Source organism: Mesorhizobium sp. B3-1-8, from assembly GCF_006439495.1.
Classification (GTDB): Bacteria; Pseudomonadota; Alphaproteobacteria; order Rhizobiales; family Rhizobiaceae; genus Mesorhizobium.
The window spans coordinates 55,821-112,802 of record NZ_VFTK01000004.1; the positions used below are offsets into that span (position 1 = coordinate 55,821).

Genomic DNA, 56,982 nt, shown 5'->3' on the forward strand with positions numbered 1-56,982 from the left:
AACCTGCGGCAGGGCGGCGTCGAGCGAACGCTCGAAAGCATCGACCAAGGCGTCGACCTGCGCTTCGGTGATGATCAGCGGCGGACAGAAGGCGATCGCGTCGCCCATATTGCGCGAGATGACGCCGTTCTGCTGCAGAAAGCCGTTGACCAGCGCGCCGAGCGCCGCCGGCTTGCCCCACGGCGCTTTGCTTGCCTTGTCGGCGACGAGCTCGACGGCGGCGATGAGACCGACGCCGCGCACTTCGCCCACCAGTGGATGCGAGGCGAGCTTGTTGAGCCGCGCCTGCAGATGCGCGCCGACCTTGCGCGCATTGCCGACCAGGTCGCGCTCCTCGATCAGCTTGATGTTCTCCAGCGCCACGGCCGCGGCGACCGGATGACCGCCGCCGGTGAAGCCGTGGCCGAACGTGCCGATGCGGTCGCTCTCGTCGGCAATCGGCTCGAACACCTTGTCGTTGATGATGAGCGCCGAGATCGGCAGGTAGGAGGAGGAAATCTGCTTCGACAGCACCATGATGTCGGGCTTGATGCCGAATGTCTGCGAACCGAACATCTCGCCGGTGCGGCCGAAGCCGCAGATGACCTCGTCGGCCACCAGCAGGATGTCGTATTTCGACAGCACCGCCTGGATCTTTTCCCAATAGCCGGCGGGCGGAACGACGACCCCGCCGGCGCCCATGATCGGCTCGCCGATGAAGGCGGCGATCGTTTCGGGCCCCTCGGCAAGGATCAGCTGTTCCAGCTCGTCGGCGAGCCGTGCGGAGAACTGCTCTTCGCTCTCGCCGGGCTGGGCGTCGCGCCAATGATGCGGCGTCGACGTGTGCAGGATATTGGCGATCGGCAGGTCGAAGGAGAGATGATTGTTGGGCAGCCCGGTCAGGCTCGCCGAGGCGATGGTGACGCCATGATAGCCGCGCTTGCGGCTGATGATCTTCTTGCGCGCCGGCTGGCCGAGCGCGTTCGACCGATACCAGATCATCTTGATCGCGGTATCGTTGGCCTCGGAGCCGGAATTGGTGAAATAGGCCTTGCTCATCGGCACCGGCGCCATCTGCACCAGCTGCTCGGCAAGGTCGATCAGCGGCGAATGCGCCTTCGAGCCGAAGTCGTGATAGAAGGGCAGCTTCGACATCTGCCTTGTCGCAGCGTCCACCAGACGCTTTTCCGAGAAGCCGACGGCGACGCTCCACAAGCCCGCCATCGCCTCGATGTAGCGATTGCCTGCAATGTCCTCGACATAGATGCCATCGCCCTTTTCGATGACCAGCGGACCCGTCTCCTGATGCTTGCGGGCATTGGTATAGCCATGCAGGTGATAGCGGATGTCGCGGGCTTCGGGGGAATTCGGTCTGGCGTCCATCACGGCTCCTGTCTGCAGGCGTCCAAGCGGGAATTTGCCCTGCCTCCCCCTCGTCCAAGGGTCGCAGTTCCCTCTTGCTTTATGCTGTTTGATGCATCATGTTTCTTATAAGATATACTGTCAAGCCCTTTTGGGCCGGCAGCCAAAAATGGGACGGGAACGGCATGGCGAGCTTCAGCTTCGAAACGCTCGAGCGCGAAAATCTCGGCGAGACCGTCTATGCGCGCGTCGCCGAGGCGCTGGTCAAGGGACGCTTCGCGCCGGATGCCAGGCTGACCATCCGCGACCTCGCCCAATCGCTCGGAACCAGCGTCACGCCGGTGCGGGATGCGATCCTGCGCCTGATCCAGGACGAGGCGCTGGTGCAGAAATCGGCGCGCGAGGTGCGCGTGCCCATCATCACGCTGGAACGCTATCGGGAGATCCGCCAGATCAGGCTGAAGCTCGAAGGCCTCGCCGCGCGCGAGGCCGCGCTCAAGGCGACGGCCAGGGATGTCGAGCGGCTGCGCGATCTGATTGCCCGCAACGAAAGCGCCATTACCGAGAGGAATTGGACGGAAGCGCTGGAGCTCAACCAGACCTTCCATTTCGCGCTTGCCGACATCGGCGACATGGTTGTGCTACGCGGCATCCTGAACCGGCTGTGGCTGCAGATGGGTCCCCTGATTGCGGAATCCTATCATGAAGGCGGCAGGACCATGATCGACAATCACCACGCAGTGCTCGCCGCGGTCGAAAGGAAAGATGCCGATGCCGCCGAACGTGCGATCATCGCCGACATCACCGAGGGCGGAAACGTGATTCTCGAACGGCTGTTCAGCAGGCGCGCCGCCGACACGGCCAAGGCGGGCTGAGAATGGAACAGATCGACTGCATCGTCGCCGGTGCCGGCGTCGTCGGTCTGGCGATTGCGCGCAAGATGGCCGCGCGCGGCCTGGACACGCTCATCGTCGAGGCGGCGGATGCCATCGGCACCGAGACGAGCTCGCGCAATTCGGAAGTGATCCATGCCGGCATCTACTATCCGCAAGGATCGCTGAAGGCCCGGCTCTGCGTCGCCGGCCGCGACATGCTCTACCGCTACTGCGCGGAACGCGCTATCCCGCATCGGCGCTCCGGCAAGCTGATCGTCGCAACCGACGAGGCCCAAGAACCCGTGCTTGCCGCGATCCGCGCCAGCGCCGCAGCCTGCGGCGTGGAAGATTTGCGCTTCGTTACCGCGGCTGAAGCGCAGGCCCTGGAGCCGGCGCTTCATTGCACGAAAGCCATGTTATCGCCCTCCACCGGCATCATCGACAGCCACGCGCTCATGCTCGCCTTGCTCGGCGACGCCGAGGAAAGCGGCGCCATGTTGTCGCTCAACACGCGCATCGTTTCGGGCCGCATCGATGCCGGCCGCATCGTGCTCCAGACGATGGACACGGCAAGCGGCGAGGGTTTCGAGATCGCGACGTCGCGCTTCGTCAACGCGGCCGGCCTCGGCGCCGTTGCGCTGGCGGGCTCGCTCGAAGGCTTCGACCGGCGGTTTTTGCCGACGCTTCGCTACGCCAAGGGCAATTACTTCTCGGTGGTGGGCCGGGCGCCCTTCTCGCGGCTGGTCTACCCGGTGCCTGAACCGGGCGGGCTTGGCGTCCACCTGACACTTGATCTCGGCGGCACGGCTCGGTTCGGGCCCGACGTCGAATGGACGGACACGCTCGACTACCGCGTCGATCCGGCGCGCGGCAAACGCTTCTACGATGCGATCCGCAAATACTGGCCGGATCTGGCCGACGACAGCCTGCAGCCGGCCTATAGCGGCATTCGGCCGAAACTCTCCGGCCCCGGTGAAGAAAACAGCGACTTCGTCATCCAGGATGCCACGACCCATGAAAGCTCCGGGCTGGTCAATCTGTTCGGCATCGAAAGCCCCGGCCTGACCTCTAGCCTGGCGATTGCCGAACATGTGACACGCATTCTCGCGCCTGAGGCGGACTGACGGCGCCGACGCGCAGCATTCAAGGCCGGTCGGTACCCGCGCCTACCGCGACGAAAGCTGACATATTCATTGTATCCAATGGCAAACCTATTTTGGCAATTTTCGCCTTTCAAAAGGCAATAAACGTCTATATCGTATCCAATACGCTTCTCAACCCAGCCGCGAGCCCGCCAGGAAGTCCTGATGCCCGACTACGCAACATTGGCCCCATCAGCCCCCTGGCGCGAACTGCGCACGACACGCGCCGACTGGGACGACGCCGATCCGACCGCGCTGGAATCGATGCTGGTTTCGGCCCATCTCATCCGCGCCTTCGAGGAGAAAGTGCTGGAGCTCGCCGGCCTGGGCCTGGTGCACGGTCCGGCCCATTCCGCGGTCGGCCAGGAAGGCGGCGCCGTCGGCTCGGCCGCGTTGATGCGCGCTGGCGATCAGATCAATGGATCCCATCGCGCGCATCACCAGTTTCTCGCCAAGTCGATCCGTTATGTCGCGCCCGACGGCCTCTTGCCCGCGGCGGAGTTCTCATCGGCAATCCGCGGTCTGGCCAAGAGGTCGCTCGCCGAGATCCTCGGCCTGGCGCAAGGCTTTTGCCGGGGACGCGGCGGCTCGATGCATCTGCGCTGGGCCGAGGCCGGCAATCTCGGCACCAACGCGATCGTCGGAGGCGGCGTGCCGCTGGCGGCCGGTGCCGCCTGGGCGCACAAGCGGGCCGGCAAAGGCGACGTCGCCTTTGCCTATTTCGGCGACGGCGCGGTCAATATCGGCTCGGTGCTGGAGACGATGAACATCGCCGCCGCCTGGAAGCTGCCGCTCTGCTTCTTCATCGAGAACAACCGCTATGCCGTCTCGACCCATGTCGAGGAAGCGACCGCCGAGCCGCGCCTGTCGGCACGCGGATCGGCCTTCGCCATTCCCGCCTGGAAAGTCGACGGCATGGATCCCCTCGCCGTCTATCTTGCGACGAAGGAAGCCATGGAGCTGATGCGAAACGGCGGCGGGCCGGCCATCATCGAGGCTGACGTCTATCGCTACTTCCATCAGAACGGCCCTCTGCCCGGCAGCGCCTTCGGCTATCGCGACAAGGCGGAGGAAGCGGCCTGGCGGGCGCGCGACCCGCTCGACCGGCTGGCGAGCGAAATGGAACAGCGTCAGATCATCGGCAGCTCGGGCGTTGCCGCTCTGCGCGAACGCGCGCTTGCGCTGATGGCCGATGTCGCCGCCGAACTCGTCGAGCAGGTGGACGGCAAAAACCGCATCAAGCCCGCGCTCTGGCCGGACGAAGGTTTCCGCGACCACGGCATACGCGGCGACCTCTCGGAATTCGCGAGGACGCGCACCGAGGAATTGGAAACCTTCGGCGGCGCGATCGACGGCAACGCCAAATTCATCGACGCCGTCGCCAATGTGATGCAGCGGCGCATGGCGACGGACGACCGGATCGTGATCATGGGCGAGGATGTGCATCGGCTGAAGGGCGGTACGAACGGCGCGACGCGCGGTCTTGCCGCCGCTTTCCCGGACCGGGTGCTCGGCACGCCGATCAGCGAAGCCGCCTTTACCGGGCTCGGCGGCGGCATCGCCATGGATGGCCGCTATATTCCGGTTGTCGAGTTCATGTATCCGGACTTCATGTGGGTGGCCGCCGACCAGATCTTCAACCAGATCGGCAAGGCGCGCCACATGTTCGGCGGCGATATCGACGTGCCGCTGGTGCTGCGCACCAAGGTCGCCATGGGCACCGGCTACGGTTCGCAGCACTCCATGGATCCGGCCGGCATCTTCGCCACCTCGCCCGGCTGGCGCATCGTCGCCCCTTCGACGCCCTTCGACTATGTCGGCCTGATGAACAGCGCCCTGCGCTGCAAGGACCCGGTGCTCGTCATCGAGCATGTCGATCTCTACAATTCGACCGGACCGGCGCCGATCGACGACCTCGATTACTTCATCCCTCTCGGCAAGGCCAAGGTGGTGCGCCAGGGCACGGCCATGACGATCCTCACCTACCTCGCCATGGTGCGGCCAGTGCTTGAAGCGGTCGAACGTCTCGGTGTCGACGCCGAGATCATCGACCTGCGCTCGCTCGATCGCGCCGGGCTGGACTGGAAGACCATCGAAGCTTCGATCCGCAAGACCGGCAATGTGCTGGTGGTCGAGCAAGGCGCGCGCGGCACGTCTTATGGCGGCCTGCTCGCCGCCGAGATCCAGAACCGCTGCTTCGACTGGCTCGACCAGCCGATCCAGCGTGTCCATGGCGGCGAGGCTTCGCCTAGTATCTCCAAGGTTCTTGAGGCCGCCGCATGCGCGCGGCCCGCCGATATCGAGCGCGGCTTGCGCCAGGCGATGGCCGACCAAGGTCGGCCGCTTGGCTGAAAGTCAGGCCTTCGGATCGTCGCGCGGCGTCATGAAGCCGGCGGTCTCGCCACCGTCGACGCTGAGCACCGCACCGTTGACGAAGCCCGCCGCGGGAGACAGCAGCCAGCCGACCGCCTCCGCGACATCTTCCGGTGTGCCGAGGCGCGCCGCGGGAATGCGCTTTTCCAGCTTCTCGCGCCGGCCCGGAATGGCCAGCGTCTTTGCCATCATCTGCGTTGCGATCTGACCCGGGCAGACAGCGTTGAAGTGCACCTCCGAGCCATATTCGAGCGCCAGCGCTTGTGTCAGACCGATCAGCGCTGCCTTGGAGGCGGTGTAGATCGCAAGCCCCTCCTCGCCGACCAGGCCGGCCACCGACGAGATCGTCACCACGGCGCCGCGAGCGGCCCGCAGGCCCGCGAGCGCATGACGCGTGAACAGATATGCCGAGGTCGCGTTGGCCGTCATCGTCCTGTTCCAATCGTCGAGCGTCGTCCGGTCGAAGGCGCCGCGCCCGCCGGCGCCGGCATTGTTGACCAGGCCGGCGATACGGCCCCTGCCAAGCTCCAGCGCGACGTCGACCGCGCGCTTGCAGTCGGCCTCGCTAGTCGCGTCGCCGGCGGCAAAGACCGCACGGGGAACCGCTGCAACTACATCATCGGCGGCGGCCCGGTCGCGCCCGGTGAAGACGACCCGCGCGCCATCCGCCGCCAGCCGCTCGACGCAGGCCGCGCCGATACCGCGCGTGCCGCCGGTCACCAGGAAGACGCGTTGTGCTTGCGCGCTCATGCGGCCGTCTCGTAACTGACCGGCGTGCAGAGCGGACCCGCCCTGTGTGCTGCCCAGTAAAGATCGTGGATGCGGTTGGTGATCGGTCCGGGCTTGCCGTTGCCGTAGATGCGGCCGTCAAGCACCGTCACCGGCATGATGCCGCCGGCGGAGCTGGAGATGAAGATCTCGTCGGCGTCGCGCAGTTCCTCGATCGGCAGCGGCCGCACCTCGCAGGTCACGCCTGCTTCGCCGGCCATCTCGATCACCGTGCGGCGCGTCATGCCCTCGAAGACGCCGCGGTCCGGCGTCGCGACGACATTGCCCTTCACCGAAAAGACGTTGAAGCCCGCGCCTTCGGTGACATTGCCCTTGCCGTCGTTGAGCACGGCGACGACGGCGTCCTTGTCGTAGGCCTCGAAGATGCCCATGGTGAGATCGAGCCAGTGGAAATTCTTGATGCGCGGATCGAGCGATTCGGGCGGGATGCGCTGCACCGAGCTCACCACCATCTTCAGCCCGTCGCGGCGCTGCTCGTCATTGGCGATCCAGACGAAAGGCTGCGCGAAGGCATAGAACCGGTTCTGGCAAAGCCGCGGATCGCGCGTGCCTGCCGGCGGCACGCCGCGTGTGCAGGTCATCTGCACATAGGCGTCGCGAAGTCCGCTGCGGCGCACGCATTCGACGAGGATATCGGCCATTTCCGCCTTGGACAGCGGCAGGCTCATGCGCAGGGCGCGCATCGAAGCCAGGAAGCGCTCGAGATGATCGTCGAGCCTGAAGAAGCGGCCCTTCCAGACATGGGTGACGTCATAGGTCGAATCGGACCGGACGAAACCCCGGTCGGTGATCGGGATCGTGGCCTCGGCGAGCGGCACGTAGCTTCCGTTGACAAAGGCTATGCCCAATGCGGGATCGTAGGCTGTCCTGTCGTTCATGCAAACCTCCTCCAAAGCGGCGCTAGTATTGGATACAATGACGTCGATTTATTCGGCCAGAACGGCTATTTCCCTTGCCAAAGGCCATCAATTGGATACGTTTCCGCAGGAATTGCGAGATATCGTACCGATCATGAGCATGGAAGCGACGGATACCATGAAAGGCCTGCCCGGACTGCGCGGCACCGAGCATATCGGTTTCACCGTGCCCGATCTCGACGAAGCCGTCCGTTTCTTCGTCGAGGTGATCGGCTGCGAGCCGTTCTACGAGCTCGGGCCTTTCCAGTCCGACGGCGACTGGATGGAAACCCATCTCAACGTCCACCCCCGGACGGTGATGAAGCGGCTCAAATTCCTGCGCTGCCGTCACGGCTCCAACTTCGAGATCTTCGAATATTCCGCCCCCGGCCGGAACGGCACCCAGCCCCGCAACAGTGACGTCGGCGGACACCACCTCGCCTTCTATGTCGACGATATCGGCGAGGCTGTCGCCTATCTCAGATCGCATGGCGTGCGTGTGCTCGGCGAGCCGACGGTGCGCATCGAGGGGCCGAGCGCCGGTCAGAGCTGGGTCTATTTCCTGAGCCCCTGGGGCATGCAGCTCGAGCTGGTCTCCTTCCCCGAGGGCAAGGCCTATGAGCGCGAGACGGACCGCCGGCTCTGGCATCCCGCCAGCCCTCACCTGTGAGTGGTTGGTTCGTGCCGATTCCCACCCGCTCACCGATGCACTAACATCTTCGGGATCGACACGATGCGGGGAATTGAGATCATGGCCGGCAGACGCACAAGCGGCGGAACCGAGGGCAACGGCGCCGCCCTGGCCAGCGGCCGCGTCACCGATGCGCTGCGCGACGCCATCCTGTCGGGGCGGCTGCGGCCGGGCAGCCGCGTCCGCCAGGAGGAGCTCGCCGAAGAGTACGGTATCAGCCGCATTCCGGTGCGCGAGGCGCTGAGGCAGTTGGAAAGCGAGGGGCTGGTCATCCTCGTGCCCAACAGCGGCGCCTGGATTTCCAAGCTCGACCGCGCCGAATGCATCGAGATCTACAAGATCCGCGAGCGGTTGGAGCCGCTGGCGCTGTCCGAAAGCAGCGCCAACCTTTCGCCCGAAACGCTTGCGCGCCTGGAAGACCTCGTCTCGCGCATCGAGGCCGCTGACGGCATCGACGAGTTCCTGCAGCTCGACCGCGAGTTTCATCTCCTGAGCTATGAGGGCGCGCGAATGCCTCAGCTCGCCCAGATGATCCACAAATTCTGGAACACCACCCAGCAATACCGCCGCGCTTTCGCCGCATCGGTCGGCAAGGGCGGCATGGCTGCGGTGCATCACGAGCATCGACTGATCCTCGAAGCGCTGAAGCGGCGTGACGGCGAACAGGCCGGCCTCATTCTCTACGGCCACATCCGTCGCACCCGCCTGCAGCTCGAACAACACACCGAGATGTTCGCCTAGCCCACGCACTGGCGGGAACCACTAGAATCCCGCCTGGCTGATGAACTTGGTGACGAGATAGGCTTCCAGCGCTTCCGAGCCGCCTTCGGAACCGTAGCCGCTGTCCTTCACGCCGCCGAAGGGTACTTCCGGCAGCGCCAGGCCGAGATGGTTCGTCGTCAGCATGCCGGTCTCGATCTCCGCGCCAAGCTCGGTCGCCGTCTTCAGCGAACGGGTGAAGGCGTAAGCCGCGAGCCCGTAGGGCAGCCGGTTTGCCTCGGCCACCGCCTCGTCGAACGTCGCGAACGGCATCGCCAGCGCCACCGGACCGAATGGCTCCTCGTTCATGATGCGCATGCCGGGGCGCAGGTCGCTGAGCACGGTCGGCTCGAAGAAAGCGCCCTTGTTGCCGATGCGCTTGCCGCCGGTCTCGAGCTTGGCGCCCTCGGCCACCGCTTCGGAAATCATCGCCTCGACGGCTTGCAGCCGCCGTTCATTGACCAATGGCCCCATGCGGGTGCCCTCGGTCAGCCCGTCGCCGACCTTGATGGCGCGCGCATGGCCGACGAGCTTGTCGACGAACGGCGCGTAGGATTTCTTCTGGACAAGGAAACGCGTCGGCGAGACGCAGACCTGGCCGCCATTGCGGAACTTGGCAGCCGCCAGCAGGGCCGCCGCGTTGTCGAGGTCGGCGTCGTCGAAGACGATCGCCGGCGCATGCCCGCCGAGTTCCATCGTTACGCGCTTCATATGCTGGCCGGCGAGCGCCGCGAGTTGCTTGCCGACGGGGACGGAGCCTGTGAAGGACACCTTCCGGATCACCGGATGCGGGATCAGGCAGCTCGAAATCTCCGGCGGGTTGCCATAGACGAGATTGAGCACGCCGTCGGGAAGCCCGGCATCCTTGAAGGCGTCGGCAAGGCAGGCGGGCGAGGCAGGCGTTTCTTCCGGTGGCTTGACGATGATCGAGCATCCGGTGGCGAGCGCGGCGCCGATCTTACGGATCGTCTGCGACACCGGGAAGTTCCACGGCGTGAACGCCGCGACCGGCCCGACCGGCTCGCGCACGACCAGTTGATGGACGTTGCTGGCTCTCGCCGGCACGATGCGCCCATAGGTGCGACGCCCCTCCTCCGCGAACCAGTCGAGGATATCGGCCGAGGCCAGAACTTCGATCGTCGCCTCGCTCAGCGGCTTGCCCTGTTCCAGGCTGAGCAGGCCGGCGATCCTGCCGGCACGCTCGCGCATCAGCCGTGCGGCTTCTCGGATCACCTTGCCGCGCTCGAAGGCCGAGACCTTGCGCCAGATCTTGAAGCCGCGTTCGGCTGCTGCGAGCGCCCGGTCGAGATCGGCGGCGCCAGCCACCGCAACCGAGCCGATGACTTCGTCGGTGGCGGGATTGCGAACCTCGAGCGTCTTGCCGCCAGCCGCCGGTCCCCATTTGCCGTCGATGAAAAGCTCGACTTCTGGGTACATGCTTTTGTCCTGTCTGATGGTGATTGTCATGGCAGCCAAGCCTCAGAGCGAGAGGCTCTCCCTGGTGTCTTCGATGGCGAGAAAAAGCGCGCGGACGAGTTCGTCGATCTGGTCAGGCTCGATGATGTAAGGCGGGCAGAGCGCCAACACGTCGCCCATGTTGCGCAGGATGATGCCGCGTTGCCGGCAAGCGCGTTCGACCTGTGCGCCAACCCTGGCCTCGGCCGGAAAACGCTGTTTGGTGCGCCGGTCGGCGACCAGCTCGATGCCGGCCAGCAGGCCGACGCCGCGGATCTCGCCGACCATCGGATGGTCGGCAAGCGCGTTGCGAAGCGCTTCCAACATCTGCGCGCCCAGCGTCCGGGCACGGCCGACGACATCGATCTCGTGATAGATGCGCAACGCTTCGGCGGCGACGGCCGAGGCGACGGGATGGCCTGAATAGGTGAAGCCGTGCCCAAAGACGCCGTTCCGGTGCCCTTCGTCCGCGATCGCCTGGTAGGTCGCGTCCGACACGACCACCGCCGCGATCGGCAGATAGCCCGAGGACAGACCCTTGGCGACCGAGAACATGTCGGGCTTGAAACCGAAAGTCTGGCTGCCGAACCAATTGCCCGTACGGCCGAAGCCGCAGACCACTTCGTCGGCCAGAAGCAGGATGTCGTGCTCGTCGAGCAGCTTGCGCAGCTTGGGGAAGTAACCTTGCGGCGGCACGACGACACCGCCCGCCCCCATCACCGGCTCGGCGATCATCGCCGCGATCGTCTCGGGGCCGGCCGCCAGGATCATCGCCTCCAGTTCGGCGATCAGCCGATCGGCGAACGCCTCCTCGCTCTCCCCGTCCCGCGCCTCGCGGTAGAAATGCGGCTTGCCGGCAAAGAGGACGTCATCGGTGTTCATGCCGAACGAACGGTGCATGTGCGGCAGGCCGCTCAGCACTGCGCCCATCACCGTGCTGCCATGGAAGGCGCCGTTGCGGCTGATGATGCGCCGCTTCTCAGGCTTGCCGCGCGCCGCCTGATGGTACCAGGCTAGCTTGACCATGGAATCGTTGGCCTCGGAGCCCGAATTGGCCAGGAATATCCTGCAGTCCGGAATTGGCGAGACCGCCGCGAGCTGCTCGATCAGATCGATGCAGGGCTCGTTCGAACGATGGTTGAACGTATGGTAGTTGGCGAGCTTGGCGAATTGGGCAGCCGCAGCGGCGGCCAATCTCTGATCGTTGAAACCGAGCGATGCCGTCCATAGGCCGGCCATGCCTTCGATATAGCGGTTTCCGGCATCATCGCGGACATAGACGCCGTCGCCGCCCGAGATGATCAGCGGCCCATCCTGCTCGTGCCGCCGCGGGTCCGTCTGCGAATGCAGATGCAGGCTCATGTCGATTGCCCGAGCCGAATTGTGCAGCATTTCCTGTTTCCTAAGAGCGGATGATTGTCCTTGCGGCTCAACCAGATATCTTATAACTTATAAGTTGTCGAGGGTCGGATGACTCGAAACGGAGGAGATTGAGCATGGCGTCTTCAGGCGCGAGCCGATGGCCGAGCAACGGCGGCAATGACGGGATATCGGACGAACAGGCTGCCAGCCTGCGCGAGCGCGCGCGCTTCGTGCGGCTGGAGACGATCAGGCTGATTTCGATCGCCAAGGTCGGCCACTACTCGTCGGTCTTCTCCTGCGCCGAGATCTTCTCGACGCTCTACTACGACACGATGCGGCTGCGCTGCGGCGAGCCGGGCTGGGCGGAACGCGATCGTTTCCTGATGGGCAAGGGTCATGCGGCGGTCGGCCAGTTTCCGATCCTCGCCGATCTCGACTTCTTCGACCGTTCCTGGCTCGACGATTACACCCGCCTGGGCAGCCCGCTCGGCGATCACCCCGACATGCGCAAGGTGCCCGGCGTCGACTTCAGCTCCGGTTCGATCGGCCATGCCCTGTCCAATGGCGTCGGCATGGCGCTGGGCGGCCGCTTCCACGGAAAGGATTTCAACATCTTCGTCCTGCTCGGCGACGGCGAGATGCAGGAAGGGCAGGTGTGGGAGGCGGCCATCAGCGCCGCCACCCACCGGCTGGGCAAGCTCGTCGCGATCATCGATCGCAACGGCTACCAGCTCGACGGCAAGGTCGACGACGTCGCGACGATCGAACCGCTCGATGAGAAGTGGCGTGCCTTCGGCTGGGAAGTGCATGAGGTTGACGGCCACGACGTCGTCGCACTCGCCAACCTGCTGCGCAAGGTCAAGGCCGACACCGGCCGCGAAAAGCCCTGCTGCGTCATCGCGAAAACGGTCAAGGGCAAAGGCATCGACTACATGGAAACCGAACCCGGCTGGCATCTCGGCTATCTCGCGCCGGAGGACGAAGCGCGTGCCCGCGATATGATCCTCGAAGGTGCGGAATGAGCGCGGCCTTGCATCCCGACAGCTGGCAGTACCGCGAGTTGAACAAGCGCGCGCCTTCGCTTGCCACTTTGGCTAACACGCTGATCGAGCTTGCCGAAGCTGGCCATCCGGTCATTGCCGGCACCGCCGACCTGCAGCACTCCAACGGACTCGTCGGCTTTGCCCGGCGCTTTCCCGAGCGCTTTACGCAATTCGGTATTTCCGAGCAGAACATGGTTTCGGCCGCGGCCGGCATGGCGACGACCGGCGTCATGCCCTATGTGGCGACCTTCGCGTCTTTCCTGGCGTTGCTTTGCTGCGAGCAGATCCGCATGGACGTCGCCTATTGCGCGCAGCCGGTTCGCCTGATCGGTCACCACACCGGCATCTCGCTCGGTTTCTACGGCACCTCGCATCACGCCACGGAAGACATCGCGATCATGCGCTCGATTGCCGACCTCACCGTCGTCTCCACCGCGGACGGCCCGCAATTCGCCGCGGCGCTGCGCGCTTCCGTCAACCATCCGCAGCCGATCTATTTCCGCATCTCGCGCGGCCACGACCCGGTCGTCTATGCCGAGGACGCGCCGTTCGAATTCGGCAAGGCCGTGGTCCACGGCATCGGCAACGACCTCACCATCATCGCCTGCGGCATGGCGGTGCACTCGGCCAAACAAGCGATGGAAGCATTGAACGCCAAGGGGCATTCCGTCGGTCTGATCGACATGCATACGATCAAGCCGCTCGACCGCGAGGCGGTGACGGCAGCGGCGCGCAAGTCGCGCTTCATCCTGACCGTCGAGGAACACAATATCCTCGGCGGCCTGGGTGGCGCCGTCGCCGAAGTGCTGGCCGAGGAAGGCGGCGGTGCACGACTCGTCAGGCACGGCATCAAGGACGAGTACAGCCTGATCGCGCCGCCGACCCACCTTTATCGCCACTACAAGCTCGACGGTCCCGGCGTCGAAAGCGTCGCGCAATCCCTGCTCGCTTAGAGCATGATCCCGAAAAGTGGGAAAAGATCATGCTCCCAACAAACAGCTGAGCAGGATGACGATTCAACGTAACGTCATCCTGCTCTAGCAGGCTCCACAATACAGTGAAGGAAAAAGCGTCTATTGGTTATATCCTGTAGAATCACTGCCGGCAGAAGACGCCAGACAACAATGCCGAGGAGACCTTTGCCGTGAACATTCAGCCGCTCGAGCAAGGCAACCTTTCCGCACGCGCCTATGTCGCCCTTCGCGAAGGCTTGATCGCGGGGCAGTTCCGGCCGGGGCAGCGCCTGGTGATGCAGGATCTCGCCGACCAGCTCGGCACCAGCGTCACCCCTGCCCGCGAAGCCTGCCTGCGGCTGGTCAGCGAACGCGGCCTGGAGCTGCGCTCGGGGCGTTTCGTCACCGTGCCGGCGCTGACGCTGGCGCGCTACATGGAGGTGCGCACCATAAGGCTGTCCTTGGAGGGGCTTGCCGCCGGGCTCGCGGCCCAGAATGCGACGAAGGATGACATCGACAAGCTGACCGCCATCCAGAAAGTGTTCGAGAAGGCGGACCGGGCCAGCGATCCGGAACTTTCATTCCGCTACAATCGCGACTTCCACTTCTCCGTCTATCGGCTCTCCGGCATGGAAATGCTGGTCGCTCATATCGAGAGCCTGTGGGTCTCGATGGGGCCGATGCTGACCGTCTTCTTCAAGGAAGGCGAGCACAAATATGTCGGCGCCGCCCAGCACGAGACGGTGATAGAGGGCTTGCGCGAGAAGAATTCGGAAAAGGCGCGCGCCGCCATGGAGCAGGACCTCATCCTGGGCGGCGAGGATTTCCTGCGCTTCCTGCAGGGGCACGAAGGCTTCGTCGCGCCGTAACCGCCGTAACCCTTGTCAGGCCACCAGCCGCGCGACCGCGTCGATGCGCGCCTACGACATGCTGGTGCAGGCGGAAAGCGGCATCTGCGCGGTGACCGGCACTGCCGAAACGCCTTGCAAGATCGGCGTGTCGGCCGCCGACATCGCGACAGGAATGAACGCGCACGCGGCGATACTTGAGGCGCTGCTGGCGCGCGGCAAGACTGGCCGCGGCCGCATCGTCGAGATCGCCATGTTTGATGGCATGGCCGACTGGATGGCGGTGCCGCTGCTGCATAACGAATATGCCGGACGCGAAACCGGCCGCTACGGGCTGGCGCATGCCTCGATCTATCCCTACCGACCCTATGCCTGCCGCGATGGCGCCGTGGTGGTCTCTATCCAGCAGAACAGCGAATGGAAGCGCTTCTGCGAGGTGGTGCTGCGGAGGCAGGATCTGTTTGCCGACGAACGCTTCGCCACCAATGCCTGGCGGGTGGCCAATCGCGCCGCGCTGGATGCCGAGATCGAACCGCTTTTCGCGGCGATCGACTGCGAGGAAGCCATTCGACGCCTTGACGAGGCCCGGATCGCCTGGGGCCGGGTCAGCGAGATGCGCGACCTTTCGCGCCACACGGCCTTGCGCCGGATGGAGGTCGAGTTGCCGGACGGCAAGCGGATCGCCGTGCCGATGCCCGCAGGCCGCCCCGTAGGCCTCGGCAAAACCCCTGTGGTTCCCGCCCTTGGCGCCGACTCCGATCGGATCCGGTCCGAATTCACGGTGTGAGGAGAGCGTCAAATGAGCCTCGATGCGAGCGCGACGCTGCAGAAATGGGTCGGGCGCACCCGCGAGGTCGACGACATCGTTACCCCCTCGCCTTGTCGCCAGCTTCGAGGCAATGCTTGGCCCTCACGCGGCGCGCCGCGACGAGGCCCCGCCCGGCCTGCACTGGTGCCTGACGCCCGACATTGCCGACGCTAGTGAACTGGGCCCGGACGGACATGCCGCCAAGGGCGGGTTCCTGCCGCCGGTGCCGCTTCCGCGCCGCATGTGGGCGGGCAGCGACATCCGTGTTCTGGCGCCGATCCGCAGCGGCGACACGATCCGTCGCCGCTCGACGCTAGGCGTCGTCGAGGAAAAACAAGGGCGCACCGGCCGGCTTACCTTCGTCACTGTCCGTCACGAAATCTCCAATGCCGCCGGCCCTGTCGTCGAGGAAGACCAGATCATTGTCTATCGCCCTGCGGAAGTTGGCATTGCGCCCCCGACGCTGCCGGACCCAAGGTCGCCCGCATCGCATGAACGGATCGTCGACGTCGATCCGGTTCTGCTTTTTCGGTACTCCGCGCTGACATTCAACGGGCATCGCATCCACTACGACGCGCCCTACGCCACAAATGTCGAGCATTACCCCGGACTTGTCATCCACGGGCCGCTTCAGGCGACGTTGCTCATGAACTTCGCCGCGGTCATTGCCGGGCAAGCGCCACGCCGCTTCTCCTTTCGCGGCGTGCGTCCCGCGATCGGCCCGCAGACCTTGCTCTTGAGCGGAACGGCTCGTGGAAAGGGCGAGATGGAAATGCAGGTGCGGGCATCCGATGGACATGTGACGGTCAAGGCCACGGCCCAATGGTGAGCTTGATGACGCCTGTCGTGCCGCTGTTCGTACCGGGCTCACGGCCGGAAAGGTTCGCAAGGATCGATGGCGAGATGGTCGACGTCCGGAGCGACCTGTAGCAGCCGCCTGCTACCTGCTGCACGATTTTCTGTGTTAGCCAATGAACGAATGGCGAGCCTTACCGACGTCGTATAGGGTCAGAAAAAAGATGCGACCCAGGCACGAAGAAGGCGAGTGAATCTGGGAGGATTCATGGTCGAAATCATCTCCAAGCGGGATGGCCCCCGGCGCGAGGACGTTCAGGTCAGGCGGCTGATCGAACAGAACCGCTCGACGATTGTGCGCCTTGCCGACCAGATCAGCAGCGGCGGCTATTCAGCATCCAGGAAGCCGCGCCAGAAACCGGAAGCCGAAGGCCTGATCATCCATGTCGGCGGTGGTTCACCGGTCGCCGCCGAGGCAGAACCATCCATCCGCGTCACCCTCAACGGCAGGGTGATCGCAGTGGACTGGAATACAAGCCGCCAGCTTCACCATATCGGCGATGTCCGCAACCGGAATGGCGAGCAGGTCTTCGTCCTGGCGACGAAGCAGAACGGATACTTCTCGCCGGTCGACGAAACCATCGCACAAGCGCTTGCCGGCCTGGACGGGTCGCGGCTCGCGGCCTCCTACACCGAAGAACAGCTTGCCGCCGACATTGGATTGAAACTCGGCATCGCCTAACGCATCTTGCGAACCGATTATCAGGCGTCCTGACTCGCGAGACTGCAGCACAACAGCATACAGAAATACCGTGCCCCCAAAGGTTCTGTGATGGCTGAATGAAACGCGGGATCGATACCAACCAGATGAAGACCGGAGCGCTTCCGGCGCGTGCGCCGACGGCCGCCGGACAGCTGGTATTGGACACCATCGACTATGACGAGCGCGCCACCATGCGCGCCTGGGAAAATTTCCTGTCCGATCCTCCGAAATGCGCGCGTGATCCGGTCCAGGTCCGCTCGTTGATCCACGATTCCTGGTTCCGCAGCGCTACTGGCGGGATAAATGCGCAGGGCGTCGAAGCGCCGCTCAACAGCAACCGCGACGAGATCGAGTATCTGACCCGCGCCAACGCCGAGCTGCTTTCGGCGGCGCGGCGGCCGTTCGCCTCTCTCGGCCCACTGCTGGAAGGGACGGGAGCGATGCTGGTGCTCGCCGACAGCGACGGCGTGCTGATCGAAGCCATCGGTGACAAGAAGACCCTGCATGATGGCATGGACATCCATCTCGCCATCGGCGGCAAATGGAACGAGGGCGCCGTCGGAACCAACGGCATCGGCACCGCGCTGTGGACCGGCGAACCGATCTTCGTCCACGCGGCCGAGCATTTCTGCGCTGGTATCAAAGGCTGGACCTGCGCCGGCGCACCGATCCGCGACCCGTTGGACGGGAAGATCGTCGGCGTCGTCGACCTGTCGGGCTATTCGCCGATCTTCCGTCCCCACAACACCGCGCTTGTCGCCGCCACTGCCAGGCAGATTGAAAAGGCGCTGGCCGAGCAGCAGCAGCAGCAGCGCACCCGCCTGCTCGAAGCCTTCATTTCCTCCGCACCCGGTTACCGCGGAAAAGACGGGCTGGTGATCGTCGACCACCGTGGCCGAGCGATCTTCTGCAACAACGTGCCCAATGGCGATACAGCCGAGATGACGGACGGCCCGATGGAGCCGGGCCGCGGTCGCTGGCTCATGAACCTGCCGGCGTCCGGTTCCGACAACGATCTCGCCAAGGCGCTCCCGGCGCATCTGAGATCTTGCCACATCACACCGCTGAAGCTGGACGGAAACCTAAGTGGGGCGGCCCTGGTGTTCCCGGCAGCGCCAATCGTTTCGGGCGTGGCGGCGATCAACCGCGAGGCGGACAAGCGGCTGCAGGCTGCGACGTCGATGATCGTCGGCGAAAGCGAGAAGCTGCTGGCCGCCGTCGACGTCGCTTCCCGCGTGGCCCGGTCGAGCGGTGTAACGTCGTTGCTGATAGAAGGCGAAACCGGCGTAGGCAAAGAGCTGTTTGCCCGGCTTGTCCATGCTGGCAGCCAGCGCAGCGACACCGACCCGTTTATCGCCTTGAATTGCGGCGCCATCACCAGGGAGCTGTTTGGCAGCGAGTTGTTCGGCCACGTGGCCGGCGCCTTTACCGGTGCCTCACGTGACGGCAAGGCAGGCGTTTTCGAACAAGCCAATGGTGGCGTGCTCAGCCTCGACGAGATTGGTGAGTTGCCGCTCGAGATCCAGCCGTTCTTGCTGCGCGTGCTGGAAGAGCGTGTGGTTCATCGCATCGGCGACAGCAGGGGGCGGCCGGTGGACGTCCGCCTGGTCGCCTCGACCAACCGCGATCTCAAGCAGGAAGTCGCGGCCGGGCGCTTCCGCAGCGATCTCTACTACCGCATTGGGGCTGTTTCGATCCGTGTCCCTGCCCTGCGCGAACGTGGCGATGACGTGCTGTTGCTGGTCGAGCATTTCAACCGCCAGATTGCTGCCAAGGCAGGCAACAATCCGTTGCAATTTTCAACCCAAGCGCTCGACGCGCTGCTTGCCTACCGCTGGCCGGGCAACGTACGTGAACTGAAAAACATGATGGAGCGCCTGCATATTCTGGCGCGCGACAGCAGCATCGACCTCCAGGATCTCCCTTGGGAAATCACGACGGGCCACGGCAGCGGCACAACCATGCACAGCGATACTCCCGCGGCCATGCTCGAGGCACCCGTTTGCACATTCGAGGATGCCGAGCGGCAGGCGATCAGGAACGCGCTTGCCGCAGAGGGCGGGAACTTGAGCAAAGTCGCCCTTAGGCTCGGCATTTCCCGGCCGACACTCTACCGCAAGCTCGAGCAGTACGGCATCCGACGCGGGTTCGTCTGAGCGGCCGCAAAAAAACCCCATGGCATTCGCGCCATGGGATTGACGATTTCAGTCGACGGAGAATGATGGATCGGCGGCCGATCAGGCAGGCTGCGGCGCCTGTTCGCCGGAACCGACCACGCCGACGCGTAGCGCCAGTCCGGCTGCGGCAGCACCAAGGCAAGGGGCAACGATATAGAGCCATAGTTGCGACAGCGCCGCCCCGCCGGCGCTTCTCCACATGGCATCCGGTCCAGGACTTTCTCAGGGAACGATGACGCCGCGGCCGGTGAACCGCCGGTTCTTGAAGTCGTCGAGCGCGGTGTTGATGCTGGCGAGGTTGTACTCGGTGTAGTGCATCTTCACCTTGCCGTCGGCGTTGAGCTCCATCAGTTCGACAAGCTCGGTGAAGTTGCCGACCAGGCTGCCGCCGATGTTGATCTCCTCGATGACCAGATGCGCGGTCGGCACATTGACGGCGCCGCCGTAACCCACGACGAACAGCTGGCCGCCCTTGCGGACCATCTTCCAGCAGATGTTCTCGACGCCCAGCTCGCCGACGAAGTCGATAACCACATGGGCGCCGCCGCCGGTGATCGCCTTGACCTCCTCGACGACGTTCGGCCCGCCGTCGAGCACGAAGTCGGCGCCGAGATCCTTGGCCAGCACGCGCGCCGCCGGCTCGCGATCGACGGCGATGATGCGGGAGCCTGAAATCGCGTGCAGCGACTGCAACGCGATGTGGCCCAGCCCGCCGATGCCGAGCAGGACGCAGTAGCTCCCCGGGCGCAGGAGCTTCGCCGCTCGCTTGGCGGCCCGGTAGGCGGTGATGCCGGCATCGGCCAGCGGCGCCACCTCGATCGGCGTGACGTTGGCGTTGAGCTTGATCAGCGAGCGCTCGCTGGTGATGAAATACTCGGCGAAGCCGCCATTCATGCCGAGGCCGGGGAACTGGCCGTTGTCGCAGTACATGTCCTCGCCGTGCCGGCAGTTGAGGCAGATGCCGCAGGAGCGGAACGGATGGCAGATCACGGCATCGCCGCGCTTGACCGACCTGACGCCGCTGCCGACCTCCTCGACCCAGCCGGCATTCTCGTGCCCCATGATGTAGGGCAGCAGGCTGCCGTCGGGGTCCATCGTCGGCTTCCACACCCCTTCGATGATATGGAGGTCGGTGCGGCACAGCCCGGCGGCGCCGACGCGCACGATCACCTCGTCTGGTGCGGTGATCGTCGGCGCGGCGACATCCTCGATCTTGAGCTTCACGTTCATTTTCGGATCATATTCGTAGAGTCTGGCAGCTTTCATCGTCGTGTCCTCTCGGTTCCGGGAATTGTTTCAGGCGCGGCCAAGCTTTTCCGCGCCGCCGCCGAGCGCCGGCCCGGCCGTCGGGTCCTCGTCCTCGGCAAGATCGCCGATCAATGTCTCGGTGGTCAGGATCAGCGTCGCCACGGACGCCGCGTTGGCGAGTGCCGTATAGGTGACGCGGACGGGATCGATGATCCCGGCTTCGAACATGTTCTGGTAGCTGCCGGCGGACGCGTTGTAGCCGTAGCCGCCATTGATGCGCGTCACCTCGGTCACCACGGCCTCGGGATCGGCACCGGCATTGGCGGCGATGCGCCACAGCGGCCGCGTCAGCACGGAGCGGACCAGGCGCACGCCTTCGGCGATGTCGCCATCGACACCGGTCGCCACCTTGTCGAGCAGCGGCGCGATCTGGGCGAGCGCCGAACCGCCGCCGGCGACCACGCCCTCCTCGGAAGCCGCGCGCACCGCATTCAGCGAATCCTCGATCAGCTGGATTGTCCGCTTCTGCTCGACCGGAGTGACGCCGCCGGCATAGAGGATCGCGGTGCCGCCGGAAAGCTTGGCCAGGCGCTCGCGCAGCTTGTCCTGCTCGATGTTCGGCGGGGCGGCCTCATATTGCCGCTGCACCTGCGCACGCCGCGAGGCGATCGCATCATGGTTGCCGCCACCGCGGATGATCGAAGTGTATGACGAACTCGTCTTCACGCGGTCAGCGGTTCCGAGATCGTCGACCGTGATATCCTCCAAGCGGCCGCCGAGATCGCGGGCTATCACCCTGCCGCCGGTGATGATCGCCAGGTCCTCCATCATCGCTTTGCGCCAATGGCCGTATTCCGGCGGATGCACGATGAGGTATTTGCCTGGCCCCTGCTTGCCGAGCAGCGTGACGACGACTTCCGGCGACACTTCCTCGGAGACGATCAAGAGCGGCCGGCCGGCCTCGTCGGCGATGCGGCGCGCGGCCTCGAGTGATTGCGGCTCCTTGATCTTGAGATCGGTCATCAGGATCAAGGGCCGCTCGAGCACGGCCTCCATCTTCTCCTGGTCCGTGACCATGTGATGCGAGAGGTAGCCGCGGTCGAAGGACATGCCTTCGACCACGTCGAGCGTGGTCTCGGTGGTGACGCTGAAGTCGGTGGTGATGACGCCTTCGGCGCCGACGCGCTGATGCGCTTCCGCCACCAAAGCGCCAAGCCTGGCGTCGGTCGCCGCGATATTGGCGACGGAGGCGAGAATGCCGTTGCCCTTGGCGGGTTTGGCCGATGCCTTGAGGGCATCCACAACCGCCGTTACGGCAAGCTCGATGCCTTTGCACAGATCGACTGATTTCGCGCCGCGCTCGTTCGCCTCGATGCCGCCCTGGATCAGCGCGTTGGCGAGCACGATGGCGGTCGTGGTGCCGTCGCCGGCGACCTCGTTGGTCTGCATCGACACTTCGCGTACGACCTGCGCGCCCATGTTCTCGAAGCGATCGTGCAGCTCGATCTCGGAGGCGATGCTGACGCCGTCGCGCGTCACCATCGGCGTGCCGATCGGCCGGTCGATCATGGCATTCATACCTTTGGGACCGAGCGTAGGCTCGACGGCCGCGGCGAGCCGAAAGACACCACGGGCCAGCGCGCGGCGGGCCTCGGAATTGTGAAGCATAATTTTGGGCATGACTCCTCCTTCCGCCTTACGGGCGGGTTGTTGGTTGGGGGCCTCGTGCGTGGGAGGCCGTTGCTTCGGTTCTGCTTAGAGCGCGTCGCGCAGAAACGGATTCAGGCGACGCGCTCTAAGTCTTTGTTTGATGCATGTCGTTCTCCCAAAACCGCTACGCACTTTTGGGCGACATGCATTAGGTGGCCGGCGCGCTTCGCTCCGGCACGCGATCCATGATGAAGTCGACCAGCGTCGGCTCGCCGTCGATCACGTCCAGCTCCTTATATCTTGCCTGCTTGAGCCCACGGCAAAGCGCGCCGTTGAACTCCATGTTGATGCGCACGGCGCGCAGTTCGGCGAGATGGGCATCGAGGGCCTCGGACGAGATTTGGCGCCCCTCCCAGGTGAGGAAGACGGGGTCGCCCTGCCTTCGCGCTGGAAAGCGCTCGACAAGCGCTGCCCGGTATCGCGCCTTCTGCGTTGCCGCGTCGCCGGACCCGAGCCAGGCAATATCATACGCGGCAAGGTCCATGCCGAGGATCTCGCGATCCGTCAGCCCTTGCTTTCTCAGGGCGAGCAGCACAGCTTCCTGACGCCGCTTGAAGGCCTTCATGCTGAAGGTCTCGCGCAGCGCGCCGATATCCTCATCGCCGGCGAGTCCAGCGAATATATCGCCGAACGTCTTGCCTTCCTCGATGCCGCGATTGACCTCTTCGGCGAACATGTGGTCGTGCAGCCGGACACGATAGGCGGGCGACCAGGAGAGGTGGTCGAGCGCCTTACGCACGCCGTCGAGCATGAGGAAGGCGAAGTTGGGTGAGCACCAGTAGGTCGGCAGGCGGAAGTCGACCTCCACGCTGCCGTCACCCTTCATCTCGGCCCGCTCGACAAAGCCCATCTCGGTAATGGGTTCGTCGAGTTCCGGGTCGTTGACCTCGCCAAGGCGCCGCCAGAGTTCCTTCTCGCGGCTGTCGGAAACACTGGCGGTTGCCATGGCTTCTACTCCGCCGCGATGCTGAAGGGCGAGCTTGCGAGCGCCTTCTTCTTGGCTTCGATGTCGATGTCGTAGAGACGCGCGGCGTTCAGGCCGAGGATCTTCTCCTTGATCTCGTCGGTCAGTTGCACACCGCGTTCCGCGGCGATGTCCTGCGGGATCTGGTAGGCCCAGAATTTCTCGACAAGCCAGCGGGGCGTCCAGATCGCGTAGTCGGAGCCGAACAGGATTTTCTCCGGTCCTATCCAGAACAGCAATTCGCCAATGACCTCGCCGAAATAGCGCGGGCGCGAATGGATGAAGGGAAGCGCCACCGCCAGGCCGCCATAGACGTTGGTTTCCTGCGTCGCGATCCAGCAGAAGTCGTCGAGGCGCGGCAGCCCGCAATGCTCGATGATCCAGTTGAGGCCCTGGAAATCCGTCGCCGCATGGTCGACGTCATGCACGTCGAACGCGTCCTTGCTGAGCGGGATGATCGTGGGACCCTTGTGGACGTGGACGTTTTTGATGCCGAGCTTTTCGCACAGCTCGAAGCATTTGTAGGCATCAGGATCGGTGAGCTTCCAGCCCTTGGAGGCGCCATTCCATTCGGCCGTGTACATCTTCACGCCCTTGACGTCGTAGGTCTCCTTGAGGAAGTGGATATATTCCAGCGCCTTCTCGCCGTCGCGCGGATCGAAGGCGCCGTTGACGATGAAGCGCTCGGGATAGCGCTTGGCGACCTCGGCATTGCGCTCGATCGTGTTGAAGCCGTTCTTGTAGAAATCCTTCAGATAGGTCGACTGGACGATCGCCACGTCGTCCGGGCCGTCGATGAACAGGTCGCGGTAGAGATCGTCGGCGCTGTATTTCTCGAACTTGCCCTTCTCCCAGAGCTGTTCCTTCGGGCTCAAGCCCGTGTGATAGGCATAAAAGCAGTCAATGAACTGCTTGCCGTGGATGTTCTTCTGGTTTTCCGGGCTGCCATCCCAGAAATGGGTGTGGCCGTCGACCACGAAGATGTCCTTGCCTTCCGGTGTCCTGTACATTTCTTGCCTCCGCAGTCGTCATGTTGATAGGGCGTCGTGTTGCCGGGTCCTTGGACTTGGTCAGATGTATTCGAAGACCTCGTCCATGTTCCCGAACAGGATCACGGTGTTGTCGTCGACGCGCACCATGCGGCCGTAGTGGGTGGAGGTGTTGACCTCGAAGATCTCGGCGGTCATGTCGCGGCCGAGATATTCGCTGATCTCGTCCATCTTGAAGATCAGCTTGCCGTCGCCGTCGATGCGGATCATGGCCGGCTGGTAGGTGACGATGACCCCGGGCTTCTTGCCCATGAATTCGGCGATGGCGCGTGCCTCGACCGAGTCGTTCATGGTGACGCCGCACTGGTGCGAAATCGTCTGTTCAAAGGTGATGTCCTTCATCGACTTGAAGATGTTGGACTGCGAGGCGTCGCGTGCTGCTACTGACATGATCTTTTCTCCCCTGTTCAGCGCTTGAGGCCGAGTTCGCCGAGGATCCGGCCGATCCGTTCCTCGGATTGGGCGCGAACGTCGGTGAAGGAAACCGGCTTGGAATGCGGCATCGACCAGATCGGCTGGAGGCCGGCGGCTGCCTTGTCGGCAAGCGCGCCATGCTTGTTCACCCAGCCCTGGAAGAGCTTCCTGTTTGCCGCGCCATGCTTCTCGTCGTGGGCGAGCAGGTAGGCCAGGTCGATGGTGTTGGCGAGGTTGCGCTCGTAGTCGGCTTCAGCCGCCGAAATCACCGGCGGCGTGATGAAGTCGTGGTTGGCCGCCGCCGCCTGCATCAGGAAACCGGAGCGGAACAACTCGCCGACCAGCGGCTCGAACACGATATTGATGGCGAAGTACTGTTCCAGATAGTCGGTCGTGCCCATGATGGTCTCGACCGCCTCGCGGGTGCTCTGCCACACGCCGTCCTCGAGCCAATGCTTCTTGCCGAGCTCGTCGTCCCAGCCGGCGATGTCCATGCCGATCTCGGCGAGATAGAGCGTGATGTCCTGGGCGAGCCGCAGCTTGTAGGAGGAGTTGGTCAGCGTCGCATTGTTGATCATCTGCGTGTAGCCGTAGCGCTGCGCCTGCATGAGCGACGTGCCGAGGCCGAACTCGGCATGCTTCCAAGCTCCGAGATGCGCCTGCAGCAGCTTGGCCCAGACCTTGTCGAAGGTCTTCGGCGCGCCGGCGCGGCGGGCATTGGTGATGACGCTCTGCACCATCGTCTCGATCTTCGACTGGCGCTGGTAGTGCGTGCGTTCCCACTCCTGGTCGGGAGCCCGGAAAGCATGCCAGTTCGAGCTTCTGGCGGCAGTGTTGTCCTTGATGTAGGCGCCCTTGCCGTTCGAGAACGAGATGATCCAGTCCTGGATCAGGTAGCGCTCGGGGTCGGGCTGCACGTCGACCGTGACATCCTCATAGTGTGTGGCGCGCTGGCCTCTCGGCTCGAAGTACCGATATTTGCGGCTGTCCGAATCGGCGAAGATCGCGGCTCCCGCGGCTCCCGAACCTACTGAACTCGACGTTGCTACCATTGTCTTCACTCCCTTTGTTGCAGTTGCTCTGATGTTGTCGCCCCGGCCCGCCTCAATGGGCCGGGACGGCGTTGGACGATGTGGTGAACCGGTCGAAGAAGATGCGTTCGGTCTCGAAGCCGTTCATGAACAGCACGGGCTGCAGCGCATCGATCATGGGCGGCGGACCACAGGCATAGACGTCGCCCTGCCCGTCGACCGCGAGCTGCTTGAGCTTGGCGTCGACGCCCTGGTGGACGAAGCCGCGCTCGCCGTCCCACGCCTCGCCATTCACATGCGACAGCACCGGGATGAAATTCAGCTCCGGGTGGCGGCCGGCAAGCTCGGCGATCCTGTCGAGATAGAACAGATCGGTAGGGATCCGCGCGCCGTAGAAGAAGTAGACGTCCCGCTTCTCGCCGCTCTTCAGGTGATCGTTGAGGATCGACCATACCGGCGACATGCCGGAGCCGGCGCCGACCAGGATCAGGGGGCCTTGCCGTCCTTCCCGCCGGAAGCAGGTTCCATAGGGCCCGGCGACGCTGACCTCGGCTCCGACACGGATCCCTCCGGAATCGAGCTCTCCGGAGAACTTTCCTTCGGGGTATTTCTTGATGATGAAGGAGAGCTTTTGGGTTTCGTCCGGCGTATTTGCCATGGAGAACGAGCGCGTAATCGTCTCCCCTTTTTGCGTGGTGACCGTGATGTCGACATATTGGCCAGCCCAGAATTTTATCGGCGAGCCGAGCTCGATCTCGATGCCGCGGATGTCGTGGGTAAGATGCTCGAACTTCGAGATCCGGCCCTTGAACGTCTTCACCGCGATTGATTTCGCCAGAACCTCCTCGTCGTAATTGAGGAGCTCGACCTGCATGTCGGAATAGGCGATCGACCGGCACAACAAGACGTGGCCGCTCTCCTTCTCCGTGTCGTTGAGCGCGAAGGTCGAGTATTTAAGCATGTCGACTTCGCCTTCGAGCAGCACGCATTTGCAGGCCGAGCATTGCCCTTCCTTGCAGCCATGCGGCAGCGCGATGCCCTGGCGGAAAGCCGCGTTCAGGACCGTCTCGCCGTGTTCGACCTCGAACTCGACGCCGACCGGCTCCAGGCGCACCGTGTGAGCACCAGTCATCGATAACCTCCCAATTCCTCTCCGGCCCGTCCGCAGGACAGGAGATGGCCTTCCTCTGGAATGTCGCGGGGGTCGGAAACCCCGGCCCCCGCGCTCGGATGGTCAGTTGATGGGCGTGATGGTGAAGCCTGCCCGATACTCGGCCAGATGCTTCTCCCGATCGGCCGGCGACATGCCGCGGAGCGCATTGAGCGGCGATCCGAGGATGTTGCCGCGCACGTCGTCGAGCGTCCACTGCTCGTCGGCGCCGAAGCGCAGGTGCGGCTGCGGGATCAGTGTCTTGCCGTCGGAACGGACAAAGTTGAGATCCTTGATCGCATCGGCGAGATCCCAGCCGTCATAGAGCGTCTCCCATTCGCGCTTGCCGCTGAAGCGGCCCATCGCAGGCGTCGGACGGCCCTGATACTCATCGGCGAAGGCTTCGACGGCGGTCCAGCGGTCGAGTTCATGGGCGAAGGTGTGCAGCTGCCCGTCGATCTCGTCGACCACCATGTCCTCGCGGATCAGGCAAGGCACCAGGCAGGACCAGCAGCGGTGCGGATAGACGTAGCCGACATCGCTGTTGAACAAGAGCACCTTCTCGCCCTTGTGGCTGAGCTTGGCGTACCATTTCCAGAAGTCGCCGAACTCTGCGTACCAGCCTGGGTATTTGTGCTCGAACCACTCGAAATCCTTGTCGGTCTGCGCCTCGATGCGCCAGAAGTTGACCGGCCAGCCGACGGCGAAGAACTGGCCGACCTTGTGGACGTAGTTCTTCTTGGTGATGCGCTCCCAGGCGGCCTGGACATCGTCGTGATGGATCTTGATGCCGTATTTCTCGAGCGGCAGCATGTAGGTGCGGTAGTAGTCCTCGTAGATCCAGCGGTGCCACATTTCCGCGTAGGACTCCTTGTTCTTGTCGCGATTGGTGGTGCCGTATTCGATGAAGGTGCCGATCGCGGCGTCGACGATGGCGTGGTTCTGCCAGAAGGCGTAGCGCATGTCGCGCTCGAGCAGCAGGTGGTTCTCCGGCTCCTTCAGCGCGGCCATCAGCAGCGAGTGACCGTTGCCGATGTGGCGGCTCTCGTCGGATTGCACCGAGAGGAACACGGTCGGCAGCGCATAGTCGCCGTTGCGCGCGGCTTCCGAAGGCATGGCGACGAAGAGCGTGTTGGTGAACGCCGTCTCGGCGACGACGGTCAGGTACATGCAGGCGGCCGTCATGGTGTCGCCGGTGATGAAGCCTTCACCGAACTGGCGGCCGATCGTGGTCGCGTAGCATTTGCCGAAGGCTTCCTCGGTGATATCGAACCCTGCCGGGTCGATGTAGTTTTCCATGTACCACTTCTTCAGATTCATCTGGATGGTCGAGTGGCGGAACTCGTCGACCATCTGCATGGTGAAGCCGGTCCTGAGATCCTCGCCCGGCGCCAGCCGCGCCACCATCGCCATCGAGCGGGCGGCGGATATCTCCGGGAAGGGAATGATGGCGAGGAAGAGCTTCATCCACTCCACCCAGCGCGGCTCGACATTGCGGAACATGTCGCCGCGAAGAGCGGCGTCGAGCGCGCCGTAGACGCGATTGTCCTTTTCCTCCTGCATGGGGAAATAGGAGCGCAGCACCTGCTTCATCGGATCGCGCGGCGCCTTGGCGATCTTGTAGTCGGTCGGAAACGTCATCGCTTCCTGGACATAGGTCGGGTTCCAACCGAGGTCGGAAATCTTCTTGGTCGCCTCGCCCACGGAAATACCGCGCTGTGAGGTAATCTTGTTAAGTGTCAACGACGACATCGTCATAAGCCTCCACCAGGGTTGAGCCATGGATCCCTCGATCCAGGCATGAGACGGCACACAACGCCGCCGGTGAGTTTGCGAACGGCATGACAAGGGTTGCGCCGTCAGGCGCGACACGGGGTCCAGCCATTCAAGTGGATCGCGGCAAAGGTTCTCGAGGTGGACTGCGGGGCGCTGCGACACCCCAGTCGCATCTTGCGATGGGCGTATCGAAGCGCGTGTGCTGCGGCTTCCTCCGGTCCTTCGTTCTTTTGGCACCGCGTCGGAACGCGATGGGCTTCTTATGCAAATAGGTAAAGCAAGCGCCGTGCCAGTTTGAAAATCGGGCCTATGAGCAGCGCCCAGGCGGAGACCGTCGTAGCTGTCTCCGGCGAACATCCGGATGATTGTAACGATATTTTACATCTGTACATTACATATGTAATATTTGTGCCATTTTGTGCACTGCAATATATAATCTTAGAAAACTCGGTACGAATAAAATAGTCCGCACCTATTCATTTCGATTATTTCATACACTATTTGATACCGATGAGCATCTCGAGCGGGAAGCAATGCCGAGAAAGACAATGCCAGGCGACAATGACAGCCCCGGCCTTCCCGGGCCAAGCCAACCGGACGACGTGACCGCCGAGCTCGTCAGGCTGATGCCGAGCGACCTCGTTTTCGTCATGCGATTCATGGGTGAGAGCCAGCACCGTCTGCAAAGCCATTTCCAGGATTTCATCCGGGCCGAGCTTGCCGTCGGCGGCGTCACCACGGAGACGCATCCAATGATCCATCTGTTCGTTGAAAGCCACGCGATCCTGTTGCGCGACTTCGTGTTTTCCGGGGTATCGCTATCGCGCCAGTTTCGCATCGCCGAGATCGAGCATCTTACCGGCGACACCACGTCCATGATCCGCGTCGACATATGGGATCAACTCAAGAGCCATATCGAAACCGCCGAAAAGCAGTTCCTGAAACAGGTAGACGGCCTGCCGGGATTGCTGTCCACTTTCGAAAAACCAGCCGAGAAAAAGTGATGAGCGGCGGCAAGAGACACGACGCTGGGCTGGCCGTGCTGGTCGCTCAACGATTGGCTCTCGTCGCCGAAGTCTCGGCACTCACCGCCGAAGCGCAGCGGCTCAATCAAAAGCTCTCCGGCATCCAGATCGAGGTGCTGCGCCTGGAGCTCGAAATCGGGAAGCATGGCGGCGGCGCTGAACTGGTGCGGGATTTGCATGACGCTGAAGCGAGTGCCGAGGCCATGAGGCAGGCATGCATCGAAAGCGAGGAACGCATCTTGGCAATCGAAGGCAAGGTCGCGGATGTCGACCGCGCGCTTGCCGAAGCAACGAGCGCCATTAGGGGAGACAAGCCGTGAACCAGCAAACGACGCAGAACCTGGCGCTGTTCGACCTGCTGGCACGAAGCTGGCGGCGCCCGGCCGCGGTTGCCGATGTATGCTTCAGCGCCGATGGCTCCGCCATCGCATTCACATCCGTGGACGGATCCGTCGCCATCGGCAAGGTGGCGGATCAGGACCCGCCGGAGGCAAGGATCCGGGTCAGCGGCGATCTCGGACAGACGACGATCCGGCCCCGCGAGAAGCCGCTCGCACCTTTGATCGCTTCCGCATCGCTTGGGGACGGCGATGTCCCGATCGTCGCTTATCGCAGTTCTGGCTTCCTCGTCGGCACGAGTGCGGGTGAAGCCACGCATTTTGCACCCGACGGCGCGATTGCGCCAACGCCGATCAAGATCGACGGACCGATCCTCGCTATCGCCCATGGTGCCCCGAAGGCCATGACGGCCTTCAGCGATGGACATGATGTGTTCCTGGCGCGCGCCAACGATGAAGTGGTAAGGCTGCGCCAGGCAGCGTCCTCATCGACGCACGCCATCGCGTTCTCGCCGGACGCGAACCGGCTCGCGTTCGATTCCGGCAACGGGCTGTCGATCTGGGCGGTCGACGGCGGTCCCGGGCTCATCAACGAATTTTCCACTCCCTCACGCCCGGCTTCCATCCGCTGGAGCTACGACGGCTCATGGCTGGCCTGCGGACTTGAGACAGGAGGCTTTGGCCTTGTGCGCCTGTCAGATGGCCGATCGGGCGTAGTCGGCGGATTTCCTTCGCCGGTCCGGACCGTGTGCTGGAGCACGCAAGAGAACACGCTGTTTGCGTCCGGCGCATTCCGTATTGCTGGCTGGTCAATGGCTGTCCCGCCATTTGAGCATGCGGCTTCCGGCGCGCTGGAAACGGGTCGTGCGGCACCTGTTCCAGTTGAAACAATGGCGGCGCATCCGGTGAGAAGCCTTATCGCCGCCGGCTACGCCAACGGCCGCATCACAGTCGCCCAGATCGGCTCGCGTGACGAGCTCGTCGTGAAATTTTCAGGCAGCGCGATCACAGCGCTGGCCTGGTCCGGCGATGGACAGCACTTGGCTGTGGGCATGGTGGATGGAACTGCTGCGATCGTCACCTTCCCGGCAATGCTTTTCAAATAGCCAGGGCGAAGCCCGACAACAGGAGGATGGAATGCAAACCGAGCTCACTGCAGAGGAAAAGAGCAAGGACGCCTTTTTCGAACGCCTTGCCAAATTGTCGGAAGAGATGGTTGCCAAGCACGGCAAGGATTTCAGCATGGGGGCGCTGGTGCTGGCCGCGCGGTGGATCGCCGAAAACCGGGCGGGTCCGCTGAAGACCAATTGAATTGCCGATGCGCTCTTGACCCGGCGCGCCCTCAAGAATGGCAGAGCTGTTCGCATGTTGCTGGGCCCGGACCCCGCAGGGGCCAACGTGCCACAGCTCGAATCGCCCGCGCCAACGATCAGCATCGACAGTTTGTGATCGGGAACTCAACGGGCAAGATAGCCACCGTCAACCGCCAGGACATGGCCGGTGACGATCTTGGCAGCCGGTGACGCCAGATACAGAACCGCCGCCGCCACATCAGCCGTGTCGGCGAAAGCGCGCATCGGCATCAGGTCCAGCAATGTCTTCGACATCTGCGGGTCGTCAAGCAAGGCCTTGGTGAACTCCGTCCGGACCCAGGTCGGAGCGATGGCATTCACACGGATACCGCGTGGCGCCCATTCGACCGCGAGGCCGCGGGTCAGGTTGATGAGCCCGCCCTTGCTGGCATGGTAGGAGGCGATCGGATAGATGCCCCCGCCGGAGGCGCCCATAATCGAAGCGATGTTGACGATGGCGCCGCCGCCGGCCTTGGTCATCTCCTCCGCAGCCCTGCAGGAGCAGTTGAAAGCGGCGTTGAGATTGACCTCCATGACCTCGCGCCAAACCTCCATGCTGGTTTCCAAGGCCGGCGTCCGGCGCACCAGGGCGGCATTGTTGACCAGGATATCCAACCGTCCGAAATGCGCCACGGCGGCGCCGAAGGCCTGCGAGACCTGATTCGGGCTTGAGATGTCCGCCACCAGCTCCAGCGCATTGCCTCCCTGCGCGGCGATCGCGGCAGTCGCGTCGGCCGAGGCTTCGCCGTCGCGATCGAGCACGGCTACGCCGGCGCCGGCGTTGGCAAGAAGCAGCCCCGTCTCCTTGCCGATGCCGCGTCCGCCGCCGGTGATCAGCGCTACCTTGCCTTCAAGCGAGAACAGTTGCTGGATCGTCATCATCCCTGGCCTCAATGGATCGCCGCATACATGATCTTTTCTTCCGTCGCCTCGGCCGAGGAGAATTCCTCGACGATGCGGCCCTGGCGGGCCACCAGGATGCGGTCGGAAAGGCTGAGTATTTCGGGCAGGTAGGAGGAGATGACCACCACCGCGATACCTTGTGCCGCCAGCGAGCGGATGAAGTCGTGGATCTCCTGGATTGCGCCGACGTCGACGCCGCGTGTCGGCTCGTCGAAGAACACGACCTTTGGGTTCTGCACCAGCGACTTCGCCACGACCACCTTCTGCTGGTTGCCGCCCGACAGTTCGATGATCTTGGCGCGGCTGTTGATGGCCCGGACCTTCATGCGCTGCACCCATTCGTTGCCGACGCGGGACTGCTCCTTGCGCGACAAAAATACGGTGCGGCCTTCCGGCGTGGAGATGCGCCCGAGATAGATGTTCTCATCGATGCGCATGGTCTCGAAGAAGCCGTTCAGCTTGCGGTCCTCGGTGATGTAGACGATGCCGTCGGCGACAGCCTGGCGCGGTATGCGATAGCGGATCGGCTTGCCGTTCAGGTAGATCATGCCGCCATAGATGAAATTGCGCTTCAGGACACCGCTGACGACCTTGGCGATCTCGGTGCGCCCCGAGCCGATCAAGCCGGAGATGCCGGTGATCTCGCCGGCATAGACCGAGAACGACATGTTGCGGACCATCTTGCCCATGATGACGTTCTGGACCGACAGCACCTTCTTCTTGCGGGTGCCATGCGCCCGCGGCTTGCGGGCATCGGCATAGTAGGTCTGCGACAGGTCTCGTCCGACCATGTGCTTGACCAGGATTTCGCGGCTGAGTTCGGTCGTCGGGCCGGAATGGACGCGCTCGCCGTCGCGCAGCACGGTGACCCGGTCGGTCAGTTCCAGTGCCTCTTCCAGCGCGTGCGAGATGAAGATGATGGCAACCTCTTCCGCCTTGAGCCGGCGGATCAGATCGAAGAAATGCAGCTTCTCCTCGGGCGTCAGTGTCGCGGTCGGCTCGTCGAAGATGATCAGGCGCGCCCGGTGATGCACGGCACGCGCGATCTCGACCATCTGCTTCTGTGCCGCGCCCAGCGTGGACACCATGGCGGTCGGGTCGACATGGAAATTCATCGACTGAAGCAGTTGCTGAGCAGCGATGTACATGCCGCGCAGGCGGGTCATATATTTCTCCCGGCCGAGGATGATGTTTTGCGCCACCGTCATGGTCGGGATCAGGCTGGTCTCCTGGTAAACCATGACGATGCCGGCGCGCAGCGCGTCCGCCGGCGTGGCGAAGGATTGTTTCTGGCCGTCGAGCAGGATGTCGCCGGACGACAGCGAGATTGCTCCTGCCAGCGCCTTGCACAGCGTCGACTTGCCGGCGCCGTTCTCGCCGACAAGTCCATGGATCTCGCCCCGGCCTATATCGAAGTCGACGCCGCTGATGGCCCGCGCCCCGCCGTAAACCTTGGTTCCCTTGAGAACACGCAGCATCGGCTCTTCGCAGTTCTCCGTGGTCATTGCGTCAGCCTCGCGGTCACCTGCATGATCTTGCTATTGCCCTTGGACGCGACGAACACCTCGGGCCCGTCGGTCGCCACGCCGGTGATACCATGACACGTCCCGCCGACGCGGCTGTGCAGGCTGGATTCCGGCTCGAGCTCATCGTCGAGGAAGATGATCAATCCATAGGAGCGCGGCGGCGCCCACGCCTTAAGGCTGCCGTGTTTCTTCAGCCCGCCGCCCTGGACCGGTTCCAGGTAGTGCCCCTCCGATCGCAACGCTGGCGCGATCCAGAATGCCGGCTCGATCCGCTCGATCATCTTGCGCCGGTAGGAATCCTCGGTCAGCACGAAATCGACCAATTGCGTGCGCAAGGCGAACATGGTGAGGCAGTAGCCGGTCCCATAAGGAACGATCCGGGCAGGATAGCCGGGCAGATTCTGCTGCACCGCCACCGGACGATGCTTCGCGGCGGCTGGCCCCAAAGGCAGTCTGAGCAGGTCATGCGTCCAGGCTTCGGATACGATCAGCGAGGAGCCGTCGAGCGCCACGCATATCCCGTTCGGGTAGCCGAGCCCGGCGGCGATCACGTCGACCTGCCCGCCGCCGGCGCCGATCCGCAACACGCGGCCGGATCGACGCTTCTGCATGAGGTCATAGGCCCAGCGGTCAGGCGTGTTGTCGCGCGAACCGTCACAGACGTAGATCTCACCCTCGGGGCCAACGACAAGCGCCGTCGGGCACTTCAACCCCCCCTGGCCCTCGATGCCCAGCATGCGGCCTTCGTCCGGCCCACCGACCAGGGCAATGCCCCGCCCGGCCACGCATACCGCCACGCCGCCCGCCGGATGGGCGGCGACCCCGGTAGCCCGTCCGTCGAACTCGGCGACCACGGTCGGATCGGAGAAATCAGCATTGTTGAAGCGATAGACGCTGCGGCCCGCGGTCACATAAGCGCTGCCATCCGTCGCCACGGCGATGTCGTCGGGTTCGGCGATGGCGGTGCTGAGCACCGGGCATTCCTCCAGCGCCGAGTTCGGCCGCATCGGACCGTCCAGCACCGGGTTGGCGCGGCGGTCCCGGTTGCGGAACAGAAGCTCTTTCAGAATGTCAACGACCACGCTGCTCATCGGGTTCTCCGTGTGCCTCGGTTGCGCTCATGGCCGCTTGCCCCAGTAGGAAGCCGGACCGTTCCAGCTCTCGTCGACCCCGCTCAGCTTGACGCGGCCGATACGGTCATTGGAAAGCCCGCCGATATAGAGGTAGCCGCGCTCCTCGCGCATCGAAGTGACCGACGGATGGGATTTGCCGCCGATGTCGCCCAGTGTTTCGAGGATGGTGCCGTGCTCGTCGAACTTCACCACGCAGCCATTGTTGATGTTGGGATAAAGCCATTCGTCGTTGGGAATGCGCTTGATCATGCGGGTCCGGAAACCCGGATCCTCCATGGCAAGGTCGTAGGCCGGCGTGCGCAGCCCAACGAGCGCCAGCCAGTAGCAGCCATCGGAGGCGCGGTTGATGTTGTCGGGCATGCCGGGCAGGTCGGCGATCAATGTCTCCAGTTTGCCGGCCTTGGGGCCGGTTATCCAGTAGCGCTCGATGCGGCATGCCCATGTCAGCGCGAAAAGCACCGACTGACCGTCATGGGCGACGCAGACGCCGTTCGGGAAAATCTGGTTTTGCAGCAGCGTCCTGGTTTTCCTGGTTGCGGGGTCGTAGACGATGATGCGGCCGTTGCCGCGTCCCTCCAGCGCGTCGGTGGCCCAGGTGTGGGCTGTGTAGCGCAGCGTCGCCTCGCTGAAATAGATCTTGCCGTCCGGCGCGATGTCGAGGTCGTCGGCCAGCACCAGGCGGGAGTCGTCGATTACCTTGCCGAAGGTACGCGTCGTCTCATCGGTCAGCTTGTAGACTGAACGGTCCGGACGCACGCCATAGACGCCCATGCCGGCCACGCAGATGATCAGGTTCCCGTCGCGGTCGAAGGCCATGCCGAGCGGTCGGCCGCCGGTGCGGGCGAAAACCTCCTGCGTCTGCAGGTCCTTGCCGCTGAACCGCCAGATGAACCCTTCTCGCGTGCCGCAGTAGAGCTTGCCCTCCCTGTCGAAGATCACGTCTTCCGGTCCGTCGAGCTTGCCCAGGCCGATCGCCTCGGCGTCGCGCAGCCGGTTGTTGAGCGCATAGGGCGAACTGCTCTCTGGCGCGATGTCATGGCGCTTGCCGAGCTTGAAATAGGTGGGCACGACATAGATCTTCTCGATCGCCTTGTTGCGGTTGCGCGCCCATTTGACGTCAATGCCGACGGCAAGCAGCATCATGAAGCCGAGGAAGGCGGAGGTGGCGCCGCCGACCAGGCCAAAGCGCACTAGGCCGTTGATCAGAACGAGGACGATCGTGGCGCCGATCAGCGACTGCCCGATCGACCCCTTGCCGCCTGAGAGATTGACACCGCCCAGCACCACCGCCGTCAGCGCCAGCACCTCCATGCCGACGCCGGTATCCGAACTCGGACTGTTGAGACGCGCCGCGTAGAAGACGCCGCCAAGGGCGGTCAGCACGCCGGAGATCACATAAGTCAGGAACAGATGCCGCTCCACCGGTATGCCGGCGTGCCGGGCTGCCTTGCGGTTGGCGCCGATGGCGGCGATGTACCAACCGGGCCGTCCACGGCTGAGGAAGATATGGCCGACGATGGCGACCAGCGCCAGGATCAGGATGTTGGCAGGAATGCCGAGCACGCTGCCGCCGCCCAGCCAGTCCCAGATGCGGCTGTCGCCCATCGAAATCGCCATCTCGACGGAATAGCGCAGGATCAGCAGGTTAAGGATGGCGCGGAAGATCAGCATGGTGACGAGCGTCGTCAGGAAGGCGCCGAGGCCTACATAGCCGATCAGGATACCGTTGACAGCGCCCATCAGCGCGCCGGCCATCAGCGTCATCAGGATGGAGACCGGCGCGGACACTTCGTACATGTTGAACAGCATCAGGGCGATGAAGTTGGCCATGGCGAAGATTGAGCCGACCGAAAGGTCGATGCCGCCGGAGACGATGACGACAGCGATCGCGATCGCGACGAAGCCGAATTCACCGAATTGGCGGCCGGTGGAAACGATGTTGCCCACCGTCAGATAGCCGGGGATGAGGAACGCGAACGCCAGCACCACGAGCACGGCGGCGGTGAAAGGCACCACCGGCTCCATCCAGCGCTTCTGCAACAGCTCGGCGATGAATTGCTGGAACGACCATTTGTAACGGAGACGGATCAACGTCTCCCTGAAGCTGGTGTCGGCCACCCGATCCCTCCTCCCTTGGATCCTTCGGGCGGCCCGTCGGGGCCGCCCGTGTCATTATCGCGAGCGGTCAGCTCTTCTTGGGAATATCGGTGCAACGCGCCTGGTCGACATTGTCCTTGGTCACCCAGAAATAGGACGAGAACGACGCGACGCTGTGCGAGCCCGGAGGTTCACCGGCCATCAACAGATTCTTCGCCATGACCATGACCTCGCGGCCCTGGTTCCAGGCGTCCCAATCCATGTAGCGATCGATCAGTCCGGCGCGCACCGCGTCACAGCCTTCCTTGTAGCCGCCGCCGTTCGAGTAGACGATCACCTTGCCGCTGAGGCCGGCCTTCTTGACAGCCTGCGCGCCGCCGATCGTCATGACGTCGTAAGGACCGAAGATCGCGCATACGTCCGGGTGCTGCTGCAGCACCGCGGTGGTGATGTCATAGGCCTTGGTGGCGTCCCAGTTGGTCGCCTGGCTGGACACGACCTGGATCGCCGGATCCCTGCCGAATTCCTTCATCAGCGCATTGGTCATGTAGACGTTCTGCGCCGATGTCAGCTCGCCCTGCAGGATGACGACCTTGCCGGACTTGCCGCTGCCGGTGCCGCATTGCTTGACGATATCCTTGCCGGTCACCTCGGCCTGCTCGATCCAGTCGCCGCCGACATAGCCGTCGCTCAGCGTGTTCGACATCATCGAAAGCTGGATGACGTAGATGCCTGCTTCCTGCGCCTGCTTGATCTGCTTGACGAGGAGCTGGACATTCGGGTTCTGGACGATGATCACGTCCGGCTTGTCGGCGATTGCGCCCTCGAAAGCCTGGGCCAGCGCCGTGCTGTTCCACGCCGGATCCTTGACCGAGTACTTCATGTTGCTGCGCTCGGCCTCGGTGCGGATGACATATTCCCAGGTATCCATCAGCGGCGCGCCCAGGGTCATCGGCAGGAAGGCGATGGTCTTGCCTTCGATCGCCTTGGTGTATTGCTCCTTCAACTGGACGCCGCCGTCGGCGGCATTCGCCGGCACGGCAGCGATGCCGAGCATGGCGGTGAACATTAGCGCAATCGGCTTCGATAGCCGCCTGCATTTACTCATCAACGTCATCTTTTCCTCCCGAGATGATGCGCCTTGATTGTTGAATCGTGTCGAGGAAGGCGTCGCCTCTACAGATCTCCCTGCCTGGCCGTCTCCTCGTCGCGAGGATGCAGCTTGCGATCGAGTGTAATAGCGCCGAGAAGCACCACGCTCTTGACGATGTTCTGGACGTCGCCCTGGACGTCCAGCAGGATCATGGCATTCAGCAGCGTGCCGATGAGCGCCGTTCCGGCGAGAACGCTGGCAATGGAGCCGCGACCGCCGCTGAGGCTCACTCCGCCCAGCACGACGATCAGCAGCACGTCGAAGATCAGGCTGGAGCTGAACACGTTGGTGTTGATCGAGGCGACCGAACCCGCGGTGACTAGCCCGGCCAGAAACGCGACCGCGGCCGAAAAGGCATATTGGCCGATGGTCAGCACGCGCACCGAGACGCCGGTCAACCTTGCCGCTTCGGCGTTGTCGCCGAACGCATAGACGAAACGGCCGGCCGAGGTGCGCGACAGGATGAAATGTCCGATCAGCGCGACAACCGCGAAGATCGCCAGCGGCACCGGGATGCCCAGCACTTCCCCCTGTCCGAGCGCGAGCAGGAACGGCTGATTGTCGGGCGCGTAGGTGATGATGCCGTCGAGCATCAGCCATCGCCCGACGCCATAGACCAGGGTTCCCGACGCCAGCGTGGTGAACAAAGCTGGAATGCCGATGATGGAGATGGCGAACCCATTGAAGGCGCCGATCGCGACCGCCAGTCCCAGGCCCATGGTGATACCCGCGGCAAGCCCGTAGCCCAGTCCGATCAGCTTCAGCGACCAGGCGGCGCAGATTGCCAGCACCGCAACCTGCGACAGATCGAGGCCACGCCCGATCACGACCACCGTCATGCCGACGCCGAGGATGCCCAAAACCGAGACGCTGCGGGCCAGAGTGGAGATGTTCGGAAGGGTCGCGAAGCCATTGACGAAAAGCGCGCACGCCGCGAAGATCACGATCGTGGTGGCGAAGACCAGCGTTTCCTGGCTCAGATTGCTGAGGCTGGACTTGCCCTCGATCTTCTTCACAGCAGCGGCTCCCCTGTCCTTTATCGCAACTGCGTCTGCCATCGGCCCTGTCCCCGTCAAGCGTCCAATACCTGTCGATCCCTAAACCAGCATCGTCATCGGTTGCTCTATCAGCGCCTTGAACGCCGACAGCAACTCGGCGCCAGTCACGCCGTCGATCGCCCTGTGATCGACCGAGAGCGTGACCGTCATCAGGGTTCGCACCTCGGGCTTGCCGTTCCTTGCGACCACCCGCTCCTCACCCGCGCCTACCGCGAGGATCGATGCCTGCGGCGGATTGATGATGGCAGCGAAGTCACGCACGCCATACATCCCAAGATTGGAAACGCTGGCGGTGCCGCCCTGATATTCATCCGGCCGGAGCGAGCGCGTTCTGGCGCGCGCCGCGAGTTCCTTTATCTCATTCGATATAACCGCAAGCGTTTTTGTCTCGGCCTTGCGAACGATCGGCGTCATCAGTCCACCGGGAATGGCGACCGCGACGCCGATGTCGGCATGGCGGTGGCGCAGCAATGCGCCTTCCGTGAACGAGACGTTGGCGTCGGGCACCCGATGGAGGACCAGCGCCAGCGCCCTGATCACGAAGTCATTGACCGAAAGCTTGTAGCCACGCGCACCGTCCCGGTGCGTCGGCGCAGCGTCGTTGAACTGCTGGCGCAGGGCCATAAGGGCATCGATCTCGCAATCGGCCGTCAGGTAGAAATGCGGGACGGTGCGCTTGGCCTCCGACAGCCGGCGCGCGATGGTCAGCCGCATTGAATCGTGCGCGACTTCCTCGAAGCTGCCGGGGTCGAACAGGGTCTTTAACCGCGCATCTGCTTCGGCCGGCGCCTGGGCCGGGATTGCATCGGACGGCGCGGCTGGAATGTCGGCCACTGCCGGCTTTCCCGATGCCTCAGTCTTGGCGTTCGCCGCGCGGGCTTCGATTGCCTGCCTGGCGTCGCGCTCGACGATCCGTCCATGAGGGCCGGTGCCCGTGACGTCCGCGGCCTCGATACCTGCTTCGGCCATGAGTCTGCGAGCGATCGGCGAAGCAAAGACGCGGCCGTCGTCCTGGCCGTTGGGAGCGCTCGTAGCAGGAGGCGCTTCGGGCAGGACTATCGGCAATGACGACTCGGCCGGAGCCGCCACAGCGGCCGCAGGTGCCGGCGCAGCGGTCTCGCCTTCGGCGGCGAGCGCGCCGATCGTCTGGTTGATCGGAACGTCGATCGACCCGGCTGGAACGGTGATGCTGATCAACACACCGTCGACCGCGGCCTCCACCTCCATGGTCGCCTTGTCGGTCTCGATCTCGACCAGGACGTCTCCGGCGCGCACTGGGTCGCCGACTGCCTTCAGCCATTGAACAAGGTTCCCCTTCTCCATGGTGGGCGAAAGCGCCGGCATAAGGATGTCTACGGGCATGGCTGTTCAGGGCCCCAGGTGCCGGTCCGGCTTCAGCGGTAGCAGACGCGGCGGACCGCGTCGGCGATGGCGTTCTGGTTAGGGATGACCGCCCGTTCCAGCTTGTCGTTGTAGGGCATCGGCACCTCCATCGAGCCGAGCCGCTCCACCGGAGCATCCAGCCAGTCGAAGGCTCGCTCGTTGATCTGCGCGGCGATCTCGCCACCCAGGCCGCCGGTACGCCAGGCCTCGTGCACGACAACGCACCGATGCGTCTTCTTCACGCTGCGGATGAAGCAGTCCATGTCCAGCGGCCTGAGCGTGCGCGGGTCGATGACCTCAACGGAGATGTTCTCGCGCGCCAGCATGTCAGCCGCCTGCAACGCACGCTCGACCATGACCTGCGTGGCGATGACGGTGACGTCGGTCCCCTCGCGCTTGATATCGGCCTTGCCGAGCGGAATCTCGTAGGGCGCTTCGGGCACGGGCGCCGTCTGGCCGAGATAGAGCATCTTGTGCTCCAAAAACATCACCGGGTTGTCGTCACGGATCGACGCGATCAACAGGCCCTTCGCGTCGTAGGGGGTCGAGGGCGCCACCACCACGAGGCCAGGCACATGCGCGAACCAGGCCTCCAGCGACTGCGAGTGTTGGGCGGCAAGGCGGATGCCGCCACCCTGCGGCCCGCGGAACACCACCGGCACGGTCGGGGAACCGCCAAGCATGTAGCGCAGCTTGGCCGCCTGGTTGACGATCATGTCCATCATGAATGTGACGAAGTCGAATATCTGGATCTCGGCAATCGGGCGGCGCCCGCAGACGGCCGATCCGACAGCGGCGCCGGCGATGCCCATCTCGGAGATCGGAGTGTTCATCAAGCGGTCCTTGCCGAAGCGCTGGAACAGGTCACGCGTCACGCCGAACGTGCCGCCGATCGGCCCCACATCCTCGCCGATGACGAAGACGCGCTCGTCGCGCTCCATCTCCTGCGCCATCGCCTCCTTGAGCGCCTCCAGATAGGTGAGTTCCCTCGTGCCGGGCGCGGGCTCGACCGCGCCCGCCGATTTGAAAGGAGCGGACACGGCCGGCCCGAGGCTTTCGACATCGGGCTCGGGCGAATTCTTGGCGAACTCGACGGCGCGCTCGATCTCCGCATCCGTCTCGGCGACAAGCGCCGCATATTCGGCATCGGTGAGCGCGCCGCGCTCCTTCATCATCGTAACACAGCGGTTGATGGGGTCCATGGCCTTCCAGCGCTCGACCTCTTCATCTTCGCGGTAGCCGGGCAGGTTGGCACGCATGGAGTGATCGCCGTGGCGATAGGTGATGGCCTCGATCAGGGTCGGCCCCTCGCCGGCGCGAGCCCGCGCGATGGCCTCGTCGACCGCAGCATAGACGGCGACGACATCGTTGCCGTCGATCGTTTCGCCGGGCACGCCGTAGCCGGCAGCGCGCGCCGAGATCGAACCACCGGCGGTCGATTCCAGGAAGGATGTCGACAGGCCGTACTGATTGTTCTCGCACAGGAAGACGATCGGCAGCTTCCAGATCGCCGCCATGTTCAGCGCCTCGTGGAAGATGCCTTCGTTGGCGCCGCCGTCACCGAAGATCGCGACACCGGCATCCGTCGACATGCGCTGCTTGGCAGCCAGCGCAGCGCCAATGCCGAGGCCCATCGAAGCACCGACAATGCCGTTCGCGCCGATGATGTTGAGGCCGATGTCGGCGACATGCATGGATCCGCCGAGACCGCCGCAAATGCCGTCCTTGCGGCCGAGCAGTTCGGCCATCATGCGCGAGACATCGGCGCCCTTGGCGATGCAGTGTCCGTGACCGCGATGATGGGTGGCGATGAAGTCGCTGCGCAGCAACGGGTAGCCCGCCCCCGCGGCGACTGCCTCCTGACCGACGGAGGAATGAGCAGTGCCCTTCACCAATCCACTCTGGAACAATTCGGTGGTGCGCGTCTCGAAGGCGCGGATCACCAGCATCGTCCTGAGCAGCTGCTTCAACTCCGCCGCGTCAAGCCTGGGCGCGTTGCGGGTCGCCAGCCGGTGAGAGGATCCGCCATTGGCAAGGATGGCGCCACCGATCGCGCCGCCGCTGATCTTTGCCGCGCCGCGCGTCGACCGGCCCGCTCGGGCCACACCGGAATTCTTCATCTTGTCCCATCCATTGCCAGCCCCTCCGTCGCGCTGGTCGGCGGCGGAAACATCAAGGTGCCGGCGTGCTGGCGTTCTTCCCTTTTGCATCTCTTTGCAGGATGCCTTGAGCGAAGACTTCCACGATCCCGATCTCAAAACAAACACAAAGTTCCTATGGAAGAAATGCATTTTGGTTATGGGTGGCGACATGGTCAAAAAGCGCGTGCGCTGCCCTGCGGACAGGGCGGCGCACGCGCAGATCGAGAGCCGGTCATACGGCCTATCTCGAGGCCGAATGACTACTATCTGTCAGAGTGGAGAGAAGATTGCTGACCGACGCAAGCGACCGGACAAAAGCGTAGGCGACCCTCCGGTGAGCGCGGATATCCGACTGGCACCATATGCCGACCGCGGCTCGTGGGTCGAACCGCTTACACCCGTTCGATAAGCTCGACGGTTACCTTGTCGGGGGTCGTCAGGTACGACACGCGCACGCCGGCGTTGGGCCCGCCGCGCTTGTTGACATAAGGCCGCGAGATCGGCACCGCGCCGTAGGGCGCCAGATGGTCTATCACGCCGTCCAGGTCGGTAACGTCGAACGCGATGTGGGCGAAGCCGACGTCGCAGGGCCTCGCCTCGACAGTCCTGCGGTCCGCCGGACCGCTATATTCGATCAGTTCGACCGTATGATCCGGGCGGCACAGATAAGCTATCTCGACCTCGGCTCCGGGGACGCCGGTGATGGTCTGGATCGACGCGGGGTCGCGACCGGCGCGCGAGGTCAACTCGAAGCCCAGCCCATCGCGGAACAGCGCGATCGCCCGGTCAAGGCTTTCGACCGTAAAGCTGGTGTGGTTGGTCGCGCTTATCGCGTGCTGCATGCCCGTATCCCTCCCCCTGCTATTCCTTGCTTGCCCGGCTTAGTAGTCCGTGCGCCCGCCAGACATGTCGAAGATGGCGCCGGTGCTGAAGGAAGCCTCGGGAGAAGCGACATAGGCCACCATGGCCGCGAGTTCCTGTGGCAGGCCGAAACGGCCCATCGGTATCTTGGCGAGCAACGATGCGACATAGTCAGCGGGCCAGCGGTCGAATATCGCCGTCCTGATTGCCGCAGGCGTAATACAGTTGACGGTGACCCTGGTATTGGCCAGCTCACGGCCAAGTGTCTTGGTGAAGCCGATAACGCCGGCCTTGGACGTGGCGTAGGCGCTGATCAACGGACTGGCTTCCTTGCCGGCGACCGAGGCTATGTTGATGATGCGGCCATAGTTCGCCTCGATCATATGCGGAGCAACCGAGCGGCAGCACAGGAAAACGCCGGTCATGTTGACGTCGATGACCCGCTGCCACTCGTCGAGCGACAGGTCCCAGACATTTGCATGGGGTCCCGATATGCCGGCGTTGTTGACCAGGATGGAGATGCCGCCGAAACGCTCCAGCGTGGCGTCCCGCGCCCGGTCGACCAGGCTCTCGGAAACAACGTCGACCACAGCGGTATGGACACGATCGGCGGCCGCGAGCGTCTCGGCGGCGCGCGCTAAGGATTCCGGCTCTCGGTCCCACAGGCTTACATTGGCGCCATCGGCGAGAAGCCGGGTGGCAATGGCCAGCCCAAGCCCCTGCGACCCGCCCGTCACCACGGCGGTCTGCCCATTCAAACGCGCTGCCATGAACCCTCCCCAGGCACACCCCGCCGCTCGTTCGGAATAGTCGTATCCGTGTCGGCGTGCTTGAAAGCCAGTAGTAGCGCGTGCGAGATATCAACACTAAGACAAAAGCCAAATTGCAACCATTAGATTTGGTTATGGCTTGTTCTGCTCGATACGGCAGGGAGGAAACTGATGGACGTCAGGCAGCTCGAATATTTCATGCATGTTGCGAACACGTTGAACATCACACATGCGGCCATGCGAGCGCATGTGTCGCAACCGGCGCTGAGCCGTCAGATCCGGCTCCTGGAACAGGAGCTCGGCACCAAGCTGTTCAAGCGCAAGGCGCGCGGCGTGGTGCTGACCGAGACAGGACAGCGGCTGGTCGATCGGACACGAGTGCTGCTTTCCAACGTCGGCCGCATCAAAAGCGAAATCATGTCGTCCGCCGACGAGCCGGTGGGCACGGTGCGGTTCGCTGCGTCGAACTCCCTCAGCGGTTTGCTCACGTCCCGGGTCGTGGCCCGCTTTCGCCGAACCTATCCGCAGGTCTCGGTGCATGTGACCGAGAACACTTCCATGATCGTGCGCGAATCCATCGCCAATGACGGGGCCGACGTGGCGCTGTTGTCGGATCGCGAATCCTTCACCACGCTGACCAAGATGCCGCTGGTGACCGAGAGCCTGTTGCTGATCGCTCCGCTGGAGGTAGGGCTCGACCTGTCCCGCCCGGTTTCGGCCAAATCCCTGACGGGCCACAACCTCATCCTGACGCCGTTCCCCAACGGATTGCGGCGCGCCGTGGATGAGATCCTAGTCAGGGCCGGCCGCGTCGCCGAACCGAAGCTCGAAGTCGATACCAACTCGTTGATGACCAGCCTGACCAAATATGGAACCGGTTACTGCGTGCTTCCCTATAGCGGCGTCCATGAGCTGCTGGTGCGCAAGGAGGTATCGGCCGCGCCGATCCGCAATGTCCGGTGGGGTTGGGTAACCGCGGTGTCGCGAGAGCGCGCCATGTCGACGGCCACCAAGAAGCTGATAGAAATGATTGCCGAGGAGGCTCAGGTCCTGACGAGCAACGGAACTTGGAAAACCGCAACCCTGGACTTGGCTCAAAACACCGGGAAGCACATCGGACTGGATTGACCGCGCAAACGCAGGCGTCGCAATCGCAACCGGACTTCGATCAAGCCTTAATCACGTGCCGTGTCGTCGGTCACGGGTGGAATCTCGGTCACTGCACATTCAACTTGTCGCTGGGGCGAGAAACTCAATTGCTCGCTCAAGAATTCGTTTTTACGCCGGCCCACAATGAGCCCAAAACGTTTTTGGCCGAGGTCTTCCATCAATTGAATCAAAGATAATGGTAGGCGCGGAGGATGTGTCACTGTATTGATTTTGCTGGCCTTTTCGTGGGCCAAAGGCATCAATGTCCCGCATTGCCCGACGCCCGTTTCAACTAGCAGCGATCCACGGCGGATCGCGGTAGTTGTCCCAGGTCGCGCCGATACCGGCGTCGACCGGGATCGCAGCCCCGGTGATGCCATTGGCGATCGGCGACGCGACAAACGCGATCGCGGAGGCGATATCGCGCGGCGTCAGCACCCGGCCGAGCGGATGGCGCGCTGCATAGGAGGCAAGTATCTCGTCGCCGTTCGGCAGTGTTGCCAGGCGGCCCGCAAGCAACGGCGTGTGCGTCACGCTCGGGCACACGCAATTTACCGTTACACCGTCGCGCGCCAGATCGAGCGCGGCGGCGCGGGCCAAATTGAGCAGCGCGCCCTTGGATGTGCAATACGAAAACATGCCGTGCTCTGCCTGCAGGCCGTCCAGGCTGGACAGCAGCACGATCGCGCCTCGCTTGCGCTGTCGCATGCCGCTGGCGGCCTCGCGCGTGACCAGGAACGAGCCACGCACATTGACGGCCATTACCTGCTCGAAATCCTCGACCGAGGTTTCGAACACCGGATCGCCGGCGCCCAGTATCCCGGCACAGGCAACCGCAACATCGATCTCGCCGAGCTGTTGGCGCGTCGCCGCGAAGGCATCCACAACCGTTTTCTCGTCGCCTGTATCTCCATTGAAGGCGACGGCCTTGCGCCCAATCTTCCGCACAGCCTCGGCCGTGGCATCGGCCGCGCCGGCGGTCCAATCGAGGACCGCGACATCGGCGCCCAAATCGGCGAGCGTCAGCGCCGTCTCGCGGCCGATCCCGGAGCCGCCACCGGTGACAAACGCAACCTTTCCCTTGTAGGAGAGGCCCGGAAAGGCTTCTCGCGCACTCATGCCTTGACCTTCATCTCGATCGAGCCCTTGTAGGTCGGAGCGCCGCCGCCAGGAAATGTAAGCCGCCACAATCGCCCCGCATAATTGGGCTCTGCGCTGCTAGCCAGGACGCTGGCGTCCGTTACCCAAAGCGTTTCGCCATCGAAGGCAAGATTGGTCGGACAGCCGCCGGTGCGCACGAAGCCCTTCGGCGTGCCATCGCGCGCCAAAACGTGAAACCCTTCGCCAACGAGGTCGGTAACGAGCAGGGAGCCGTCCTTGGCGATCGCCATGCCGTCGAGAATGGGATTCTTGCCTGGCATCCTGCCGAGATCCTCGATCGTTCCGTCGGTTTTCAGCCGGCGAACATGGCCGGTGTAGGATTCATCCCACACGATCGAGCCGTCGGCCTCGACGACGACCCCGTTCGGAAACGTTGGCGCGGGAAACGCGACCTTCACGCTGGCCCTGCCGTCCGCCGACAGTGCATAGATGTAGCTCGGATCGGGATTGGCCGGATTATAGGTCCCCGGATCGGTCCAGACCAGCGTGCCATCCGGCCCGAAGACCAGATCGTTCGGCCCATTCATCTTGATGCCGTCGACTTCGCTCACCAGGATTTCCGACTTGCCGCCTGGCCGCACCCGCTGGATCGACGGCAAGGTCATCTCCGCTGCGCGCCACGGGCCGACCGTGCCGCCGTTCTGACAAACGTAGAGCGCGCCGTCGGAACCCAGCACGCATGAATTCGGCGCGCCGGTGACGTAGGCGAATTGCCTGGCCTTGCCGTCCTTGCCGACGAGGGTCAGCTGGCTGCGGTAGCTCTCAACGAAGACAACGCTGCCGTCCGGCATCACGGTCGGCCCCTCCGGCCAGCCGAGATCCGAAGTCACGAGTTCCGGCTTGAGATCGTAGTTCATTTGACAGCTCCGGCGGTTATTCCGCGCACAATGTAGCGCTGGACGAAGAGCGAGAAGATGAGGATCGGAATGACCGTGACGACACCCACCGTTGCGGCGATGTTCCAGTCGATCGGACGCTGTGCGCTGACCAGCGTCGCGGCGCCGAGCGAGATGGTCTGGAACGCGCGCGAATCGATGACATACAGCGCGACGAGGAATTCGTTCCAGATGAACAGCGCGCCGAACAGCGCCGCCGTGACGAGGCCGGGCCTGACGATCGGCAGCATGACGTACCAGAGCGCGCTGACGCGCGTGCAGCCGTCGATCAGGGCCGCCTCGTCGATCTCGCCTGGGATCTCGTCGAAGAAGCCGATCATGATCCAAACCACAAGCGGCAGCGAGAAGGCGACGTAGGGCAGGATCAGCCCGGGATAGCTGTCCTGCAGGCCCGCGGCCTTGACCATCAGGAAAAGTGGGATCGCAACCGCGATTGGCGGCATGAAACGCATAGATAGAATGGTGCTGGCAAGGCGCTCGCTGTTCTTGAAGCGCAGCCGCGAAAACGCGTAGGCAGCGGGCGTGCCGATGACAAGCGCGATCGCCGTGGCGATGCTGACCACGATCAGCGAGTTCAACGTAAAGCTCAGCATGCCCTGGCTGAACAGCACCTCGTTGTAGTTTTTGGCCGCCTGCACCCAGGTGAACGTCAGCTTCGGCGGCACCTGCGCCAGGATCTCGATGCGCTTCTTGGTCGACAGCACGACGAGATAAAGGAAGGGTGCTGCGCCGACGACCGCAAGCACGATCAGAAACAGATAGGCGATGATCCTGCCGGGCCGGAACTTCATCGTGAATTCCCCGGCCGCAGCTGAACGTATTGCAACAGGACCGTAGTGCCGACGGCGAGGATGATCAGCATCATATAGGCGACCGCAGCCGCATAGCCGTAGTTCTGGAACTGGAACCCGTTCTGGAACGAAAAGAAACTCAGCGTCGTGGTGCTGCGCGCTGGACCGCCATAGCTCAGCCCGTAGATCAGATCGAAGGAGCGGAAGGCGTCCACCGCGCGGAAGACGGCGGCAAAGACGATCGCCGGCCTCAACATCGGCAAGGTGATGCGGCGGAAGGTAACGATCGGGCCAGCGCCATCGACCTGCGCCGCTTCGAACACCTCCTGCGGCAGGGCTTGCAGTCGGGCGAAGACGATCATGAACACGAACGGCGTCCATTGCCAGCAGTCGACCATGATGACGGTAACCATCGACATGCTGACCGTACCCAGCCAGTCGGGCGGCGTCAGTCCGACCGCTTTGATGGCCCAATCGACAAGTCCCCAGTCGGGATTGAGCAGTGCCCGCCACATGACGCCGACGACGATTGGCGTCATCAGCATCGGCAAGAGCAGGATGCCGCGCACAATCCACGACCCGCGCAGCTGGAGGTTGAAGAACATGGCGAGCGCAACGCCGAGAACCACCTGGATCGCCACCGACAAGGACACCATGACGGCGCTGTTCCAGGCCGCGTTCCAGAACTGCGGATCAACCAGCAATGCGCGATAATTGTCGAGACCGACGAAATTGCCGGTGCCTGTCGCCGCGGTGAGGTCGGTCAGCGACAGGCGCAGGCTGTGGAACAGCGGATAGATGCTGAAGATGACGAGATAGGCGATGCACGGACCGAGGAGCAGCCATACCGACCTCCCCGGCCTGTCGCGCGTGCCGAACACGAATTTCGCCGACGCCGGCGCAGCAATGCTCATCACTCACTTCCAAACCGACGATCGTGAGCCGATCAGGCGAGATGGCCGGCCTTGCGCAGCATGGCCTCCCACTGCGTCTGTACCTTTTCGCAGGCGGTCTTGGCATCCTGCGTGCCGATCAGCGCGGCATTGAACTCGACATTCATGATGTCGTTCAACTGGAAGAATTCCGGGATCAGCGAGGTTGGAATGATCTCCGCCGTCGACGCCGCTTTCAGCGCGTCCGGCAGATAGGGTAGCTTGGCAACAAGGTCGGGATCGGTGAACGCCGAGGTGCGGCTGGCGTCGATTTGGTACTTCTCGACCTCGAACTTGTTGAACGCCTTGCTGGTCATCCAGGTCAACGCGAGCCAGGCAGCATCCTTCTTGGCCGGATCGATGTTCTTCGGAATGCCCATGCCCCAGCCGCCCTGAATTGCCCGCGCCGTCTCGCCCGGTTTGGCTGGCACTGGACCGGTGCCCGTCTTGTCCGACACCATCGAATTGTCGCCGTTGAGGATCGGACCGGCGATGGTCGACCAAAAGATCATCTGCGCGATCTTGCCGGTGGAAAAGCCGTCGACGTTCTCGGCAAAGCCGTATTTCGTTACGTTCTTCGGCGCGTAGGGCAGAAGATCGATCAGCATTTGCAGCGCGCCGATGCCTTCGGGCGAATTCACGTTCGGTTTGAAGTTCTTTTCCTTCGGGCTGCCGCTCATCAGCTTGCCGCCCGTGGTGATGAAGCGCGTGTACCAGTCGACGGCGGCGAGCGAGAAATCATTGGCGCCGATGAAGGAACAGCCGGCGACATCGTCCTTGTTGAGCTTTATCGCCGCGTCTTTGAACTCGTCCCAGTTCGTGGCTGGCTTCAGGCCCGCTGCCTCGAACAGATCCTTGCGGTAGAAGTAGATGACCGAGCCGGAATGCAGGCCCGGAATGCCATAGATGTCCTTGCCCTTGCCGACGGTCCCGGATGCCATGTCGAAAATACCGACATTGGACATGGCCGGCGGCAGGAAGTCGGCGACGTCCCAGTCCGGAGGGGTCTTCGACGGATCGTCGATGTAGGAATTGAGCTGCTCGTAATAGCCGGCGCCGACCTGCTGGGTGGTCAGGAAGCCGAGATATTCGATGAGCTCGAACGAAGAATGGTCGGCCTTCAGGTTCTGCAGCGTCTTTTCGATCAGCGCGCCCAGCGCCGGAGACGTGATCTCCAGTTCCATGCCGGTGTCTTCCTTGAATTTGTCCAACATGTCGCCCAACGCCCGGTGGTCGTTCTCGTCGCCCGTCATCAGGATGCTGAGCTTGGTGCCGGCATGCTTCTTCCAGTCGAAATCGGCGGCGAGCGCCGGGAAGCCGAAATTGGCGAAGGCGCCGGCGATGCCGAGCATCGCGGCGCGCTGCATCAGATCGCGACGCGTGAGGCCGGCAGCGTCGGCATGGCCGGATTTGGCCTTGGCGAGATGCCTGTTATCCAGTTTTCCATCCATGATTCTCTCTCCCCGGTTTTCTCTTCACCGCCGGTTTCATTCATCCGGCTTGACGCAACAGTGCATCCGAACAACCCAACAGTCAATCGATTGCTCAAACATATTCGGCGTGATAATTGAGAGCTGTAGTGCAACCGAGCACGGTCCGGAACCATGCGCTTGACAGGCGTTGGGGGCAGCTTCTAGTTGTGTGTCCTGCACGACCCTTGAAGCCGACCAACAAACCCATGGCGCGTCGACAAGCCGAGCCGCCCGCCCGGATCCAATGGGAGGTCTCGATGAGTCTCGGAAGCGTTGTCGTAACGGGAGCCGGCGACGGCATCGGCCATGCCATAGCCGTTCGTCTGGCGGCCGATGGATGGAACGTCGTCGGCCTTGAAATCAACCCCGAAACGGCATCCGACCTGGGCAAGAAGCTGGGCAAGGGACATGACTGCCTTTGCGGCGACGCCTCCGACCGTGCCGTGCTGAAGAAAGTGCGAGAGGCCGCCGAAAAGCTCGCGCCCCTGCGAGGCTGGGTCAACAATGTCGGTATCGCACTGATGGGCAATCTGCATGAACCGAAAGACGCCGATGTCGAGCGCGTCTTTGCGGTCAATTTGATGTCGCATTTCTGGGGCTCTTCGGAAGCGATCCAGACATGGGTGAGAGACCGCGTCGCCGGGTCGATCGTCAACGTCTCGTCGGTGCATGGCCGCTCCGCCTTCAACATGTGGGCGGCTTATGACGTCGCCAAGGCCGGCATTGACGCGCTGACCCGCTACATCGCGGTCGAATACGGACCGGTCGGCATTCGAGCCAATGCAGTGGCGCCCGGCGCGGTGCGCACATCGCTCGTGCAGCGGGTTATCCGCGATAGCCCGGACAGCACCCGCGCCGAACGGGAAATGTCCATCCAGCATCCGCTGGAACGCATAGGCGAACCGGAGGAGATAGCGGCGGCGGTGTCATGGCTTATCTCGTCGGAAGCCTCCTTCGTCACCGGCCAGTCTCTCGCGGTCGATGGCGGCCTGACCTCCCGCTGCTATCGTTACGAGCCGGACGCAGCTCTGCTAGAGAGGTACGGGAAGGTCTCGTGAAAACATCGACACCAGCTGCGCTTCCGTCTGCACGTGCCACGCTGAAAGATATAGCGCGCGCAGTCGGCGTTGACGTTTCGACGGTGTCCAAAGTGCTGAACAATGGCGGCATCAGCGTGCGCGCGCAGACCCGTCAGGCTATCCTGGACGAGGCAGGGCGCGTCAACTACCGGCCGCATGCGCTGGCGCGCAATCTGCGCACCCAGCGCACGGGCGCTCTTGGCATCCTGCTGCCCGACCTGACCAACCCGGTCTACGCAGAGACCGTGCGCGGTGCGATGCGGCAGGCTGAAAAAGCCGGCTATGTCATGCTGATCGCCGAGGTTGCGGACGAGCAGCGGTCGACGGCGGCCTATCTGAGACTGGTCAGCGAGCGGCGCATCGATGGCCTGATCATCGCGGTGACGGCCGAGAGCCGCGAAATGATCGAAGCGATCGCGAACAATCCGGTGCCGCACGTCTTCGTCAACCGGCGTTCCACGATCGGCAGAAGCGTCACCGTGGACGACCATGCCTCGGGCCGGCTGGCGGCGCGCACGCTCATAGAGGCTGGACACACGAGGCTCGGCTTCATCGGTTCGATGCCGGAACTCGATACCTCGCGACGCCGCCATATTGGCTTCGTCGAAACCTGCAAGGCTGCCGGCCTCGGGCCTGCGATCGTCGCCAATGCGCCAGTGTCGCGGCGCGGCGGCTACGACGCCCTGCACCACATCATGAGCGAGCCGGCGCCGCCGACCGGCATCTTCGCCTTCAACATGCTGGTCGGCATCGGCGCGCTGGCAGCGGCGCGCGTACGCGGCATCCAGGTGCCGCGTGACCTTTCGGTTGTCTCTCTGGACGGCGAAGACGCCATCTTCACCGCGCCGCCGCTGACTGCCATCGTCACGCCGCTGAGCGAGATGGGCGCCCGCGCCGTGGTCGAACTTGACGCCATGATCCATGGCCGCGAGCCGCAGGACGTCGTGATCGACATTGCGCCGCAACTGGTGATGCGCGAATCCGTTGGGCCGCCGCCAAAGATAAAGTCCTAAAGGCGGCGCTCGGCTCCTGCGACGACGCCGCGGTCGTGCAGGCGGCCGATCTCGCCATCACTGATGCCCAGACCTGCTAGGATCTCGTCGGTATGTTCCCCGAGCACCGGCGCACGCATGGCCGGCAGCCGATCCGCCACCGAAAAGTAGAGCGGCGACGCGGGCGTCAGCACCGTCCCGATGCCTGGCGTATCGACTGGTGAGAACAGCGGATTGGCCGGCGAGCAGCGTGGGTCTTCGGCGACGAGTTGCTGGAAACTCTGGTATGGCCCCCAGGAGACCCCCGCGGCTGACAGGTCCTTCGTCGCCTCGTCGAAACGACGCGCCGCGAACCACGGCGCTATCGCGTCCGCGATGGCATGGCGGGCAGCGTAGCGTCCTCCCTCGCTGTCAAGATCGGCGCCGGTCGCCGCGGCCAGCGCCTTGGCATCGATGCCTGTGGCCTGGACCAGCGACTTCCACTGCCGTTCCGTCAACGCAACGACCATAACTCTCCGACCATCGTTTGTGGCAAAGTCGCGCCCGAACGCGCCAAACAGGAAATTGCCGTCCTTCGCCGCGCTGCCGCCGCGTTCGGCCTGCGCGATACGCCCCAGATGTCCGACGGTGGCAAAAGCGACGTCGGACAAAGCGAGCTTTACCAGCGAACCCTCGCCTGTGCGGCTGCGGTGTCTGTCGGCGGCAAGCAGACCAACGGCGGCGAGTTCGCCCATCGCGATATCCCAGGCCGGCAGCACGCTATTGGTGGGGCCGCAAGACCCGGGCAAACCCGTGATGTCGGGGAACCCCGTGGCGACATTGACCGTATAGTCCACCTCGCTCGACCCGTCGGCATTGCCGCTCAAGGCGACCATGATGAGATCGGCCCGCCGTGCCTTCAATGCCTCGTAGGACAATGCTCCGCGCGCCGCGAAATTCGTAAGATAGAGGCCTTGATCAGTGCCGGGCCTGGTTATCAGCGCGGCGACGATCTCCTGCCCTTCCTCGGAACGCAGGTCGATCTGGATCGAGCGTTTGCCCTTGTTCATGCCGGCCCAGAACAGGCTTTGTCCGCTATCCGTCACCGGCCATCGGCGACGGTCCAGTCCGCCGCCGATTTGGTCATAGCGGATGACATCGGCGCCAAGCTGCGCCAGCGTCATTCCTCCAAGCGGCGCCGCGACGAAGGCCGAGCCTTCGACCACGGACATGCCGCTCAGGATGGCTCGCGTCATGCAAACAGCCCTACCAACCGCCAGTCGAGCACGTCCGACGTCTCACTGGCACCGTCGGTCGACCGGACCTTGCAGCGAAGATGCGCCAGTCCGCCGCCGCCAGGCAGCGGCTGGCAGCGTTCGACGATGACCTGCGAATGCAGCGTATCGCCCTCATGCACCGGGCCGAGATGGTCGCAGTCATGCCAGGCAAGGATGGTAACCAGGCCGGGGAAGACGCGCGTGATTTGTGCGGCGGCGATGCCGATCGTGTGGCCGCCATAGACCAGGCGCTGTCCGCCTGCCGCGATACGGTCGTGATGGATGACCGCCAGATTCATGGTCAGCCTGGCCAGTTCCGGAGCGCTGCTGACGACGTCGCCTCCGGCAAGATCGTGCACTGAACCCGCTTCGAGGTCATCGAAATGCGGACCGTGCGTGGCATCGCGAAAAGCATCAAGATTCCAGCCTGATACCGCTTCCAACAGTTGCGTCTGGGTGAAATCGGATTTCGGCAGCTCCGTCTGGCCTTGCGCCGCCACAGCATCGGCCGAGCGCGCGGGCAGCATGGCGCAACGGCAGAAATCGAGGATCGGACGCTGCTCCTGATCGACCGTCGCGATGCGCATGGCAACAAGTCCGCGCGGTGGGCGGCCAGGTTTTGCGGATGCCGGACGCAAGCCGATGACGGTCGTGGACGTCGTCAGGCTGTCGCCGATCGCCGGTGCGCGGCGGAACACCAAACCACGATAGAACAGGTTCGCGACGGCGCGTTGGGTGACAAGCGTCGATTGCCCTATGGCGATATCCCACACGAAAGCCGGCGCGGCAAACGGCGATGCCTGCCCCGTCACGGCCTCGGACAGCCTGGCATCGAAGGCCAACCGCAGGCGTCCGCCGACGATTGCGTGGTGGACGGCGGCCAGGCCTTCCGTCAGCCGCATCGTCGGCGCGCTGTCGAAGCGGTCGCCGATCGCGAGATCGTCGAAAAGCGGGCCGTCGAAGCCTATGTCGGAACGCGTGCCCATTTTGCTCCGGCCTGCGCCGACAAAGGGCGCCAGCAGTCGATAAAAGCGCCGCCGGATATCGTCTCCGGCAGCGTGCGGTCAGAAATTCCTTCCGACGCAGGCTGCTTTGCAGCGACCTGCGTCACCAAAACGGCCAGGTCAATTCGTCCAAAACAAATGGCGCTGATCGCCGCCCGCAGAGTAAGCGCCGACATGCGCCATGATCTCACCGAGTTCCGGCGCCGGCGAGTCCAGCACCTCCGCCGTTGCCGTTTCGACCGCCTCACGCACTTCCGTTTTGAGCAAATCCAGCCCGTCAGCCGCCAACAGCGTCTCGGCGGTCAGGCGTTCGGCGAAGATGTCGATCGGATCACGCTTCAGCCAGGCGTCGAGTTCGCCAGCCGGCCGGTAGGTCGCCGGGTCCGAGCGGGAATGGCCGGAATAGCGGTATGTCTTCATCTCGACCAGCGAAGGTCCTTCCCCGCGGCGTGCACGCGCAACGGCCGTCGCCATCGCTTCCGCCACCTTGTCGGCGTCCTGCCCGTCGACGATGACCCCTGGCATGTTGTAGCTGGCGGCGCGTATCGCGATGTCCTCGACCGGCGTCGACAGCTGGATGCGCGTATATTCGCCGTAGAGATTGTTTTCGCAGACGAAGACCACGGGCAGCTTCTGGATCGCGGCGAAATTCAGCGATTCATGGAAGGCCCCGATATTGGCCGAGCCGTCGCCGAAGATGGCGACCGCGACGCGGTCCGTGCCGCGCGCGCGCGCCGCCAGCGCGGCGCCGCAGGCGATCGGCAGGCCGGCGCCGATGATGGCCGCCGTGGGCAGCAGTCCGATCGCCGGCTCGACAAGGTGCATCGATCCGCCAACGCCGCCGGCACAGCCAATGACGCGGCCGCAGATCTCGCCGATGACGCCCGCCGGCGTTAGGCCCAATGCCAACGCATGGCCGTGGCCGCGATAAGTGCAGGTGACGATGTCGTCGGGGTCGATCGAGCGTGCGATGCCGACCGACACGCCTTCCTGGCCGCTCGCCAGATGCGTGCTGCCGCGCACGTGGCCTTCCGCGAACAGCTTCTGAATACGTTCCTCGACGAAGCGGATCTCGATCATCCGGCGAAGCTGCTCCAGCCTGTCGTCGAGGGCTTCCCGGCGCGCCAGCGGCGAGTTGGAATTGGAGAGCGTCATGCTGCGTTCCTCCACCAGGGCATTGGCGTTTTGTTGGTCGACACCAGGGCGGACACCTGCTCGGCGACGTAGGCCGCGCTGGGCAGAAAGCGCGCTTCCAGCTTGCCGCTGTAGGGCACCGGCGCATCGGGCAAGGTGATGCGGTGCGGCGGCGCCTTCAGCGAACCGAAGGCCTCGACAGCGACGGAAGACACCACTTCGGCGCCCCAGCCGTTGCCGGCGGTGGCCTCTTCGAGCGTCACCAGACGACCGGTTCTTGAAACCGATTCCATGATCGTATCGCGGTCCCACGGCCACAGCGTCAGCATATCGATCACTTCGATGTCGACGCTGCTGTTTTCGGCGGCTTCCTTGGCCACCCGCACCATCGCCCCGCAGGCGAGCAGCGTCGCATCCTTGCCCGCCCTGACGATCTCGGCCTTGCCGAGCGGGATGCGGTAGCTGCTGTCGAATTCGTATTCCTCGCGTTCAGCGTAGAGAATGCGTGGTTCGAGCACGACCACCGGATCCGGATCCTCGATCGCCGAGCGCAGCAAGCCGTAGGTCGTGCGGGCGTTGCTGGTGACGCACACCTTGAGGCCCGGGGTACCGCGGAACCAGTGGTCGAGCATCTGCGAATGCTGGCAGCCAAAACCCTGCCCGGCGCCGGCCGAAGCGCGCACCACCAGCGGCGTCGTCAGTTTGCCGCGCGAAAGATAGCGCATCGTCGCCGCCTGCGTCGTCAATTGGTCGAGAGCCACGCCGATGAATTCGATGAACATCATCTCGACGATCGGCTTGAGCCCGCAGACAGCGGCGCCGACGGCGGCACCCATGAAGGCCATTTCCGAGATCGGCGTGTCGATGACACGCTGCGGACCGTGCACGGCGAGCAGACCCTCCGTCACCTTGAACGGGCCGCCCGCAGCCGCAATGTCTTCCCCCATCATGATGACGGTCGGAT

General features: G+C 63.7%; 52 protein-coding genes (2 of these 52 running past the window's edge). 19 read left to right on the top strand and 33 right to left on the bottom strand.

The window, feature by feature from the left end; translation table 11 throughout:
- Positions 1–1,362 carry the 5' portion of an aspartate aminotransferase family protein gene (locus tag FJ424_RS05010; RefSeq protein ID WP_140652818.1) on the bottom strand. 15 nt of this gene lie to the left of the window's left edge, so 1,362 of the gene's 1,377 nt are visible here — the first part of the coding sequence; it begins with the start codon at positions 1,360–1,362; its stop codon lies off the left edge, out of view.
- Between the two features lie 164 nt (positions 1,363–1,526).
- Between FJ424_RS05010 and FJ424_RS05015 the strand changes: the two genes are divergently transcribed.
- From FJ424_RS05015 to FJ424_RS05025, 3 genes are all read left to right on the top strand, one after another.
- The gene (locus FJ424_RS05015; RefSeq protein ID WP_140652816.1) at positions 1,527–2,216 is read left to right on the top strand and encodes a GntR family transcriptional regulator; all 690 of its coding nucleotides are present in this window, start codon (positions 1,527–1,529) and stop codon (positions 2,214–2,216) included.
- Positions 2,217–2,218: 2 nt separating this feature from the next.
- Positions 2,219–3,340 carry an NAD(P)/FAD-dependent oxidoreductase gene (locus tag FJ424_RS05020; RefSeq protein WP_140652814.1) on the top strand — a complete coding sequence of 374 codons (1,122 nt, stop codon included), beginning with the start codon at positions 2,219–2,221 and terminating at the stop codon, positions 3,338–3,340.
- A 183-nt stretch (positions 3,341–3,523) separates the two neighbouring features.
- Complete coding sequence (locus tag FJ424_RS05025) at positions 3,524–5,710, top strand: dehydrogenase E1 component subunit alpha/beta (protein WP_140652813.1); 2,187 nt, start codon at positions 3,524–3,526, stop codon at positions 5,708–5,710.
- A gap of 3 nt (positions 5,711–5,713) precedes the next feature.
- Here the strand turns inward: FJ424_RS05025 and FJ424_RS05030 are convergent, their stop codons facing one another.
- The gene (locus FJ424_RS05030) at positions 5,714–6,481 is read right to left on the bottom strand and encodes an SDR family NAD(P)-dependent oxidoreductase (protein ID WP_140652810.1); all 768 of its coding nucleotides are present in this window, start codon (positions 6,479–6,481) and stop codon (positions 5,714–5,716) included.
- The gene (locus FJ424_RS05035) at positions 6,478–7,398 is read right to left on the bottom strand and encodes an aminotransferase class IV (protein WP_140652808.1); all 921 of its coding nucleotides are present in this window, start codon (positions 7,396–7,398) and stop codon (positions 6,478–6,480) included. The genes FJ424_RS05030 and FJ424_RS05035 overlap by 4 nt, the downstream gene beginning before the upstream one ends.
- Before the next feature lie 139 nt (positions 7,399–7,537).
- On the opposite strand from FJ424_RS05035, the gene FJ424_RS05040 reads away from it, so the two are divergent.
- Both FJ424_RS05040 and FJ424_RS05045 read left to right on the top strand, forming a co-directional pair.
- Complete coding sequence (locus FJ424_RS05040) at positions 7,538–8,086, top strand: VOC family protein (protein WP_210239388.1); 549 nt, start codon at positions 7,538–7,540, stop codon at positions 8,084–8,086.
- 81 nt (positions 8,087–8,167) lie between these two features.
- Positions 8,168–8,848 (top strand): GntR family transcriptional regulator, encoded by a 681-nt coding sequence (locus FJ424_RS05045; RefSeq protein WP_140652806.1) that lies wholly within the window; start codon positions 8,168–8,170, stop codon positions 8,846–8,848.
- Positions 8,849–8,869: 21 nt separating this feature from the next.
- Here FJ424_RS05045 and FJ424_RS05050 read toward each other — a convergent pair whose 3' ends face one another.
- Positions 8,870–10,303, bottom strand: coding sequence for an NAD-dependent succinate-semialdehyde dehydrogenase (locus FJ424_RS05050; protein WP_140652804.1), 1,434 nt, complete (start codon positions 10,301–10,303; stop codon positions 8,870–8,872).
- Positions 10,304–10,345: 42 nt separating this feature from the next.
- Positions 10,346–11,713: an aminotransferase gene (locus FJ424_RS05055; RefSeq protein WP_140652802.1), complete on the bottom strand. Its 1,368-nt coding sequence runs from the start codon at positions 11,711–11,713 to the stop codon at positions 10,346–10,348.
- Between the two features lie 104 nt (positions 11,714–11,817).
- Here FJ424_RS05055 and FJ424_RS05060 point away from each other — a divergent pair, with 104 nt between their 5' ends.
- The 7 genes from FJ424_RS05060 (at position 11,818) to FJ424_RS05090 (ending at position 19,049) form a co-directional block, all read left to right on the top strand.
- Positions 11,818–12,705 carry a transketolase gene (locus tag FJ424_RS05060; RefSeq protein WP_140652800.1) on the top strand — a complete coding sequence of 296 codons (888 nt, stop codon included), beginning with the start codon at positions 11,818–11,820 and terminating at the stop codon, positions 12,703–12,705.
- A complete protein-coding gene (locus FJ424_RS05065) occupies positions 12,702–13,679 on the top strand; it encodes a transketolase C-terminal domain-containing protein (RefSeq protein WP_140652799.1) in 978 nt (325 codons plus the stop codon). The genes FJ424_RS05060 and FJ424_RS05065 overlap by 4 nt, the downstream gene beginning before the upstream one ends.
- Positions 13,680–13,870: 191 nt before the next feature.
- Complete coding sequence (locus tag FJ424_RS05070) at positions 13,871–14,548, top strand: GntR family transcriptional regulator (protein WP_140640404.1); 678 nt, start codon at positions 13,871–13,873, stop codon at positions 14,546–14,548.
- A gap of 43 nt (positions 14,549–14,591) precedes the next feature.
- Entirely contained in the window at positions 14,592–15,314 is a 723-nt protein-coding gene (locus FJ424_RS05075; protein ID WP_140652797.1) for a CaiB/BaiF CoA-transferase family protein, read from the top strand.
- A 112-nt stretch (positions 15,315–15,426) separates the two neighbouring features.
- Complete coding sequence (locus FJ424_RS05080) at positions 15,427–16,164, top strand: MaoC family dehydratase N-terminal domain-containing protein (protein ID WP_246677143.1); 738 nt, start codon at positions 15,427–15,429, stop codon at positions 16,162–16,164.
- Between the two features lie 234 nt (positions 16,165–16,398).
- A complete protein-coding gene (locus FJ424_RS05085) occupies positions 16,399–16,872 on the top strand; it encodes a hypothetical protein (RefSeq protein WP_140652795.1) in 474 nt (157 codons plus the stop codon).
- Positions 16,873–16,970: 98 nt separating this feature from the next.
- Positions 16,971–19,049 (top strand): sigma-54-dependent Fis family transcriptional regulator, encoded by a 2,079-nt coding sequence (locus FJ424_RS05090; RefSeq protein WP_140652793.1) that lies wholly within the window; start codon positions 16,971–16,973, stop codon positions 19,047–19,049.
- Between the two features lie 81 nt (positions 19,050–19,130).
- Here FJ424_RS05090 and FJ424_RS33450 read toward each other — a convergent pair whose 3' ends face one another.
- The 9 genes from FJ424_RS33450 to FJ424_RS05130 form a co-directional block, all read right to left on the bottom strand.
- Positions 19,131–19,271, bottom strand: a complete 141-nt coding sequence (locus FJ424_RS33450) for a hypothetical protein (RefSeq protein WP_181181483.1) — start codon at positions 19,269–19,271, stop codon at positions 19,131–19,133.
- A 21-nt stretch (positions 19,272–19,292) separates the two neighbouring features.
- Positions 19,293–20,336, bottom strand: coding sequence for an NAD(P)-dependent alcohol dehydrogenase (locus FJ424_RS05095; RefSeq protein WP_140652791.1), 1,044 nt, complete (start codon positions 20,334–20,336; stop codon positions 19,293–19,295).
- Between the two features lie 30 nt (positions 20,337–20,366).
- Positions 20,367–21,998: a molecular chaperone GroEL gene (locus tag FJ424_RS05100; protein WP_140652790.1), complete on the bottom strand. Its 1,632-nt coding sequence runs from the start codon at positions 21,996–21,998 to the stop codon at positions 20,367–20,369.
- 178 nt (positions 21,999–22,176) lie between these two features.
- A complete protein-coding gene (locus FJ424_RS05105; protein WP_140652788.1) occupies positions 22,177–22,974 on the bottom strand; it encodes an iron-sulfur cluster assembly protein in 798 nt (265 codons plus the stop codon).
- Between the two features lie 5 nt (positions 22,975–22,979).
- Positions 22,980–24,002, bottom strand: coding sequence for an amidohydrolase family protein (locus FJ424_RS05110; protein WP_140652786.1), 1,023 nt, complete (start codon positions 24,000–24,002; stop codon positions 22,980–22,982).
- Between the two features lie 60 nt (positions 24,003–24,062).
- Entirely contained in the window at positions 24,063–24,431 is a 369-nt protein-coding gene (locus FJ424_RS05115; RefSeq protein ID WP_140535648.1) for an MmoB/DmpM family protein, read from the bottom strand.
- A gap of 17 nt (positions 24,432–24,448) precedes the next feature.
- Positions 24,449–25,507 carry an aromatic/alkene monooxygenase hydroxylase subunit beta gene (locus FJ424_RS05120; protein WP_140652784.1) on the bottom strand — a complete coding sequence of 353 codons (1,059 nt, stop codon included), beginning with the start codon at positions 25,505–25,507 and terminating at the stop codon, positions 24,449–24,451.
- A gap of 52 nt (positions 25,508–25,559) precedes the next feature.
- Positions 25,560–26,618 (bottom strand): 2Fe-2S iron-sulfur cluster binding domain-containing protein, encoded by a 1,059-nt coding sequence (locus tag FJ424_RS05125; RefSeq protein ID WP_140652783.1) that lies wholly within the window; start codon positions 26,616–26,618, stop codon positions 25,560–25,562.
- A gap of 102 nt (positions 26,619–26,720) precedes the next feature.
- Positions 26,721–28,394, bottom strand: a complete 1,674-nt coding sequence (locus tag FJ424_RS05130; RefSeq protein WP_210239389.1) for an aromatic/alkene/methane monooxygenase hydroxylase/oxygenase subunit alpha — start codon at positions 28,392–28,394, stop codon at positions 26,721–26,723.
- A gap of 566 nt (positions 28,395–28,960) precedes the next feature.
- Between FJ424_RS05130 and FJ424_RS05135 the strand changes: the two genes are divergently transcribed.
- Genes FJ424_RS05135 through FJ424_RS33455 form a run of 4 tightly spaced genes read left to right on the top strand, consistent with a single transcriptional unit; the run spans position 28,961 to position 31,086 of the window.
- Positions 28,961–29,416: a hypothetical protein gene (locus FJ424_RS05135; RefSeq protein WP_140652781.1), complete on the top strand. Its 456-nt coding sequence runs from the start codon at positions 28,961–28,963 to the stop codon at positions 29,414–29,416.
- Complete coding sequence (locus FJ424_RS05140; RefSeq protein ID WP_140652779.1) at positions 29,416–29,757, top strand: hypothetical protein; 342 nt, start codon at positions 29,416–29,418, stop codon at positions 29,755–29,757. Before FJ424_RS05135 ends, FJ424_RS05140 begins: the two co-directional genes overlap by 1 nt.
- Complete coding sequence (locus tag FJ424_RS05145; protein WP_140652777.1) at positions 29,754–30,881, top strand: WD40 repeat domain-containing protein; 1,128 nt, start codon at positions 29,754–29,756, stop codon at positions 30,879–30,881. Before FJ424_RS05140 ends, FJ424_RS05145 begins: the two co-directional genes overlap by 4 nt.
- Before the next feature lie 31 nt (positions 30,882–30,912).
- Complete coding sequence (locus FJ424_RS33455) at positions 30,913–31,086, top strand: hypothetical protein (RefSeq protein ID WP_181167035.1); 174 nt, start codon at positions 30,913–30,915, stop codon at positions 31,084–31,086.
- Between the two features lie 146 nt (positions 31,087–31,232).
- Here the strand turns inward: FJ424_RS33455 and FJ424_RS05150 are convergent, their stop codons facing one another.
- From FJ424_RS05150 to FJ424_RS05195, 10 genes are all read right to left on the bottom strand, one after another.
- Positions 31,233–32,009 (bottom strand): glucose 1-dehydrogenase, encoded by a 777-nt coding sequence (locus FJ424_RS05150; protein ID WP_140652774.1) that lies wholly within the window; start codon positions 32,007–32,009, stop codon positions 31,233–31,235.
- 8 nt (positions 32,010–32,017) lie between these two features.
- On the bottom strand, positions 32,018–33,535 hold the full coding sequence (locus tag FJ424_RS05155; protein WP_140652772.1) for a sugar ABC transporter ATP-binding protein: 1,518 nt from the start codon (positions 33,533–33,535) through the stop codon (positions 32,018–32,020).
- On the bottom strand, positions 33,532–34,647 hold the full coding sequence (locus FJ424_RS05160) for an SMP-30/gluconolactonase/LRE family protein (RefSeq protein WP_140652770.1): 1,116 nt from the start codon (positions 34,645–34,647) through the stop codon (positions 33,532–33,534). Before FJ424_RS05160 ends, FJ424_RS05155 begins: the two co-directional genes overlap by 4 nt.
- A gap of 27 nt (positions 34,648–34,674) precedes the next feature.
- Positions 34,675–36,807, bottom strand: coding sequence for an SMP-30/gluconolactonase/LRE family protein (locus tag FJ424_RS05165; RefSeq protein WP_246677144.1), 2,133 nt, complete (start codon positions 36,805–36,807; stop codon positions 34,675–34,677).
- 67 nt (positions 36,808–36,874) lie between these two features.
- Positions 36,875–37,903 carry a sugar ABC transporter substrate-binding protein gene (locus FJ424_RS05170; protein ID WP_140652768.1) on the bottom strand — a complete coding sequence of 343 codons (1,029 nt, stop codon included), beginning with the start codon at positions 37,901–37,903 and terminating at the stop codon, positions 36,875–36,877.
- 59 nt (positions 37,904–37,962) lie between these two features.
- Positions 37,963–38,997, bottom strand: coding sequence for an ABC transporter permease (locus FJ424_RS05175; protein WP_140652766.1), 1,035 nt, complete (start codon positions 38,995–38,997; stop codon positions 37,963–37,965).
- Positions 38,998–39,036: 39 nt separating this feature from the next.
- Positions 39,037–40,359 carry a pyruvate dehydrogenase complex dihydrolipoamide acetyltransferase gene (locus FJ424_RS05180; protein ID WP_140652764.1) on the bottom strand — a complete coding sequence of 441 codons (1,323 nt, stop codon included), beginning with the start codon at positions 40,357–40,359 and terminating at the stop codon, positions 39,037–39,039.
- Positions 40,360–40,391: 32 nt separating this feature from the next.
- Complete coding sequence (locus FJ424_RS34275; protein WP_281405423.1) at positions 40,392–42,500, bottom strand: dehydrogenase E1 component subunit alpha/beta; 2,109 nt, start codon at positions 42,498–42,500, stop codon at positions 40,392–40,394.
- 413 nt (positions 42,501–42,913) lie between these two features.
- Positions 42,914–43,363 (bottom strand): VOC family protein, encoded by a 450-nt coding sequence (locus FJ424_RS05190; RefSeq protein WP_140652762.1) that lies wholly within the window; start codon positions 43,361–43,363, stop codon positions 42,914–42,916.
- 39 nt (positions 43,364–43,402) lie between these two features.
- Positions 43,403–44,152, bottom strand: a complete 750-nt coding sequence (locus FJ424_RS05195; protein WP_140652761.1) for an SDR family NAD(P)-dependent oxidoreductase — start codon at positions 44,150–44,152, stop codon at positions 43,403–43,405.
- 171 nt (positions 44,153–44,323) lie between these two features.
- Between FJ424_RS05195 and FJ424_RS05200 the strand changes: the two genes are divergently transcribed.
- Positions 44,324–45,280: a LysR family transcriptional regulator gene (locus FJ424_RS05200; protein WP_140652759.1), complete on the top strand. Its 957-nt coding sequence runs from the start codon at positions 44,324–44,326 to the stop codon at positions 45,278–45,280.
- Between the two features lie 309 nt (positions 45,281–45,589).
- Here FJ424_RS05200 and FJ424_RS05205 read toward each other — a convergent pair whose 3' ends face one another.
- From FJ424_RS05205 to FJ424_RS05225, 5 genes are read right to left on the bottom strand one after another with little or no spacing between them, the layout of a single operon-like run.
- Positions 45,590–46,420 (bottom strand): SDR family oxidoreductase, encoded by an 831-nt coding sequence (locus tag FJ424_RS05205; RefSeq protein ID WP_140652757.1) that lies wholly within the window; start codon positions 46,418–46,420, stop codon positions 45,590–45,592.
- Positions 46,417–47,319: an SMP-30/gluconolactonase/LRE family protein gene (locus tag FJ424_RS05210; protein ID WP_140652755.1), complete on the bottom strand. Its 903-nt coding sequence runs from the start codon at positions 47,317–47,319 to the stop codon at positions 46,417–46,419. The genes FJ424_RS05205 and FJ424_RS05210 overlap by 4 nt, the downstream gene beginning before the upstream one ends.
- Positions 47,316–48,149, bottom strand: coding sequence for a carbohydrate ABC transporter permease (locus FJ424_RS05215; protein ID WP_140640440.1), 834 nt, complete (start codon positions 48,147–48,149; stop codon positions 47,316–47,318). Before FJ424_RS05215 ends, FJ424_RS05210 begins: the two co-directional genes overlap by 4 nt.
- Entirely contained in the window at positions 48,146–49,063 is a 918-nt protein-coding gene (locus FJ424_RS05220) for a sugar ABC transporter permease (protein WP_140640442.1), read from the bottom strand. Before FJ424_RS05220 ends, FJ424_RS05215 begins: the two co-directional genes overlap by 4 nt.
- Positions 49,064–49,095: 32 nt before the next feature.
- Positions 49,096–50,532 (bottom strand): extracellular solute-binding protein, encoded by a 1,437-nt coding sequence (locus FJ424_RS05225; protein ID WP_140652753.1) that lies wholly within the window; start codon positions 50,530–50,532, stop codon positions 49,096–49,098.
- Between the two features lie 278 nt (positions 50,533–50,810).
- Between FJ424_RS05225 and FJ424_RS05230 the strand changes: the two genes are divergently transcribed.
- Together FJ424_RS05230 and FJ424_RS05235 are read left to right on the top strand one after the other, a co-directional pair.
- Entirely contained in the window at positions 50,811–51,611 is an 801-nt protein-coding gene (locus FJ424_RS05230) for an SDR family oxidoreductase (RefSeq protein ID WP_140652751.1), read from the top strand.
- A complete protein-coding gene (locus FJ424_RS05235; protein ID WP_181182014.1) occupies positions 51,608–52,645 on the top strand; it encodes a LacI family DNA-binding transcriptional regulator in 1,038 nt (345 codons plus the stop codon). The genes FJ424_RS05230 and FJ424_RS05235 overlap by 4 nt, the downstream gene beginning before the upstream one ends.
- On the opposite strand, the gene FJ424_RS05240 is transcribed toward FJ424_RS05235, so the two are convergent.
- The 4 genes from FJ424_RS05240 to FJ424_RS05255 form a co-directional block, all read right to left on the bottom strand.
- Positions 52,642–53,859 carry a CoA transferase gene (locus FJ424_RS05240; RefSeq protein WP_140652747.1) on the bottom strand — a complete coding sequence of 406 codons (1,218 nt, stop codon included), beginning with the start codon at positions 53,857–53,859 and terminating at the stop codon, positions 52,642–52,644. The two genes, FJ424_RS05235 and FJ424_RS05240, sit on opposite strands and share 4 nt — an antisense overlap.
- On the bottom strand, positions 53,856–54,866 hold the full coding sequence (locus tag FJ424_RS05245) for a MaoC family dehydratase (protein WP_140640452.1): 1,011 nt from the start codon (positions 54,864–54,866) through the stop codon (positions 53,856–53,858). The genes FJ424_RS05240 and FJ424_RS05245 overlap by 4 nt, the downstream gene beginning before the upstream one ends.
- Before the next feature lie 138 nt (positions 54,867–55,004).
- Positions 55,005–56,039 carry a thiamine pyrophosphate-dependent dehydrogenase E1 component subunit alpha gene (locus tag FJ424_RS05250; protein WP_140652746.1) on the bottom strand — a complete coding sequence of 345 codons (1,035 nt, stop codon included), beginning with the start codon at positions 56,037–56,039 and terminating at the stop codon, positions 55,005–55,007.
- Positions 56,036–56,982, bottom strand: partial view of a transketolase C-terminal domain-containing protein gene (locus FJ424_RS05255; RefSeq protein ID WP_140652744.1) — the 3' portion only. It continues 61 nt past the right edge of the window; only the last 947 of its 1,008 coding nucleotides appear in the window; the start codon falls outside the window, past its right edge; it ends in the stop codon at positions 56,036–56,038. Before FJ424_RS05255 ends, FJ424_RS05250 begins: the two co-directional genes overlap by 4 nt.

Bases quoted from the DNA above. Each gene is read 5' to 3' on its own strand.
- FJ424_RS05015 (WP_140652816.1), top strand. From the start codon at position 1,527: ATGGCGAGCTTCAGCTTCGAAACGCTCGAGCGCGAAAATCTCGGCGAG.
- FJ424_RS05020 (WP_140652814.1), top strand. From the start codon at position 2,219: ATGGAACAGATCGACTGCATCGTCGCCGGTGCCGGCGTCGTCGGTCTG.
- FJ424_RS05025 (WP_140652813.1), top strand. From the start codon at position 3,524: ATGCCCGACTACGCAACATTGGCCCCATCAGCCCCCTGGCGCGAACTG.
- FJ424_RS05030 (WP_140652810.1), bottom strand. From the start codon at position 6,481: ATGAGCGCGCAAGCACAACGCGTCTTCCTGGTGACCGGCGGCACGCGC.
- FJ424_RS05035 (WP_140652808.1), bottom strand. From the start codon at position 7,398: ATGAACGACAGGACAGCCTACGATCCCGCATTGGGCATAGCCTTTGTC.
- FJ424_RS05040 (WP_210239388.1), top strand. From the start codon at position 7,538: ATGGAAGCGACGGATACCATGAAAGGCCTGCCCGGACTGCGCGGCACC.
- FJ424_RS05045 (WP_140652806.1), top strand. From the start codon at position 8,168: ATGGCCGGCAGACGCACAAGCGGCGGAACCGAGGGCAACGGCGCCGCC.
- FJ424_RS05050 (WP_140652804.1), bottom strand. From the start codon at position 10,303: ATGTACCCAGAAGTCGAGCTTTTCATCGACGGCAAATGGGGACCGGCG.
- FJ424_RS05055 (WP_140652802.1), bottom strand. From the start codon at position 11,713: ATGCTGCACAATTCGGCTCGGGCAATCGACATGAGCCTGCATCTGCAT.
- FJ424_RS05060 (WP_140652800.1), top strand. From the start codon at position 11,818: ATGGCGTCTTCAGGCGCGAGCCGATGGCCGAGCAACGGCGGCAATGAC.
- FJ424_RS05065 (WP_140652799.1), top strand. From the start codon at position 12,702: ATGAGCGCGGCCTTGCATCCCGACAGCTGGCAGTACCGCGAGTTGAAC.
- FJ424_RS05075 (WP_140652797.1), top strand. From the start codon at position 14,592: ATGCGCGCCTACGACATGCTGGTGCAGGCGGAAAGCGGCATCTGCGCG.
- FJ424_RS05080 (WP_246677143.1), top strand. From the start codon at position 15,427: ATGCTTGGCCCTCACGCGGCGCGCCGCGACGAGGCCCCGCCCGGCCTG.
- FJ424_RS05085 (WP_140652795.1), top strand. From the start codon at position 16,399: ATGGTCGAAATCATCTCCAAGCGGGATGGCCCCCGGCGCGAGGACGTT.
- FJ424_RS05090 (WP_140652793.1), top strand. From the start codon at position 16,971: ATGAAACGCGGGATCGATACCAACCAGATGAAGACCGGAGCGCTTCCG.
- FJ424_RS33450 (WP_181181483.1), bottom strand. From the start codon at position 19,271: ATGTGGAGAAGCGCCGGCGGGGCGGCGCTGTCGCAACTATGGCTCTAT.
- FJ424_RS05095 (WP_140652791.1), bottom strand. From the start codon at position 20,336: ATGAAAGCTGCCAGACTCTACGAATATGATCCGAAAATGAACGTGAAG.
- FJ424_RS05100 (WP_140652790.1), bottom strand. From the start codon at position 21,998: ATGCCCAAAATTATGCTTCACAATTCCGAGGCCCGCCGCGCGCTGGCC.
- FJ424_RS05105 (WP_140652788.1), bottom strand. From the start codon at position 22,974: ATGGCAACCGCCAGTGTTTCCGACAGCCGCGAGAAGGAACTCTGGCGG.
- FJ424_RS05110 (WP_140652786.1), bottom strand. From the start codon at position 24,002: ATGTACAGGACACCGGAAGGCAAGGACATCTTCGTGGTCGACGGCCAC.
- FJ424_RS05115 (WP_140535648.1), bottom strand. From the start codon at position 24,431: ATGTCAGTAGCAGCACGCGACGCCTCGCAGTCCAACATCTTCAAGTCG.
- FJ424_RS05120 (WP_140652784.1), bottom strand. From the start codon at position 25,507: ATGGTAGCAACGTCGAGTTCAGTAGGTTCGGGAGCCGCGGGAGCCGCG.
- FJ424_RS05125 (WP_140652783.1), bottom strand. From the start codon at position 26,618: ATGACTGGTGCTCACACGGTGCGCCTGGAGCCGGTCGGCGTCGAGTTC.
- FJ424_RS05130 (WP_210239389.1), bottom strand. From the start codon at position 28,394: ATGACGATGTCGTCGTTGACACTTAACAAGATTACCTCACAGCGCGGT.
- FJ424_RS05135 (WP_140652781.1), top strand. From the start codon at position 28,961: ATGCCAGGCGACAATGACAGCCCCGGCCTTCCCGGGCCAAGCCAACCG.
- FJ424_RS05140 (WP_140652779.1), top strand. From the start codon at position 29,416: ATGAGCGGCGGCAAGAGACACGACGCTGGGCTGGCCGTGCTGGTCGCT.
- FJ424_RS33455 (WP_181167035.1), top strand. From the start codon at position 30,913: ATGCAAACCGAGCTCACTGCAGAGGAAAAGAGCAAGGACGCCTTTTTC.
- FJ424_RS05150 (WP_140652774.1), bottom strand. From the start codon at position 32,009: ATGATGACGATCCAGCAACTGTTCTCGCTTGAAGGCAAGGTAGCGCTG.
- FJ424_RS05155 (WP_140652772.1), bottom strand. From the start codon at position 33,535: ATGACCACGGAGAACTGCGAAGAGCCGATGCTGCGTGTTCTCAAGGGA.
- FJ424_RS05160 (WP_140652770.1), bottom strand. From the start codon at position 34,647: ATGAGCAGCGTGGTCGTTGACATTCTGAAAGAGCTTCTGTTCCGCAAC.
- FJ424_RS05170 (WP_140652768.1), bottom strand. From the start codon at position 37,903: ATGACGTTGATGAGTAAATGCAGGCGGCTATCGAAGCCGATTGCGCTA.
- FJ424_RS05175 (WP_140652766.1), bottom strand. From the start codon at position 38,997: ATGGCAGACGCAGTTGCGATAAAGGACAGGGGAGCCGCTGCTGTGAAG.
- FJ424_RS05180 (WP_140652764.1), bottom strand. From the start codon at position 40,359: ATGCCCGTAGACATCCTTATGCCGGCGCTTTCGCCCACCATGGAGAAG.
- FJ424_RS34275 (WP_281405423.1), bottom strand. From the start codon at position 42,500: ATGAAGAATTCCGGTGTGGCCCGAGCGGGCCGGTCGACGCGCGGCGCG.
- FJ424_RS05190 (WP_140652762.1), bottom strand. From the start codon at position 43,363: ATGCAGCACGCGATAAGCGCGACCAACCACACCAGCTTTACGGTCGAA.
- FJ424_RS05195 (WP_140652761.1), bottom strand. From the start codon at position 44,152: ATGGCAGCGCGTTTGAATGGGCAGACCGCCGTGGTGACGGGCGGGTCG.
- FJ424_RS05200 (WP_140652759.1), top strand. From the start codon at position 44,324: ATGGACGTCAGGCAGCTCGAATATTTCATGCATGTTGCGAACACGTTG.
- FJ424_RS05205 (WP_140652757.1), bottom strand. From the start codon at position 46,420: ATGAGTGCGCGAGAAGCCTTTCCGGGCCTCTCCTACAAGGGAAAGGTT.
- FJ424_RS05210 (WP_140652755.1), bottom strand. From the start codon at position 47,319: ATGAACTACGATCTCAAGCCGGAACTCGTGACTTCGGATCTCGGCTGG.
- FJ424_RS05215 (WP_140640440.1), bottom strand. From the start codon at position 48,149: ATGAAGTTCCGGCCCGGCAGGATCATCGCCTATCTGTTTCTGATCGTG.
- FJ424_RS05220 (WP_140640442.1), bottom strand. From the start codon at position 49,063: ATGAGCATTGCTGCGCCGGCGTCGGCGAAATTCGTGTTCGGCACGCGC.
- FJ424_RS05225 (WP_140652753.1), bottom strand. From the start codon at position 50,532: ATGGATGGAAAACTGGATAACAGGCATCTCGCCAAGGCCAAATCCGGC.
- FJ424_RS05230 (WP_140652751.1), top strand. From the start codon at position 50,811: ATGAGTCTCGGAAGCGTTGTCGTAACGGGAGCCGGCGACGGCATCGGC.
- FJ424_RS05240 (WP_140652747.1), bottom strand. From the start codon at position 53,859: ATGACGCGAGCCATCCTGAGCGGCATGTCCGTGGTCGAAGGCTCGGCC.
- FJ424_RS05245 (WP_140640452.1), bottom strand. From the start codon at position 54,866: ATGGGCACGCGTTCCGACATAGGCTTCGACGGCCCGCTTTTCGACGAT.
- FJ424_RS05250 (WP_140652746.1), bottom strand. From the start codon at position 56,039: ATGACGCTCTCCAATTCCAACTCGCCGCTGGCGCGCCGGGAAGCCCTC.